The sequence below is a fragment of the Pseudomonas sp. 31 R 17 genome, assembly GCF_900004915.1.
Lineage (GTDB): Bacteria > Pseudomonadota > Gammaproteobacteria > Pseudomonadales > Pseudomonadaceae > Aquipseudomonas > Aquipseudomonas orientalis_A.
Window position 1 is genome coordinate 1 of record NZ_CVTN01000049.1, and the last position, 41,409, is coordinate 41,409.

The window sequence follows — 41,409 nt, forward strand, 5'->3', positions numbered from 1 at the left end:
ACGTTGAGTTCGCGGGCGTTGATTTGTGCGTTGATCTTGGCCGAGCGGGTGATGATGTCGAAGCGGTCGATGTTGCTGGCGTTCAGGCCTTCGCCATCGATGGTCACCGCGCCGCCATCGACCTGGTAGCTTTTCAGCTGGCCGGTGGGGTCGATGATGGGTTTGCCGGTGGTGAGGGTGACGTTGGGGGTGTTGATGAAGCCGCAACCGGCGCAGGTCACGCCGTACGGGTTGGCCACGATGACCTTGGCCGACTGCCCCGCCACTTCGGTATAACCGCGCAACTGGCTGGCGCTGCCGCCGTTGACTTCGTTGAGGATGACGCTGGCCGCGCCGCCCTTGAGGTTGGGGTTGCCGACAATGATCCCGCCCAGTTGGGTGTTTTGCAGCGCGCCGTTGGCGTTGTTGAGAATCACGCCGTTGAGGCCGACGTTGTACTGCTGAAACTGGTTATGGGACAAGCCTGCGCCGTTGGGCGTGGCGATGTTCACCACCGGCACGCCATTGCCCGCTGCGCCCACCGTGGTACCCGGCGCACTGACCACGATGCCCTCGGCCTGGGCCAGCAGCGGTTGCCAGAACAGCGCATTGGCAAGGATCAGCGCCAGCCCGCGTTTGGGCAGGCCGAAGAACGCGTTTCGCGGCTTCAGGGCGGCGGAAGGTTGGCGGGCCAGGAAGGCAAATTGTCGAACGTCCATTTTCAGTTTCTCGCTGCGGCGCAACGTTGAATTACAGGAACAAATCCAGGCGGAAGTAGATCGGCGCTTCGCGCTCGGTGACGACTCCGGGTCTTTCCAGCGAGTGGGCAAAGGTCACGCTGGTGCTGACGTTCTTGCCTCGGGCGAACAGCTCCAGGGAGTTGCTGGACACGCGGCCATGAACGTTGTCGTTGTAGCGGTCGTTGCGGATCACGCCCTGGTCGTAGCCGACGCTGGCGCCGTATTCGAAGAAGGCCGGACGCATCCAGTCGAGGGTCACCGGGCGCGCCCAGCGCACTTCGTTGCGCCAGTAGCCGCCGCTGTCGCCGGTCAGCAACTGGTCCTTGAAACCGCGCACCGAAGCCGAGCCGCCGAGGCTCATGCGCTGGGGCGAGAACAGCGGGTCTTCACTGCGTTGGCCGGTGGCCAGGCTGCTGAAGCTGAACGACTCGCCCCACAGGCTGAACGGTTGCAGGTAGCTGACGGTGGCGGTGTATTTGCGGTAGCGCGAGTTCGGCTGGCGGCGGCCGAAGGCGTCGCGCTCGTCCTGGGACTGGGCGTCGAGCAGGCCGATACCGTTTTGCATGCCCAGGTCCAGGTTGACGAAGGCCGTGCCGATACGCCGACCGTGGTTGACGCCCAATTGCAGTTCGCTGAGGCGGTTGCTGCTGGGCGCGGTGCGCACGTCGAGGATGTAGTTGTTGGTGCGCAGGTGCGCCAGGCCGACGTTGACCGAGGTCTTGCTCACGTCATCGCGGTGGATCACTCGTTCGGCGCGCAGTTGGTGGTTCTGGTTGTCGCCGTCCTGCTTGTATTTGAAGTCATCGGTCACGCCGAAGGTGCGGTAGTCGCTCTCGCTGTAGGTGTAACTGAAGTTCCACCAGCCCCACGGCACGTTGTAGTAGAGCATGGTGTTTTTCGAGGTTTTCTGGTGGTCGCTGATGGCGTCATGGCCGCCGCGCAGAATCAACTGGTCGCCCAGACCCAGTGGGCTGTCCCACTCAAGGCCGGCGCCCCATTGCTGTTCGCCGGTGCTTTTCTGGCCGTCGTTATTGCGCGACAGGCTGGCGCGCCAGGGCTTTTGCGCGGTGTTCTTGACCACCACGTCGCTGCCGCCGACTTGCTTGCCGGGGGTCAATTCCATTTGCGCTTGTTTGGACGGCAGGCGGTTGAGCTGGTCCACCAGTTGCTCGATTTCGCGCAGGTTCAGCGCTTCGCCGACCTTGCCGGGAAAGGCCATGGCCAATTCGCGTTCGGTCACGGTGCTGCCTTCGGCGCTGCGCAAGGCTTCGAGCTTGCCTTCCACCACCAGCACTTGCAGGTGGCCGGTGGAGAGGTCCTGCTGCGGCAGGTAGGCGCGGCTGGTGACGCGGCCTTTGCCGAGGTAGTAGTCGGTGATGGCCTTGAGCAGGTCGTTGAGCTGGGCCACGCCCAGGCATTGGCCGACGTAGGGCTTGAGCAGGCGCTCACGCTCGGAGGCCGGCAGGCTGTCGGCGCCTTTGAGTTCGATGTCTTTGATCGGGAAGCAACGGGTGTCGGCGGGCGCGGTGGGCGCCTCGGGTTTGGCCGCTTTGCCGGGCAGGTCCTTGAGTTCTTCAAGGCGCCGCTGTTGCTCTTCGAGCAGGCGGTTCTGCCGATCGCGGATCAGGTCCTGGTCCCCGGGCGTGGGGGCGGCGAATGCGCTGTTCAGCGTGAAGAAAGTCAGCAGGCAGACGCCCAGCAGCCGAGTCCATGGCAGGAGCAAGTACATGTTCGATCCGTCGATTTACAAAGGGCGGCAAATTAACATCGAAGCATGCGTCATGCCAATATCCCGACTGCTTTATCGGCAGGCGCCTTAAAAACAACTAACCGACTGATTTTTAAATAAAATATTATTAAACATCGGTATCTTGCCTGGCGATTCCGATAGACGGTAGCAATGATCTAACTGATGAGTAACGGTAACGCGCCGAGCGTCGCCTCAGATGCTTTCTAAAAAGGGCTTCTCAGTTGAGCAGAAACACCATCAATGCATTGTCATTCAACCGCCCCTGAAAGCTCGGCGCCAACGGCTCGACCGGCGAACCCTTCAACAGCGCCGCGTCCTTGCGCGCCACAATCACCCAGGATGGCCGGGGCAATGTGGCGAGCTTTTCCAGCTCGTTACGCCCGACGAAAAACGGCTGTTCATCGTGGTCCAGGTTCATCATATAGCGCACCGCCCAGGTGTCCCGGCCGAGGTCGACAAATACCAGAGGGCCCGGCTGCGCATCCCGCAACGCCTCCACCTGGCTGACAAACTCCCGCGTATCGAACTGAAGATCCTTGGCCGGCTCGATGACGGTGACCAGTAGCAACCACTGCGCCGCCAGGGCGATCATGCTCAGCCACACCAACCGCCCGGCCCGACGCCACGCCACCAGCGCCGCCACTTGCATCAGTACGAGCGCGCCGATCAATAGCGGCATCGAAACATCAGGCCAATAGCCGTGCTTGTGCCAGGCATACCGACACGCAAACACCACCACCACGCACAGCGCCGGCAGTGCGACGACGAGCCCCTCGTAGCAGCGGCGCACGCCAACGAGCCAGCCTTGCGCCTGAAGCAGCCCATAGGCCGCCACAGCGGCAAACATCGGCACCATGGGCAGGATGTAATAGGCACGCTTGAAGTGCGGTACTGACAGGCCGAGCAAAATCATCAAGCCGCACGCGCCGAGGCGTATCAGCAACTGCGCATCATCATTGACCCAGCGCTGCGCCCAGCGGTGACGCAGCGCGATCAACGTCGCCAGGGCCAACGGCACCACCGGGAAGTACCGGTACAAACTCAGCTGAAAGTAGAAGTAAAACGGCTCGCCGGACTCATCCAGCCGCCCGCCGACCTGCATCCTGAACACCTCATCGGCAAAGGCATCGCCCCCGCTGATTCGGGCGAGTTTCATCAGCACCCACCAGCACGCCACCAGCATCACCAAGCCGACCACGCCGTGAACCAGCACCTGCCTGACCCGCTCCCCCGGCCGGCCCAGCGCCCAGTACACACATGTCACGCCACACACCTCGATCAACCCCAACGGCCCACGAATCGCGAAGGCCAGGACAAACAAGGGGAAAACCGCGAGTTGCCTGAACCTTGAGCCCAACCGCTCGCCACTGTGCAGCAGGTAGAAACTGCCGACGCACAGCAGCGCGACCATCTGGTCCAGGCACACCGAGCGCGACTTTTCGAGCAGTTGGGTGGTGAGCAGAGTCAGCAGCACCGTCAGTAATGCCCAGGGCCGGCTGGACGGTGCGAGCAGGCGATAGATCAGGGCAACGACCCCCGCCGAAGCGAGCGCGGTGGGCAGCACATTCGCCAGATGGTTCGGCGCGTCAAACAGCCGGGCGAAGACGAAACTGAAGAACGTCGCAGTGCCGGGGTAATCCGCGTACGGCTGGCCGTAGGTGGTGGGGAAAAGACTCGCGCCGTGGCGAAACATTTCCTGCAGGAACAACGCCCATCGTCCGTCGAAACCCTGAGGGTGCTGATCCCAGATACCCAGGGTGAACAGCAACAAGGCGATCAGAAAGATGCCCAGTGACTCCAGGCGAAAGCGGTTGTGATGATCCATCGGGTGACCTGTCAGGTGGGAAGCGCGGGCTTATGGTGCCGACCGCCCCCCTGAACAGCGTCTGAACGAACCTGCACATTCATGCATTACCGACTGGCGCGCCATACCAGGGCCGGGATCAGGCGGATGTAGATCAACTGCGCAACCAGTTCGACCAATGTTTGCAGGATGACCGCCGTCGCGGCCAAACCGCGTGTACCTTCAGGCAACGCCAGCGCCAGGGGCAACACCACCAGGGAATTGCGGGTGGATGCGCTGAACGTCACCGCACGCGCCGTTGCCGCCGGCAGTGCGAACAGCCGTGCGGCCAACATCCCCATCAGCGGCGCCAACAGCGCGAAGCCCGCGTAGATGGGCAGCACCGGCACAAGCAGGCGGATATCCCGAATCACCGATGTAATCTGCGATCCGATCACTACAAACAGCACGAGGGCCATCGCCGGTACCGGCAACCAGGCCCAGGCGCTGTTCCACCGGTTGATCAGCATTGATCGTCGCGCGTAAAAGGCCGTCAACGCGGCCAGCAGCATCGGCAGCGCGATCAACAACAGGAACGCTTCGATAAACGGCGCGACCGCGATCACCACCTCCGAGTGCGCTCCCAGTATCAACCCCAGGTACACCGGCAGCAGGGCCAATTGCACCAGTAACAGTAACGGCGTGGCCGCCAGCATCAACCGCGAATCACCTTTGCCGATGTGGGTAAACACCACCACGTAATCGATACACGGCGTCAGCAATACCAGCAACGCGCCCACCAACAGCGCTGGGTACTCCAGCAGGCCACGGGTCAGCGCCCATACCAGCAAGGGCACCAGGATGAAATTGGCCAGCAGCAACGCCAGCATAAAGCGCTGGCTGCCCCAGCCACGGCCCAGGTCGAGAAAAGGAATTTGCAGGAACATCGCGTACATCAGTACCGCAATGGCGGGCGTGACCAGTACGCCAAGCCCCTGAGCAAAGGACGGCGCGAATGCACCACAGAGCGCGGCCAGCAGGGTGGCAGCAAAATAGAGGGGAATCTGATTGTGCTCAAGGGTGTCGCGGGTCATGAAGACGCTCTGGCAGGTGGCGAAAGCCAAGCCTATTCATCTATTGCCCGGTGGTCGAGTTGGATGAGCGAGCAAACCTGCTTGGGATTTCCCCCAACCTGCGCTTCAATACCTGCCCCAACCCCAAGGACGTTACGCCCATGGCCTCGCCAAACAAGCAGCAAAAACGCGCCCAGCGGGCAAAAACCAAGGCCAAGCAAAACCGTACCCAGCGCGCCGTCGCCACCAAGCCGGATGCGTTCGCCGGCGACGACAGCCGTATCGACCTTGAATCGGTGGACTTGACCGAGCTGTTCGTGGAGATGCGCACGGCGGGCGAAACCAGCCAGCAGGCGCTGTGTGCGGTATTCCTGGCGCACCCGCTGCTGGCGCTGGTGCTGGAACAGGAAGGCGAAGAGGAAGCGACCGACTTTATCCTGGCCGCGCTGATTGAATATCGGCAATGGGCCACTGACAGCGATGACGAGGCAGCCGCATTGGCATGGATCGAATCGCCGCAGTTCCAGGCGGACTACGTCGCCGCATCCCAAGCGCTGGCAAACTCAGCAGACTGACACATACCAAATGTGGGAGGGGGCAAGCCCCCTCCCACATTTTGATCTGCATTTTGTCAGTTCAGTACGGGAGCGCCGGCTCTCTGGGCCTTGCGACGACTGGCTACAAACAGCCCCGCCAACACCACCAGCAAGCTCAGAACGCCCGTCGCGATGAGCTTCCTGGAACAGCTCACCCGCTGCCGTACATTGGCGTGGATCGAATCGCCGCATCCCAAGCCCTGACGAATTCAGCAGACTGACGCATATCAAATGTGGGAGGGGGCTTGCCCCCGATGGCAGTGTGTCAGTCAATTATTTGTTAACTGCCCCCCCGCTATCGGGGGCAAGCCCCCTCCCACATTTTGATCTGCATTTTGTCAGTTCAGTACGGGAGCGCCGGCTCTCTGGGCTTTGCGACGACTGGCTACAAACAGCCCCGCCAACACCACCAGCAAGCTCAGAATGCCCGTCGCGATGAGCTTCCTGGAACAGCTCACCCGCTGCCGTACATTGGCGTGGATCGAATCGCCGCATCCCAAGCCCTGACGAATTCAGCAGACTGACGCATATCAAATGTGGGAGGGGGCTTGCCCCCGATGGCAGTGGGTCAGTCACCTATTTGCCAACTGACCCACCGCTATCGGGGGCAAGCCCCCTCCCACATTTTGATCTACATCTTGTCAGTTCAGTACGGGAGCGCCGGCTCTCTGGGCCTTGCGACGACTGGCTACAAACAGCCCGCCAACACCACCAGCAAGCTCAGAACGCCCGTCGCGATGATTTCGACCCAACGGGCTTCCTGGAACAGCTCACCCGCTGCCGTACATTGGCGTGGATCGAATCGCCGCATCCCAAGCCCTGACGAATTCAGCAGACTGGCGCATATCAAATGTGGGAGGGGCTTGCCCCCGATGGCAGTGGGTCAGTCACCTATTTGTCAACTGACCCACCGCTATCGGGGGCAAGCCCCCTCCCACATTTTGATCTACATCTTGTCAGTTCAGTACGGGAGCGCCGGCTCTCTGGGCTTTGCGGCGACTGGCAACAAACAGCCCCGCCAACACTACCAGCAAGCTCAGAATGCCCGTCGCGATGATTTCGACACGATGGGCTTCCTGGAACAGCTCACCCGCTGCCGTACATTGGCGTGGATCGAATCGCCGCATCCCAAGCCCTGACGAATTCAGCAGACTGACGCATATCAAATGTGGGAGGGGGCTTGCCCCCGATGGCAGTGGGTCAGTCACCTATTTGTCAACTGACCCACCGCTATCGGGGGCAAGCCCCCTCCCACATTTTGATCTGCATTTTGTCAGTTCAGTACGGGAGCGCCGGCTCTCTGGGCTTTGCGGCGACTGGCAACAAACAGCCCCGCCAACACCACCAGCAAGCTCAGAACGCCCGTCGCGATGATTTCGACACGATGGGCTTCCTGGAACAGCTCACCCGCTGCCGTACATTGGCGTGGATCGAATCGCCGCATCCCAAGCCCTGACGAATTCAGCAGACTGACGCATATCAAATGTGGGAGGGGGCTTGCCCCCGATTGCGGTGGGTCAGTTAACAAATAAGTGACTGACACACCGTCATCGGGGGCAAGCCCCCTCCCACATTTTGATCTGCATTTTGTCAGTTCAGTACGGGAGCGCCGGCTCTCTGGGCCTTGCGACGACTGGCTACAAACAACCCCGCCAACACCACCAGCAAGCTCAGAATGCCCGTCGCGATGATTTCGACACGATGGGCTTCCTGGAACAGCATGATGGTCAATGTACCCACGATAAACACCATCACCGCGTAGGTCAGGCCCGGGAACAGCCACATCTTGAAGACAATCTTCTCACCCGCCGCCGCACGCTTCTGACGCATGCGCAGTTGCGACACTGCGATCACCAGGTACACCAGCAGGGCAATGGCGCCGGAACTGGCCAGCAGGAATTCAAAGACCGCCGCCGGTGCCACGTAGTTGGCAAATACCGCCAGGAACGCAGCGCCGGTAGACAGCAGCACCGCCCAGTAAGGCGTACCGCTTTTATTGGTGCGCTTGGCCACAGCCGGGGCATCACCACGACGGCCCAGGGAGAACAGCATGCGCGAGGCGGTGTACAGCGCCGAGTTGAGGCAACTGGTCACGGCAACCAATACCACCAGGTCGACGATCAGCTTGGCGTTCGGAATGCCCATGCGCTCGAGCACAGTCTGGTAGGAACCCACGGCAGCCAGTGTCGGATCGTTCCACGGCACCAGGGACACGACGATGAAGATCGACAAGAGATAGAACAAACCAATCCGCCAGATCACCGAGTTGGTGGCCTTGGTGATTTGCTGGCCGGGATTCTTCGACTCCGCGGCGGCAATGGTGACAATCTCAGTGCCCATGAACGAGAACATGGTGGTCAGGATCGCTGCCAGCACCGCGCCCATGCCGTTCGGCATAAAGCCCTGGGTGTCGAACAGGTGCGATACACCGCTGACCTGGCTGGTGGGCAGCAAGCCGAAAATCGCCGCCAGGCCGAGGATAACGAAGCCCACGATCGCCACGACCTTGATCAGCGCAAACCAGAACTCGAACTCACCGTAGTTCTTCACACTGAACAGGTTGGTCGCGGTCAGCAGCAAGGTAATGATCAGGGTAAAGGCCCAGATCGCCACGTCGGGGAACCAGGCATGCAGGATGGTCGCCGCCGCGTTGGCTTCCAGCGGAATCACCAGCACCCAGAACCACCAGTACAACCAGCCGATGGTGAACCCGGCCCAGTGGCCGATTGCGCGGTCGGCGTAAGTCGAGAATGAACCTGTGTCCGGCGACGCAACCGCCATCTCGGCAAGCATGCGCATCACCAGTACCACCAGCGTACCGGCAGCCGCATAGGCCAGCAGTACGGCCGGGCCGGCGGCGGCAATCGCGTGGCCGGAGCCGACAAACAAACCGGCACCGATAACACCGGCAATCGACAGCATGGTGACATGCCGCGGTTTGAGCCCCTGTTCGAGGTCATTGGAGCTTTGCGTACTACTCATTGACACACCTTTGCGAGGAATTGCGAAAACGGTTCGCCGGGCCTGCGGTCTTTCTCGTGAAAAGAAACCAACAGGGCGTTCTTTATTTTTTACGCAAGATTTGCGCCAAAATGTAACAAAGGCACAGTTGACGTGGGCTGTAGGAAAATTCAGTAGTGATCGCAAGTCTTTGAGAACAATGGCATTCCGCTATAGCGTTACCGTGCGACTCACCTTGCAGACGGACAGGTGCACCAAAAACACACACAGAAAGTGCGTGACGCTCCATTAAAGCGCTGATAAGCGCCGTTTGCCCGGTTAACCCTTCCAACACCTGCCCAAAGCTGGCACCATCGCGCCCTTTTTTACGCGAAGCCTGTAGATGCTCCGGGTTCAAACGTCTGTTCGGTTGTAGATGGCGCGACACGCCGCTGTGCCGATGCGACACCCTGCCGCAGACCACCCGTTAACCGTCCGCAGCGCTGTTGGCTGTCATCCAAACGCTATGCTAGCTTGGCGCCTCGCCAGGAAGGCGGCCCAACAGCGAAGATCGCAACGAACACAATGAGGACCGCACATGGCCGAGGCCACGCCCGCGCTTGAAATCCGCAACTTGCATAAACGCTATGGTGAGCTGGAGGTACTCAAAGGTATCTCGCTGACCGCTCGCGACGGCGATGTGATCTCGATCCTGGGTTCCTCCGGCTCCGGCAAGTCCACCTTCCTGCGCTGCATCAACCTGCTCGAAAACCCGCACCAGGGGCAGATCCTGGTGGCCGGTGAAGAACTCAAGCTCAAGTCCGCGAAAAACGGCGAATTGTTTGCTGCCGACGGCAAGCAGATCAACCGCCTGCGCAGCGAAATCGGTTTTGTGTTTCAAAACTTTAACCTGTGGCCGCACATGAGCATCCTCGACAACATCATCGAGGCGCCTCGCCGTGTACTCGGCCAGAGCAAGGCCGAGGCGACAGAAGTGGCCGAAGCCCTGCTGGCCAAGGTCGGCATCGCTGACAAGCGTCACGCCTACCCGGCGCAACTGTCCGGTGGCCAGCAACAACGCGCCGCCATTGCGCGGACGTTGGCCATGCAGCCTAAAGTCATTCTGTTCGATGAGCCAACGTCGGCGCTTGACCCGGAAATGGTCCAGGAAGTACTTAATGTGATCCGCGCGCTGGCCGAAGAAGGCCGCACCATGCTGCTGGTCACCCACGAAATGGGCTTCGCCCGCCAAGTGTCCAGCGAAGTGGTGTTCCTGCACCAGGGCCTGGTCGAAGAGCAAGGATCGCCACAGCAGGTGTTCGACAACCCGCTTTCGGCGCGCTGCAAACAATTCATGTCCAGCAACCGCTAACGGAGCAACATGCATGCAGACCTATAAAAAATTCCTTCTGGCCGCGGCCGTCTCGATGGCGTTCAGCGCCACGGCCATGGCGGAAACCTTGAAGATGGGGATCGAAGCGGCCTACCCGCCCTTCAACAATAAAGACGCCAGCGGTAATGTCGTCGGTTTCGACAAGGACATCGGCGACGCCCTGTGCGCCAAGATGAAAGTCGAGAAGTGCGAAGTGTATGTGTCCGACTGGGACGGCATCATCCCGGCCCTGAACGCCAAGAAGTTCGACTTCCTGGTGTCCTCGCTGTCCATCACCGATGAGCGCAAGCAGGCCGTCGACTTTACCGACCCGTACTACTCCAACAAGCTGCAGTTCATTGCGCCCAAAGCCACGGCGGATTTCAAGACCGACGCCGCCTACCTCAAGGGCAAGGTGATCGGTGCACAACGTGCAACGCTGGCCGGTACCTACCTGGAAGACAAGCTGCCCGACACCGAGGCCAAGCTGTATGACACCCAGGAAAACGCCTACCTCGACCTGACGTCCGGCCGCCTCGACGGCATCCTGGCCGACAAGTACGTGCAGTACGAATGGCTCAAGAGCAAAGACGGTTCGGCCTATGAATTCAAGGGCGACCCGGTGGTAGAGAGCGACAAGATCGGCATCGCCGTACGCAAGGGCGACCCGCTGCGCGAGCGCCTGAACAAAGCCCTGGCAGAGATCAAGGCAGACGGCACCTACAAGAAGATCAACGACAAGTACTTCCCGTTCAGCATCGAATGATCTGAACGGCCTGCCCGGCGCGCTCACCTGAGCGCGTCGGCTTTCAGCAATGCCTGCCGCGATATGAAAACACCATGAATTTCGATCTCTACGGATTCGGCCCGGCGCTTGCCGCCGGCGCGCTGATGACCGTCAAACTGGCGCTCACGGCCCTGTGCCTGGGGCTGGTGCTGGGTCTGGCCGGCGCCCTGGCCAAGACTTCACCGTACAAGCCGTTGCAATGGCTGGGCGGTGCTTATTCGACCATCGTTCGCGGCATTCCCGAATTGCTGTGGGTGCTGCTGATTTATTTCGGCACCGTCAACCTGATGCGTGCCCTCGGGGAGTTTTTTGGTAACCCCGACCTTTCCCTGAGCGCCTTTGCCGCCGGAGTCATCGCCCTGGGCCTGTGCTTTGGCGCCTACGCCACGGAAGTGTTCCGTGGCGCGATCCTCGCCATTCCCAAGGGCCACCGCGAAGCCGGTGTGGCATTGGGGCTGTCGAAATTCCGGATTTTCACGCGACTGATCATGCCGCAGATGTGGCGCATCGCCCTGCCGGGCCTGGGCAACCTGTTCATGATTCTGATGAAGGACACTGCGCTGGTGTCAGTGATCGGCCTGGAAGAAATCATGCGCCACGCGCAGATCGGCGTGACCGTGACCAAGCAGCCGTTCACCTTCTTCATGGTCGCCGCATTCATGTACCTGGGCCTGACCGTACTGGCGATGACCAGCATGCACTTCCTGGAAAAACGCGCCGCCCGCGGCTTTGCAAGGAGCGCCCAATGAGCGGTGACTACAGCTGGCTGTCGCATTTCGATCTGGGCCTGAACTGGGCCGTGATCATCAAGTGGCTGCCCAAATTGGCCCAGGGCGCAACCCTGACCCTGGAGCTGGTGGCGATCGCCGTGATTGCCGGCCTGTTGCTGGCGATCCCGCTCGGCATCGCTCGGTCTTCGCGCCGCTGGTACGTGAGCGCCCTGCCCTATGGCTACATTTTCTTCTTCCGTGGCACGCCGCTGCTGGTGCAGTTGTTCCTGGTCTATTACGGCCTGGCGCAGTTCGACTCTGTGCGCCACAGCTTCATGTGGCCCTACCTGCGCGATCCGTTCTGGTGTGCCACCGCTACCATGACCCTGCACACCGCCGCCTACATCGCTGAAATCCTGCGCGGTGCGATCCAGGCCATTCCCCCAGGCGAGATCGAAGCCGCTCGCGCCCTGGGCATGTCCAGGCCCAAGACGCTGTTCTACATCATCCTGCCCCGCGCCTCGCGAATCGGCCTGCCGGCCTATAGCAACGAAGTGATCCTGATGCTCAAGGCCAGCGCCCTGGCCAGCACCGTGACCTTGCTGGAACTGACCGGCATGGCCCGGACCATCATCGCTCGCACCTACCTGCCGGTGGAGATCTTCTTCGCGGCCGGGCTGTTCTACCTGCTGATGGCCTATGTGCTGGTGCGCGGTTTCAAATTGCTGGAAAAATGGCTGCGCGTCGATGCGTGCCAAGGACGTTGAGGCACGCTTCCAGGCACTGGATGCGTTTCTGATCGAGCACCAGGGGCTGTGGCGACCACGGCCCTTCACCCACCTGCAATTATCCTGGGAAACCGAGCATCGCGCGTTATCGCAGTGGCTGCGCCAGCGCTCGCTGGACGACGCCGAAGCCAGTCACAATCATCCCCACGACCTGCCGGCGCCCGCGCCTTTTCCACAACTGGCGGCTCAGGCGCTGCGCCTGGGCACTGTGGATAAGTTGCCGACCCACGCGCTTGCACCCGCCCGCCATCGCCTGAACGTCGACGTTCCGGGGCGTAAATGGCAACAGATCGAAGCCTTCGGCGCCGCCCTGAATTTTGCCGGAACGCCCAACCACTGGCTGGACTGGTGCGCCGGCAAAGGCCACCTCGGCCGCCGCCTGCTGCAACCTGGCCAACAACTGACCTGCCTGGAATATGATCCGGCCCTGATTGCCTCAGGCAAAGCCTTGAGCGATCACCACGGTTTGCCCGTCACCCATCGCCTGCAAGACGTGATGGCAGAGGTCACGATCAACTCCGAACACACGCCAGTCGCCCTGCACGCCTGTGGCGACCTCCACGTGCGCATGCTGCAACTGGCCAGCGCTGCCGGCTGCAAACAACTGGCGCTGGCACCGTGCTGCTATAACCGCATCAACGCCGACCGCTATCAAGCGCTGTCCGCGACCGGGCGCGCCTCTGCCCTGCAGCTGTCAATCGATGACCTGGGCCTGCCGCTGAGCGAAACCGTCACCGCCGGCAACCGCGTACGCCAGCAACGCGATACCTCCATGGCCCGGCGCCTGGGGTTCGACCGCCTGCAACGGCAATTGCGCGGATGCGACGACTACCTGCCCACGCCCTCCCTGCCCGCCAAATGGCTGGATAAATCTTTCGCTGAATATTGCCGGGAGCTGGCAAGCCTCAAGGGTTTATCCACAGGCGATCAGGATTGGCTGGCGCTGGAAGCCCATGGCTGGCGGCGCCTGGCCGAAGTACGAAACCTGGAATTGGTCAGAGGCCTGTTTCGTCGCCCGCTGGAATTATGGCTGGTGCTGGATCGGGCCCTGTTCCTGATGGAGCAGGGTTACAACATCGAGCTGGGCAGCTTCTGTGAACCGAGCCTCACGCCACGCAACTTGATGGTGCTGGCCCAGCGCGATTAAGGGGCAAAAATTCCTACAGCGCCCTGTGGATAACTCTGTTGATGAATTCTTTACGAAGGCTGTAACCATCAGCGCTACAGACCAAAAGCAGCACTGGTCATTTTTTGTTCACAAAATAAAACGCACACAAAACAGGCAGTTGCAGCGTGTTGAGAACGCCTCCATAAAATGGCTGTTATGTGACGCCTGTTACTAACGGATTGTGCATAAGCATCTGGGCTAGACCGTATAAACCGCGCTTTCACGCGGTTTTTTTCAATGCCTTCAGCAGCAGGCACAGCGCATTGATGTCGTCACTGGCGAGCCGCTTCGTCACATTATCCAAGGGGTCTGCCGCAGAGGCCAACGCCTCGTTGATCGCCATGTCGCGGTGAACTTCAAACAGCTCTCTGCCAAGCCGATGCTGGAGCGTCTCGACCATGTCCAGGCTGAACGCACTGCTTTCATCCACCTGGTTAACCACCACGTGCACGGCAGGTGGGCACTGGCCTTCAAGATGCGGCGCGAGCAGCGTATCCAGCTGATCCAGCGTGACAAGGCACGCAGCGTCCGGCTGCACGACCGCCAACACCACATCGGCAACGCTCAGCGCTTGATGGAAATACACGTTATTACCGGCGGGCGTATCGATAATCACCGTCTGCCGCTCGCTCAAGCCCAATGCCCCAAGACGTCGCGCCAGCCAAGCGGGCTCCTGCTTGAGCCAACGCTCCAGGCTCTCCTGCTGCTGGACATCGATATCGCCGAAAGTAATCACCCGGCACCCGGCAAAACCCAACTGCTGCAGCGGGGCCCATTGCCCATGCTCCAGGCTGGTGCGCCCGACACCCGGCAATGTGCAACTGACGCCAAAGTGGTGATGCAAGGCATTCTGCGGGTCCAGATCCAGCGCCACCACCGACTCTCCATGACGCTGCAAACCGCTGCTCAACGCCGTCACCAGCGTGCTGCGACCCACACCGCCATTGATAGACACCAGCGCCACTATTTTTGGACGCAACACAGGGCTCTCCAGCGGCTGGACAGGTTGATGAGATTCTTGAGGGATAGTGCCGAAAAAATGCATTCGCGCATTGATGCCGTCGGCATCACGGATGACGTCCTTGCCGAATAACGCCAGGATTTCTCTGCCAAGCCCCATCACCTGCTCCTCACGACGCAACCTAAGACGTGAAGCTCGGCAAGCGCGGGTACTTACCGCAGGTCTTATTATCAGTCGCCCTTTGTGTGGGGCATTCTGTGACAACAGGGTGGCGAGTGTCATTATTTTGGTGCTATTGGCGATTGAATTTTGGATGAACGGTAAATGGTCAATTTTATGACCTTCCTTGGTGTATTTGTCTGTGCGGGTTTTCAGGCGGTGAAAATGTGGAAAAAACACGGCGATCGCGAAAAACCACAGGGTTTGCAAAAATAGTCAGAATTCAGGGGTTTACAGAACCTTTTCAGTCGCTATAATCGTCGCCCTAACACGCCGGTATAGCTCAGTTGGTAGAGCAACTGACTTGTAATCAGTAGGTCCCGGGTTCGACTCCTGGTGCCGGCACCATATAAGACGAAGCCCCTGCAGAAATGCAGGGGCTTTGTTGTTTCTGGGATATTCATCCTCGATCCCCCCTTTCCCGCTTCCTCCCGTCCCTTTGAATCACGCCTTTTTGCGCCACAATTCCTGATTTCATCCTTTATGCTAAATTATGTGCTGGCAATAATTATGGCGTATCCATAAAAAGGGATAATTGCATGAGCAGCATATTTCAGCGCCCTGAACTGGCCGAGTCGATGGCAAACCAGCTTCTCAATCCAGGCGTATTAGATGAAGGTCTGCGCTCGGGTCTGTTTCTGTCCGGCCTGCGCCGTACAGGTAAAACGACCTTCCTGCGCAGCGACCTCATCCCCGCTCTGGAAGCAGCAGGCGCCCTGGTGATTTACGTCGACCTCTGGAGCGACACGCTGGCCAACCCGGCGACGCTCGTGCACAACGCCATCCACAAAACCCTCAAAGAACTGCAAACGCCGGGCTCTTCAATCCTGGAAACGCTCAAGCGCGTCAGCAATGTCGATCTAGGCGCAGCAGGATTCAAGTTCGGTTTCAAACTCGACAGCATCGGCAACCCCGACGGCCCCACATTGGCGCAAGCACTCACAGAGGTTGTCGACCAAGCGAAGACCGATCTCGTGCTGATCATCGACGAGGTGCAACATGCCATCTCCTCCGACGATGGCAACCAACTGCTCCTGGCACTCAAAGCTGCGCGTGATGCAATCAACCCACGCCCGAATACGCCGGGCTACTTCCTCTTTATCGGCACAGGCTCCCACAGAGCCCAGGTCAGCGAGCTGACCGCCAAACGCAACCAAGCGTTTTCCGGTGCGACATCGGCCGCGTACCCGCTGCTAAAGGGCGACTACGTGGAATTCCTGCTCAACCGACTGGCAATGACGGTGAAGAAGGAAAAGCTCCCCTCACTTGGGGCCGCAGTCGAAGCCTTCAATACCCTAGGCAATCGACCTGAAGAAATGCTCAAGGCATTGCGTCAACTCTTGCAGCAGGACGGTGAACCCGATGTTTTCCTACCCGTAATCGCCAGCACCTTACGCTCGGCAGCAGCGAGTATTGAGCTTGAAAAAGTCGAACAGCTGGGCAGCCTGGCTCAGGCGATTTTCAACAAGATCGCGTCTGCGGAACGCGATGCTCGGGGGATTTTCTCTACTGATGCGGCGGCGGAATATTCCAAGACGGTAGGTCGCGAAGTGCGGGTTGAAGAAATTCAACCCGTGGTGATTGCGCTGGTGGCGGAGAACATCATCATGCGGCGCGGGCATGGGATTTATGCGATTACGGATCAGTTTGTTCAGGAGATTTGGTTGGAGGAGCGGGCGTTGATTGAGGGGCGGTAGGGATAAGAAAGTGGAGCTCTCACCTTTAGTCCCCAGCAAAGTGAGCGTACGTTCTCGAAATCTCGCTGACCCGCTTGTCCAAGAGGCTCCATCCAAGCAGGGCTGTAAAGCCGCCATGCTGAATGGACCTCACCTAATCTAAAGCCCACGCAACTGTCTGTGGAAAACCACAGATTTCCATCGCTGAGTAATTCCATCCACAGCTGCAGAACTCCCAAAAGTTCGAGCCTTAACCCGAATTATCCACAGGCGTAGAAAAGATCGGGCAAGGCGCTGTCGTTGACAGCAACCCAGGTAGCCCGAACCTTTAAGGCTACGCCACACCGTGGTGGTTCTCCCAAAGTGCGATTAGCGTCCGGCGGCTCGCACGGTCACAGCGATGTGATGGATGCCTACTTTTAGCAGTGTGCCCACTGCGGCAACTCATCCCCTTTTATAGCTGCCCTGCAGCAACTTATCCGCTTGGCCATTTCCTTGCGCCAACCTGCGCCCGTCTCTTTCTCCCGGAAAGAGACGGGCGCTCCTACCGCTGCTGCAGCCCAACTCGTACAAGGCATTGCGGCATTTCCCCTCGTGACAATCGGCGTGACAAACACCCAGTGATCACCGGCAACAGCGATGCAGATGATAGTGCCGCAACCCAGGGAATGGACTGCACCTGACTGACAGTCAGGCATGCCCCGGTCATCTCATCACTGCCTTCACCCGACTCAGGATCTCGCGGCGCTGATCTCGTCAGCCAGTGCAGCCTCCACCCGCCCACTTCTTCGGAAGTGCTCAGGAGGTCAGATCATGAGATGCCCAAGCTCCCGGTCGTAAGGAGCCGCAAGTCCCGCGTTAGTGGACAACCCTCACAGGTCGCAGGGGCCTTGATCCCTGATAACTCAACATTCTTGGCGGGATGACGTGGGGAAGGTTTTAAGAGTTTACTTCGAGAGGAGTTCGATCATGGCATTGGGCGGTAGACGAGACGGGCGAAATTTTGGCTATGGCCGGCAGTTGAGTTATGCCGGGCCACAAGCGCTAAAAGATCTGTTTGGCGGCGGGCACTACGGGACGGTCAAAGCGCACAGTGATCGCTGGCAGGCGTTTGTCCGGTGGTGCCGGTCGGAGGATGGACCAGGACTCAACGATGCGCGACAAATTGATCGGCAGACCTTGCTGGATTACGCCGGGCATCTGCGTCAGCAAGTTGAACAAGGCGCTATCGGCATCGCCACCGCGCAAAACCGATTGTCCAGCGTGAACCGAACCATGGCCGCGCTTCGCGGTGATCCGTATGTGAGAGTGCCAAGTCCGAGCAAGGCGTTGGGAATGCAGCGCACCAGTGTTCGTCGCTCGGTGCCGCAAGGCCAAGACCGCAAACACGTGAAGCGGATCGTCGACGAGCTTTGCGAACATCAGCAACCGCGTGCTGCGGCCATAGCTCAGTTAGCGCGAGCCACCGGCATGCGTTTACGTGAGGCGATTTTGGCCGACCTTCCTCGACTGCAACGGGAAGCCATGCAACTCGGGAGGATCAACATCCAGGACGGCACCAAAGGTGGCCGCGGCGGAGCAACAGCACCTCGCTGGATCATGGTGCGCGAGCATGTTCGCGAAGCACTCAGATATGCCGAGCAGGTCTTACCGCATGGCAGCCGCAACCTGCTGGCACCGAACGAAAGCTACCTCGACTTCTTGCAGAGGATCGTCCGCCCCGCCCGAGATATCCTCCATACGCACAATCTCAAAGGCTTCCACGAATTGCGTGCAGCCTATGCTTGCGAATGCTATGAGCAAATCACCCATCATCTCGCGCCCATCAACGGTGGCAGGTGCAGGCGCCTCAATCCACGCCTTGATCGAGAGGCACACTTACAAATCAGCTATGAGCTCGGACACGGCGGTATCGACGTGGTATCGGCGTACATCGGTGGCCGAGCATGAGCAAGCCATTCGATATGGAGCTGTTCCTAGCGGGCGTCCTGACCGGATCGCACACCACCCGCCAACGCCACCTGCGTCAGGCGAAGGCTATCCAAACAGCGATCGCTGAGCGCTGGCAACGCGACAATCCATGGACTTGGCAGAGAAAACACCTTGCGTGGGTTTTGAATTACAACCTAAACCAGCACGCTGAATCGACGCGCTATTACTATTTGCTGACCATGCAATTACTCACTCATCGCTTAGGAAAACCTTGGCAGTTCAACCGCTAAACGAAGGTCAGAAATCGGCCAAAAGCAGCCGTTTAGTCACCCGCAAGCGTCTTAATAAAGGCATACTTCAGCCGCACTCCTTGAAAAGTAAGTGGCGGCCTTTTTAAGATGTCTCGCTCCTCCGTCACCCGCTTCAGCTCAGCACGTAGAAGGCAAAGCTCGATACTCTGATCGTCCTCCCGGACGCGCTGTTCCAGGGGTTTGGGTAGCGCTTAATCCGTAGATACAACCTGTGCACGGGCACACCCAATCGCGCAGCTATCTCCGAGCCAGGAAGCTGCTTTTCGTTCACTTGGCTGACCGCATAGATTTTGAATTATTCGAGATAACGCCAGTTTATCATGCCACCAATGTGGCTCATTTTAAGGCTTGTGGGCGCTACAAACCCAAGGGAATTCAGTTACAGAAACAATATATCTAAGATTAATAGAAAAATACCCGCTCTAAATAGCGTTTCCTTTCTGTATCTCATGTAACATGGATAGCGCTTTTATTGCATAGGGATCAGCAGGCTCCGCCTGCAACCAGAAATTCACCTTACCAATAAGAGAGTCGATATAGAAAGGTTTTCTTATTTTCTTTTTTGATAAGTGCGATTGATAGCCATATTTTTGAATAAAGTATAACTCTTTCTTTAAATCACGTTTAAAGCTTCTTGGTACGCCTATTGATTCGCCAGCAACAGAGAGGCCTGTAACAATTTTCTGATTCCTAGCTATTTGCAGCCTAGTTTTATCAGCATTAACTCTTAATCCGACGTCGGATATGATCGAGTCGACAATGCCAATAACGGCATGGGGAATATATTCACCAGAAAAAGTTAAATCATCTGCATAGCGAGTATATTTCATATTATAACTTTGAGCGAGATTAGAAAGCCTGTGATCCAATCCACGCAGCAATATATTTGTTAGGTATGGACTTGTTGATGCCCCTTGAACCAGAGAGCCATTTTTACAGCACAATGAAGCCAAGTAAAATGATACGTTGTCGGCATATCCTAGCTGATTGAAAAAATTCGCGACCCAGTCAATCTTAATTGAAGGGAAAAAATTTTTTATATCCATCTTTAATATGCATCTTGATTTCAAGTGCGGGGTGGCGTTAGTGAATATTGATCTTCCGGGTACATAGCCGTGAACACAAGAGTGAACAGGGATATTTAATAGTATATTTTTATATATCCAGTCTTGGCAAATAAGCAAAGAAGGAAATGGACTGTCTATCTTCCTTAGCCCACCTGATCTTTTTTTAATATGGAAGGTTCTATAAAAAGAAGGGGTTGAATTTACCATTGCGCGGAAACGAGTCTGATCAATACCTATCAATCGAGACAAATGCTCAAACTCAAAAATGACAGGAACCGAGTTACCTACAAGAGCCCGAATGTATTCGGAATAGACATCAATAAGTGCCCCCGACACCCCTCTCTTTCTGAAGTGCGCGAGCCATTGCTTTATAAGAATTTCATTCATAAAAACCTGCAGAGGCTACCTTCTTTACTTTAGCAGCTTTGCTTTTGACTTGTTTTACCCATCTGTAATTTCGCGCAGCGAAATTGCGGATGGGTGGACCACGTCAAAACGCGAAGCGTTTTGTAAGTGTAGTAACTTCAGCACGCTTCATCGCTGAAGTTACTACAACTTGGTTATCGGGAACCTTACCCGGGGAGCGACTACACTCCAACGTACTAGCCTCTGCAGGCGGCGCGATCATACTGCATTCTTATTTGGTTTGAAAGCGTTTTTTACTTAACAGATCCACGTTAGGTATATAGTAGTCATCCAAAAGCTTGGGGCGTAAAAAATCTGAAGGTGTTTCGCGCCACTCTTTTTTCATTGAGACTAATCTAGGCAATGCCGCTTTAGCATTTATTTCGCCTATCTCTGACAAACGCGCCACACCCAAGTGCTCAATAATTAGCTCAGACTTAAGAAGTCGGGCATACCTTTCAAGAAAAAATTTAAGCGAATACCTACTTCTGCGATAAATGGTGAATGGCTCTAAACCGCCGGATGATGCCAAAATAATATATAATAATTTAACGTCGGCAAGTATGAGATCGCGCTGAACTTCAGGAGGAAAACTCATGCGTCACCCATAGCTCTAGTCATTAATACATGTCTATCTTCGCCATCACAATTAAAAGCCCACCAGAAAATAGGAAAAACACTATTTGGGGTGTTTCCATCTTCTCGGTAGTATGTTGCTTGGGCCTCATTATAACCGAGGCTAGGCATTGCTCTGCCTTCATACTCAGCAGAAAGGTTTCTCTCAACAAATTTCATTAGGTCGCGGTGCTGAGCAGCGTCTTCTGATGAGTAATAATCATCAATGCCTTTTTTGACAAGCCTCTGCGCGGTCATATCGATGCCAGCGGCAGTCACATTTCCAAGGCCAAACTCAGTAGAGACTAATACCTTAACCGCAATAGAGTAATCCTGGACCCCAGCATTTTTTAATTGCGTATGGATTGACTCAACTCTTCCTAAGACGGTTTGCCCCGAGCCGACAAACTCATCTATTAAAACTATATGATTGTGTTTTGTTTTTTTGTATTGTTTGTATACGGCTCCAAAATCATTAATTATAGCATGACGTCGCCACTTTTTTTTCTCCATAATCGGCTTTAGTGTGTAGGCAACAAGTTGCGAACTATCAGTTGCGGAGCCAGTCCCCATCGCGGTTATTAGCGTGCTAGATTCACGATCGGAATATTTGGAAATTATTTCATTGGCTAGACTATCTATTAGCTTGTAGTTATCTTCTCTATTTATATAAAAAAATCTATCTATTATTTCTGAAACAAGCTGTCTAGATGTGTTGCACTGACATTCAGAGAAAAGAACATGCTCAAGCTCATCAGTCTTGTCTCCCAGCCATGGCTGACTTCTGATTATATTAAGCATCAAATTAAAGCGTTCTTTATTCATTGCTGTGCTATTCGCCTGAGCTGGTCCCGCTTTCACAAGAAATGCTATCATAGCAGTTAAATTGATGGCTACAAGCCATTAACCATAATGATGCTGATTTCAACACATTCCAAGGCTCGTTGGATATTCTGCTCTTCATATCCTTTCCAGATTGTGATGGGACACCATAAGAAAAGGTATCTTTTCACTGATGTCCGATCCTAATGGCTTACGGGCATCGCCGGTGTTGTGACAGTCTATAAATCGATCAAATTTCGAATGAATCAAAAACGTGTTTCCGTAGGCGGCTCTGAATTACTTACAGACCGACAATGTGCTCACATCTAAAAAATCCCGAATTCGATTCCACCGAGCGCCATAACTAGCTGATTTACTTATAGTTACTAGTTGGGGGTACGCCGAATTTTCCAGCGAACTCCAGACGCCCGAAAAACCTAGCCCCGCAGAAACATACCGTTCGTCTGGTGCCGGCACCATATCTCAAAGCCCCGCAATGCGGGGCTTTGTGGTTTCTGGGGTTTGGAAATCTCAAAATTTTAATGAGCCGTTTTCTTCAAAACGTCCAAAAAACGTCCACACTTCGTTTTCAACCTGCTACGTAGCGTCGGCATGAAGAACCTGCAAACTAATGAGTAACGATGCCGCCTTGAGCCGGGCCGCCGCTCCCGGTGACATATTGCTGCTCTGCGGCAAAAGCAAAAGTCGCCCCCTCAACCTCGGCTATCAATCGCTGGTGCGAAACAGTCGAGCGTTGTACACGCATGTCGCATTGGTTATCAGCCCTTTCCGCGTCATCCACGCCACCCCAGGCAAGGGTGTAGAAATCCGGGCATGGCGTGAGATAAGAGATCAGTACAGTATCCGCGAGTCATCAGTCGCGAGGCTTCAATACCTTGACGATGACCACCGCGACAAGCTGATGCTCCGAGCACACTACTATTTTGGCCAGCGCTACTCGCTGCTTGCCCTTCGCAACCCCCCTGAAACGTTTAACGACCAGGAGGGCATTGTCTGCTCACAGCTCGTCGCGCAGGTTTTTCGTGATGTCGGAATGACGTGCGCCTCGAACGGTGCTCGAAGGTGCCTTCCATTGGATATCCATATTCACACCCAAGAAAGCCCGGACTGGTTGCGCATCCCATTTTGCGACTACCAGTTTGATTCTCCACGAGAACAGGGTTACGACTTACTGCATAAATCCCGGGATATTGTGTTTGAGTTGGACGGCTATGCTGCCAGCCTGGTCAAAGATAACTTCTCGACAAGCCAAGCCATTGTGGCACTGGAAAGGGCACTCCAATCGATGGTCATGGCGGTAGAGACTGGACAACTCAAGGCTGCGGATTTGCTAGCTCATCTCGATTTCGCTGCCGATGCGTTATCGCCGAGGCACTGGGTGGCGGAATGGAAACGGCATTTCGCCACTCCTCAGTCGCCTGCCGCTTTCATGCATGAAGATGGAAATTCGCGCGACCGCATGAAGCGTTTATTCATGGGTGCTTGCGACGCAATCGGAAATACCGCTCATAAGGCGTTCGATCACATGGAAGAGATGGCGCATTTGTTCGATGGGTGGCTTGCCGTATCCAGCGATGCAACCGTCGATATCCAGCCCAATGAGCTGTATCGCCAGTTGCTTGCTCTACATGAAAACATGCGGGCCAGGGTTGATAACCTGGACCACCTATTGGATTGGACGCAAAACTTATCTGACGATTTCACCCTGGATTTTCCTGCCATCCTTGCATCAGGCATCTACGAATCCGAAGAAGAAATAACCTCAGCAAGTCGATGCTTGTTGAATATTGCTGACTTCGCCAATGCCATAAGCAGTTGGGACGCTATGCGAACAGCAGTGCTGGCTACCTTTGAGGAACGGCCTTGCTTGGAGTCGACAACGCCCCCTCCATCCGCGCCCTACACACCCCCAAAATCTCATCCGCCAACGCCGAATCATCCGGACAAGCCCGCGACAACATAATCGCGCCCACCGCCCTCGCCAGTAGATCAATCATTTTCGCCCGCGCCTCTTCCGGCGCCTCATCCGGGCCAGCCGGGCATTTTTCGCCGAGTGTCTGCAACAAGCGTTCGATGCCTCCAGCAAAGGCCGATTTCAATTCCCCCGACTGACGCGCCGCATCACCGCACAACGCCGCCATGGTGCACCCCGTCGCGCGACTGTCGCGATGGTCTCTGGACACGTATAGATCGATGAAGTCCTTCACGCTCAACTTTTCGGCGCCTGCCAGGGAGTGCGCGAAGCTGTTGGCCGAAGCTTCGGCCATCAGGTCAGCCTTGGAGCCGAAATGTTTGTAGAAGCCGCCATGGGTGAAGCCGGCGGCGGCCATCAGGTCGGCCACGCCGACGCCGTCAAAGCCGCGTTCGCGAAACACGACTGACGCCGTTTCGACAATGTGCTCCCGGTTTGCCTGGGCCTGGGCCTTGGATACGCGCATGTTCGATTCCTCTCTACCGCTGGATGCATTGGCCAATGATACATAGATGTCGTTCATAATCAAAATCGTTGACAGTTTAGATTTCGATCATCATCCTAATCACCAGCGGTATGACCTTCCTCCAAACGAACGGAAATCTCCGTCCCTGACCAAAGAGCTGACACCATGACCACTCGCCCTACCGTTCTCATCACTGGCGCTTCCACCGGCATCGGCGCGGTTTATGCCGAGCGTTTCGCTCAACGCGGGCATGACCTGGTGTTGATCGCCCGCGATCACTCACGCCTGGAAACGCTCGCCGCCGCCTTGCGCGACAAACACAACGTCGCCATCGATGTGCTCCAGGCCGACCTGACGCAACTCAACGACCTGCACGCCGTCGAAGCGCGCCTGCGCGATGACGCGCGCATCGGCATCCTGGTCAACAACGCCGGCGCCGCACAATCGGGCACGTTTATCGAGCAAAGCACTGACAGCGTTGCGCAACTGGTGGCCCTCAACACCACCGCGCTGGTGCGGCTCGCGAGCGCCATCGCGCCGCGCCTGGCCAAGGCAGGTGAAGGCTCGATCATCAACATCGGTTCGGTGGTGGGGCTGGCGCCTGAGTTCGGCATGTCGGTGTATGGGGCGACCAAGGCGTTTGTGCTGTTCCTCTCCCAAGGACTGAGCCTGGAACTGTCGCCTCGGGGTGTCTACGTGCAGGCCGTACTGCCCGCCGCGACCCGCACGGAGATCTGGGATCGCGCCGGTATCGACATCAACACCTTGAGCGAAATCATGGAAGTGGATGCGCTGGTGGATGCCGCACTGCTCGGCTTCGACCGTCGCGAACCAGTGACCATTCCCGCGCTGCAGGACGGCGAGCGTTGGGATGCGCTGCAAACCGCGCGCCAGGGGCTTCTGGCGCAGATCAAGCAGTCCACCGTGGCGCAGCGCTATCTACCATGAAGGCATTTTTCATCGACCGCTACGGCAAGCAGGACGGAAGAATTGGCCAAGTGCCCGACCCTGCGGTCGGTGTGCATGACGTGCTGATCCAGGTGCATGCAGCGAGCGTGAACCCGCTGGACTCGAAGATCAGCACGGGGGAATTCAAACTGATCCTGCCCTACAGGTTTCCATTGATATTGGGCAATGATCTGGCCGGAGTGGTGGTTCGCACAGGTGCGGCGGTCACGCGATTCAAGCCGGGAGACGAAGTCTATGCACGTCCTCCCGAGTCACGGATCGGGACCTTTGCCGAGTTGATCGCCGTGCATGAAAACGCGCTGGCGTTCAAACCCGCGAACCTGAGCATGGCCGAAGCGGCTGCCATGCCCTTGGCCGCCTTGACGGCCTGGCAGGTGCTGGTTGAAACCGCCCAGGTGAAAAGAGGCCAGAAGGTGTTGATTCATGCCGGCTCCGGCGGTGTCGGCACGCTCGCCATCCAGCTCGCCAAGCACCTCGGCGCCTTCGTGGCGACCACCACCAGTACGGCGAATGTCGAATGGGTGAAAGCACTTGGGGCAGATGTGGTCATCGATTACAAACAGCAGGATTTTTCCAACGAGTTGCACGATTTCGACATGGTATTGAACAGCCTCGGCAGCGATGTACTGGAGAAATCGCTCAAGGTGCTCAAGCCTGGTGGACAGCTTATTTCTCTGTCAGGACCGCCCACCGCGCAATTTGCCCAATCGCAGGGCTTGCCCTGGGTGCTGGGGCAGGTCATGCGCCTGCTGAGCAGCGGTATTCGCAGAAAAGCCCGTAAGCGCGGGGTGAGCTATGCCTTTTTGTTCATGCAGGCCGATGGAATACAACTGCAGAAAATCACCGCGCTGATCGAGGCGGGCGTTATCAAACCGGTCATCGATCGCTCCTTCCCTTTCGAATCGACCGCGCAGGCATTGCGGTACGTCGATCAGGGAAGGGCAAAAGGCAAGGTCACCATCACCCTCCAATAAGCTTGATTTCGAGCATAAAAAAACCCCGAACCAGTCGGGGTTTTTCGTGGCCTGGCATCAGGCACGACGTGCAATCAATCAGAAAACATTGATCGGGTAGTCGGCGAACAGGCGCAGCTCGTTGCCGCCTACGTTGTAGTTGCTGGCGTTGTTGGAAACGCGCAACCACGAAGCACGCGCACGCAGGCTCAGGTCTTTGGCCGGGCCGCTCTGGACCACGTACTTGAACTGGTTCCAGATTTCGCGCTCGGTGCCATCGCCACGGCCGGTGCCGTCGTCGATGTTGGTACCGCGCACGTAGGCAACGTTGTAGGTCAGGCCCGGTACACCGAAGGTGGTGAAGTCGATGCCGTAGCCGGCCTGCCAGGAGCGCTCGTCCTTGCCGTTGAAGTCGGACCAGTAGGAGTTGGCCAGCAGGATGGTATTGCCGCCATCGCCGATGCCGCCGGCGTTGCGGTAGCCGCCGTACAGGTAGCCGGTGTCGCCGGTGCTGCGCTGGTGAGCGACGGTGAAGCTGTGCGGGCCAACAGCCCAGGTAGCGCCCAGGCTCCAGATTTTGTTGTCGCGTGCGTCCGCATCACCTTGGTTTTCCAGGGCGAAGCTGCGGTCCAGCTTGGTCTTGTAGCCGTTGAAGTCAAAGGTCAGCGACTGTTTCTCTGGCAGCGCCAGCACGTAGTTGACGTTGACGTATTGCTTCTTCAGCACGTCCTGCATATCGGAGGCATACAGGGCAGCCGACAGGCTTTCGGTGAATTTGTAGCTGCCACCGATGTAGTTGATGCTCTTCAGGCGGCCGCTGTCGCTGCCTTCGGCACTCTTGCGGGCTTCCTTGGTGAAGTGACCGGCGTCCAGTTGCAGGCCGGCGATTTCCTTGGAAACGATCGAGGTGCCCTCGTAGGTTTCCGACAACAGGCGCGAGTTGTCGTACTGCAGGACCGGCACGGCCGGCATCTGCTGACCGTATTTGATCACGGTGTTGGAAATACGCGCCTTGACGGCTGCGCCGCCTTTGGCCAGGTCGTTGGCCGCTTCACCGCTGTCGCCTTGCTTGAAGAAGTCGATACCGCCGGCGCCGCTGCGACCTTTACCGCCGTCCAGACGGATGGCGTATTGGCCGATCACGTCCACACCCACCCCTACAGTGCCCTGGGTGAAACCGGACTCGAACTTGCCGATGAAGCCCTGGCCCCACTCGGCTTTGTCCTGCTTGCCGTTTTTGTAGTCACGGCTGATGTAGGCGTTGCGTGCTGCGATGTTCAGGTGGCTGTCTTCAACGAAACCCTTGGATTGCTCCTGGTCGTTCGCCATGGCTGCCGATGCGCTCAAAATCCCCAGAGCGATCAGACTCATCCGTTGCTTCAACATGTTCTTATATTCCTTATTACTGGTTGAGTACGCGCTATGACACCAGGCCCCTATCATTTTCCGGTGTCGACTTTCTCCAGAAAAAACAAGGCCCGCGGACGACTGAACTGCCGCGGGCCTTTTCTTATTGGATGAGTCATGGCTGTCAGCCACAGGCGTTGGGCGCAATCCTATGCGCGCGTTGAACTATGTGTCAATTTCGTGAAGCACCTGTATTTAGGCTAAATAATTCTAAGCACAGACCTATTGCGCTTGGGTAACCGTCCAAAAATCCCAACAGCCCCTGCAAAAAAACACACTAAGTAACAAATTAACCGACGATACGTTTGGGAATAGATCCCGCAAGCAAATGCAAAGCATTACCATTTGCGCGTTTTCTCATCCCTGACAATTCGGACACTTTTTCCCATGCCTGCCCCTCGCCTGACGCCCGTTCTTCTTGGGCTTTCTGCTGTGCTGTCTGCCGGTTTTGCCTGTGCTACCACAGTGTTGCCTGCCACCTCGATCAGCGCCGAACTCGACGAAGACGACCCCCGCATCAAGCAAAGCACCACCGCCACGCGCACTGCGACCGCCGTGCGTTACGTACCCCAGGCGATCGATTCGGTGAAAACCGACAGCCTGCGCGCCTATGGCACCCACGATCTGGGCCAGGCGTTGAGCGGTATTCCCAACGTCAGCAGCGGCGCCGACACGCGCTTCGACAGCCTGCGTATCCGCGGTTTCGATGCAAGCAATGACTTCTACCTGGACGGCATCCGCGACGACAGCCAATACGTGCGTGACCTGCACAACATCGAGCGTATCGAGGTGCTGAAGGGCCCGGCAGCGGTGCTCTACGGGCGCGGCGGCCAGGGCGGGATCGTCAACCGTGTGAGCAAACTGCCAAGCCCCGGGCGCAGCTCCAGCCTCGAAGCCCAGGGCGGCAGCAACGATTTGCGCAGCCTGTACGCCGACCTGAGTACCGACCCCAGCGATAACATCAGCCTGCGCCTGAACATGGGCAACCTGGACAACAACAGCTTTCGCGATGGCGTCAGTGGCAACCGCCAGTTGTTCGCGCCGTCGATGAGCTGGCAACTCACGCCCGAGCTGAACTGGCTGGTGCAATACGAATACAGCCGCTACAACCGCACGCCGGACCGCGGCATTCCTGGGGTCAATGGACGCCCTGCGGAGGTGAGCCGCAGCACTACCTATTTCTCCAGCGGCGATTACATCGATGACACCTCCCAGTCCCTGCGCTCCAAACTGGCCTATGAGCTCAACGACAACTGGCAACTGCGCCACACCCTGGGCGTGTTCAAGCTCGACAGCGATTTCGACAACACCTATCAGACCGCCTACGACGCGAGAACCAACACCGTCAGCCGCCAGCACTGGCAGCAGGACCTGACCACCCGCAACGTGTTCAACAACCTTGAGCTGGAAGGGGGTTTCGATACCTTCGGGCTGGAGCACCGCCTGCTTACCGGGATTGAACTGGGCAGCCAGCGCCGCGACCCGAAACTCTACTCGGCCACCGCGCCCAATCGAGGCGGCCAGGCTGTACCGAGCCTGAATCTGCACCAACCCAACCGTCACCTCAGCCATACCGGCCGCATGAGCGTTTCGAGCGACAACCACACTGAAGTCGAAAGCCGCGCCCTGTACGTGCAGGATCAACTGCGCCTGAACGATCAGTGGCAACTGTTGGGCGGGCTGCGTTATGACCGCTTCGAAGTGGACACCACCAACAAGCTGCTCAACACTCAACAGGACGTAAAAAGCCACAGCACCAGCCCCCGCGTCGGCCTGGTGTGGACGCCGCTGGAGCATCACGCCTTCTATGCTTCGTGGAGCAAGACGTTCTCCCCGGCAGGCGGCGGCTTGATCGGCATCACGCCAAACGCCGCCGGCAGCGTCAATGATCTCAGCCCCGAGCTGACCAAACAGAAGGAAATTGGGGTGAAAAGCGATTGGCTTGACGACCGCTTGAGCACCACCCTGGCCGTGTACGAGCTTGAACTCTACAACCGCCGCACCAGCGACCCGCTGGACCGCACCATTACCCTGCTGACAGGCAAGCAACGTTCGCGCGGCATCGAGCTGACCGCCACCGGCAAGGTCGTCGGCCATTGGTATGTGCGCGGCGGCATCGGCCTGCAGGATGCCAAGGTGGAGGAGGACAACAACGGTTTCGAAGGCAAGCGCATCAGCGACGTGGCCAAGCGCAATGCCAGCGTGTTCATCACCTGGAAACCACAGATGGGCTGGTATGCGGAAACCGGCCTGACCCTGGTCGGTGATCGTTATGCCGACAACCTCAACACGGTGGTATTACCCGGTTATGGTCGCTGGGACGCGCTGGCCGGGTTCCGTCAGAAAGAATGGGACGTGAGGGCTGCGCTGAACAATATCGCCGACAAACGCTATTACGCCTCGGCCACCAGTGTCGCGCAGATTCAGCCGGGGGAGCAGCGCAGTGTGGTGGTGACGGGCACCTACAGTTTCTAAAGTTCCTCCTGTGGTGTGGGCACTCTTCAGTGACTCATCAGCTCGCACAACACCTGCACCTCATCCTCCGTGAACAAACCCGCCGGGTAGCGTTCGCTCATCACGCTGCGCAAGTCAGGCTGTTGCCTGACTTGCCGCGAGCCGTTTTCCTTCAACCAGAGCCCCAGCGCGTGGATGGCATCGCCATCGACCCGCACCGGGTGGAACGTGCGCATGTACATCGGGTTGATTTCGGCATTCATTTCAGCGCTCTCTCCTGCTGCGTGAGCGGCTAACGTACTCAAGGTATGTGACAGAACAACGCGGTCTTGACCTGAGTCCCTGTCGCCTCTATGCGATACAAGAGCTATGCCAATGTCCCGTATTCACGGGTATTCAGAAGCAAAAAAGCCCGCGACGTTGCAGGGCCGCGGGCTTGCCTGGAACACCGCTATCACGCGGTGCTCACTCGCCATCAAGGCACTGTTACAACTGCACTCAATTTCTCTGCGGGGCGGGCTGCTGCTGGGTCAGGCAGTGAATGTTGCCGCCCCCCAGTAACAGTTCGCGGCCCGGCACCATCACTACTTCGTGTTGCGGGAACAGGTTCTGCAGGATCTGCTTGGCCTGGTGGTCCAGCGGGTCGTCGAAGCTCGGCGCGATGATGCCGCCGTTGACGATCAGGAAGTTCACGTAGGAGCCGGCCAAGCGCACGCTCGGATTACGTTCCTGGCTCCCGTCCACCGGATCGACACCGGCACATTCTTCCTCGGTGGCGTACAGCGGCCCTGGAATCGGCATCTTGTGCACCGTGAACGAGCGGCCCTGGGCGTCAGTGCTGCTTTGCAGTACGTCCATGGCGGCATGGCAGCGCGCGTAGTTCGGGTCTTGCGGGTCGTCGGTCCAGGCCAGCAGCACTTCACCGGGGCGCACGTAGCAGCAGAAGTTATCCACATGGCCGTCGGTTTCGTCGTTGAACAGGCCATCCGGCAACCAGATGATCTTATCCACAGCCAGGTTGGCGCTGAGTACCGCTTCAATGGCTGCGCGATCCAGGTGTGGATTGCGGTTGCGGTTCAACAGGCACTCTTCGGTGGTGATCAGGGTGCCTTCGCCGTCGACGTGAATCGAACCGCCTTCCAGCACAAAGCCTTCGGTGCGGTAACGCGAGGCGCGCTCGATCTCGAGAATCTTGCCGCCCACTTGTGAGTCGCGGTTCCACGGCGCATACAAACCGCCGTCAAATCCGCCCCAGGCGTTGAAATCCCAGTTCACACCGCGCACTTCGCCGCTGTCGTTGATCACGAATGTCGGGCCGGTGTCCCGCACCCAGGCGTCGTCGCTGGACATCTCCACCACGCGGATATTCGGCACGTCGAGTCGGCTGCGGGCGTTTTCGTACTGGCCGGCGGAAACCGCGACGGTCACCGGTTCGAACCGTGCGATGGCCTTGGCCACAGCCACGTGGGCCGCCTGCGCCGGCTTGCCGCCCAGGCGCCAGTTGTCTGGGCGCTCGGGCCAGATCATCCAGGTCTGGGTTTGTGGCGCCCATTCGGCGGGCATATGAAAGCCATCGGCGCGAGGCGTGCTGTGCAAGGTAGTCATGACGATGAAGGCTCCGAATGGGGTGAAAGCCGACTTTATAACGGATAAATATCGGCTTTAGTAACTTAAAAATGTGAAATTCGATAAACACAATCGTTTTCAGCCGATAACAATCGATTTTTACAACTGTCACCTGGCAAATTTTCAGAACGAAGCCCCTCAGGACGCTGTCAGTGTTGAAGTTAACGTCGTGCTGACTGCCCAGAGATCGCAATGTGCCACTCAGGCCGTAATGGCTGCCTGCTCAAGGCTCAACCAGAGGCACGGCAGGCTGGCGCGATGGACCAATGTGGCGAGCAACATTGTGACGACCTCGGTTTTATCAGGCGTCTATATCGCCATTGTTCGGAGGCGTTAATCAACCCCTCCTGCTCGCCGCGCTTGCGCCCGTTCGATTCACAACTCAAGCTATGCTTCTTTCGCTTAATGTCCGTCTAAGGAAAAGGCCCTCGACATGCGCATTCTCATCACCGGCGGTGCCGGATTTATTGGCTCGGCCCTGATCCGGCATCTGATCCAGCATACTGAGCACGAAGTGCTCAACCTGGACAAGCTCACGTACGCCGGCAACCTTGAGTCGCTGGCCAGCATTGCGTCCAACAGCCGCTACGAGTTCGTCCAGGCCGATATCATCGACCAGGCCACCGTCAGCGCCGTCCTGGCGCGCTTTGAGCCAGACGCGATCATGCACCTGGCGGCCGAGTCCCATGTGGACCGTTCCATCGACGGCCCGTCGGATTTTATCCAGACCAACATCGTCGGCACCTACAGCCTGCTCGAAGCCACCCGTGCCTATTGGCAGAAGCTGGCTGAACCGGCCAAAAGTGCGTTCCGTTTCCACCACATCTCCACCGATGAGGTGTACGGCGACCTGCACGGCGTGGACGATCTCTTCACCGAAACCACGCCTTACGCCCCCAGCTCGCCGTACTCGGCCAGCAAGGCGGCCTCCGACCATCTGGTCCGCGCCTGGCAGCGGACCTACGGCCTGCCGGTGCTGTTGACCAACTGCTCGAACAACTACGGGCCGTTCCACTTCCCTGAAAAACTGATCCCACTGGTGATTCTCAACGCCCTCGCGGGCAAGCCGCTGCCGGTGTATGGCGATGGTCTGCAAGTGCGCGACTGGCTGTTCGTCGAGGATCACGCCCGTGCGCTGCTCAAGGTGGTGACGACCGGGGTGGTGGGCGAGACCTACAACATCGGCGGCCACAACGAACAGAAGAATATCGACGTCGTACGCGGCATCTGCGCGCTGTTGGAAGAGCTGGCGCCACAGCGTCCGGCCGGCGTGGAAAAATTCACCGACCTGATCACTTTCGTCAAGGATCGTCCGGGCCACGACCAACGCTACGCGATCGACGCCAGCAAAATCGAGCGCGAACTGGGCTGGGTCCCGGAAGAAACCTTTGAGACCGGACTGCGCAAGACCGTGCAGTGGTACCTCGATAACCTGGAATGGTGCCGCAGGGTCCAGGATGGCAGCTATCAAGGTGAACGACTTGGCAATACTGACGTGAAGGATCTGATCGCATGATGAAGGGAATTGTATTGGCCGGCGGTTCCGGCACCCGTTTGCACCCCATTACCCTGGGCGTGTCCAAACAGCTGTTGCCGGTGTACGACAAGCCGATGATCTACTACCCGATCTCGGTGCTGATGCTGGCGGGGATCAAGGACATCCTGGTGATTTCCACGCCGGTGGACCTGCCGCAATACCGCAACCTTTTGGGTGACGGCAGCCAGTTCGGCGTGCGCTTCAGCTATGCGGAACAGCCTTCGCCCGATGGTTTGGCCCAGGCGTTCATCATTGGCGAGGAGTTCATTGGTAACGACCCGGTGTGCCTGATCCTGGGGGACAACATCTTCCACGGCCAGCACTTCGGCGATCAGTTGCGCAATGCCGCAAAACGCCCATCCGGCGCCACGGTGTTCGGCTATTGGGTCAAGGACCCGGAGCGTTTCGGCGTGATCGATTTCGACAAGGACGGCCGCGCCCTGTCGATTGAAGAGAAACCGACCAAGCCTAAATCCAGCTATGCGGTGACCGGCCTGTATTTCTACGACAACGACGTGATCAAGATCGCCAAGGCCGTGCAGCCTTCGCCACGCGGCGAGTTGGAGATTACCGACGTCAACAACGCCTACCTCAAGCGCGGCGACCTGCATGTTGAACGTTTTGGCCGCGGCTTCGCCTGGCTCGACACCGGCACCCATGACAGCCTGCTGGAAGCGTCCACTTACGTGCAGACCATCGAGCATCGCCAGGGCCTGAAAGTCGCCTGCCTGGAAGAAATCGCCTACGACAACGGCTGGATTGATCGTGACTATTTGCTGGAACGCGCTAAATACTTCGGCAAAACCGGCTATGGTCAATATCTGTACATGTTGGCCGGGAACCCTAAATGAATGTGAGCACCACTGAGCTGCCTGGTGTATTGGTCATCGAACCGAAAGTATTCGGCGATGACCGCGGCTTTTTTTATGAGAGTTTCAACGCCCGCGAGTTTGAAAACGCCAGCGGGTTGAAACTTCAGTTTGTGCAGGACAACCACTCACGCTCCTTGAAAGGCGTGCTGCGTGGCCTGCACTACCAGGTCGAACACGCCCAGGGAAAACTGGTGCGTGTGACGGCTGGGGAAGTGCTGGATGTGGCGGTGGATATCCGCCGCAGCTCTCCTCATTTCGGTAAGTGGGCCAGCGTGCGCCTGTCTGCCGAAAACAATCGGCAGCTGTGGATACCACCGGGCTTTGCCCACGGTTTCCTTGTGCTGAGCGATTACGCCGAATTCCTCTACAAGACGACCGATTACTACACCCCGTCGGCAGAGCGTTGTATTCGCTGGGACGACACGGACCTCAATATCGATTGGCAGCTCGATGGCCCACCGACCCTGTCCGCCAAGGATCAGGTCGGTAAAAGCCTGAAGGATGCGGACCTGTTCCCGTGACAACGCCCCTGAAGATATTGATCACCGGCCAGCACGGCCAGGTCTCCCAGGCGCTGCAACAGCGCCTCCAGGGCCTGGGCGAACTCGTCGTGCTGGGCCGCGACCAGCTTGATCTGGCTAACGCGGCGCTTATCCGCGAAAAAGTGCGCGCTCACCGACCCGACCTGATCATCAACGCCGCCGCCCACACTGCGGTCGATCAGGCCGAAAGCGAGCCGGACGCAGCTTTCGCCATCAACGCCATCGCTCCCGGCATTCTCGCCGAAGAAGCCAAGGCGTTGGGTATCCCGCTGATTCATTACTCCACCGACTACGTGTTCGACGGCAGCAAACCTGCCCCGTACACCGAAAACGACACGCCCAACCCACTGGGTGTGTACGGCCAGAGCAAACTGGCGGGTGAACAGGCGATTGCGGCCGTGGGCGGCAAGTACCTGATTCTGCGCACCAGTTGGGTGTATTCCAGCCACGGCAAGAACTTCCTGCTGACCATGCAGCGCCTGCTGCAGGAGAAACCGCAGATGCGCATCGTCGCCGACCAGATCGGCGCGCCGACGTGGGCCGGGACCATCGCCGACAGTACGCGCGCACTGATCGAGCGCTGGCAAGCCGGTGACGCCGGGGAGTGGGGGGTTTATCACCTGACTGCCCAGGGTGAAACCTCATGGTTCGGCTTTGCCGAGGCGATTGGCGAGCAACTGCGTGCCGAAGGCAAACCCTGTGCCGAGCTGGAAGCGATCCCGTCCAGCGCCTACCCAACACCCGCCAGGCGCCCGCTGAACTCGCGCCTCGATTGCAGCCGCCTGCAGCAGCAATGGCACGTCAGCCAGCCGCAATGGCAGGACGCATTGCACGAGTGTCTTGCCAGGCAGCACTAGGCATAATGCGCCTGTACCCACAGGCGCACGATTCCCATGACCCCACCTCTTCCACGAAGACCCCGCTGGCGCAGCCTGGCCCTATTGGCGTTGTGCCTGTCGCCGCTGCTATGGCCGCTGGAACATCTGGCCGAGCGCTACTACCGCAGCGAGCTGGCCGGGCAGAACCGCCAGACCCTGGACCTGTACGTCGCCAACCTGTTGGGCACCCTGCATCGCTACGAAGTGCTGCCGCAGATCCTCGGTGACCTGCCGGCCCTGCGCACCGCGCTGGATGCGCCGCAGATCAGCACCAACCTGGTCAATGCCAACGTGCTGCTCAAGGATGTCGCCGCCCAGGCCGGGGTGGAGGTGATGTACCTGATGGACACCAGCGGCAAGACCCTCGCCGCGTCCAACTGGGATAAACAAGACAGCTTTGTCGGGCGCAATTTTTCCTTTCGCCCCTATTTCAGCGAAGCGATGGCCGGGCGCCTGGGACGTTTTTTCGGGCTGGGCACCACCTCGGCCAAGCGCGGCTATTTCTTCGCCGCCGCCGTGCGCGATGATGAGAAAATCATCGGTGTGCTGGTGGTCAAAGTCGACCTGGACCACACCGAGAGCCTGTGGGGCAATACCCCGGAACAACTGCTGGTGACCGACCACAATGGCGTGGTGATCCTCACCTCGCGCCCGCAATGGCGGTTCCGCGCCACACGCCCGCTGACCGACGAAGAAAGCCAGGCCATTATTGCCATCCAGCCCTACCCGACCCGTGATCCGCAGCCACTGAACATCAGCAGCAGCGCCTGGCTGCGTCAATCCACCGCCATCGCCGAAACCGGCTGGAACGTGGAAATCCTCGCCCCACAGTCGCTGATCAACCGCCCGGTGCGCACCGTGGTGGCCGTCGGCGGCGCGACATTGCTGGTGCTGATGCTGCTGCTTGGCTTGATGATGCAGCGCCGTCGCCATTACCTGGAGCGTATCGCCTTCGAAGCCAAGGCCCGCCGCGAGCTGGAAATGCGCGTGGCCGAGCGGACCAGCGACCTGGAGGGCCTGAATCGGCGCCTGAAACAGGAAGTGCTGGAGCGCGAACACGCCCAGCAGGAACTGGTACGCGCCCAGGACGACCTGGTACAGGCCGGTAAACTCTCGGCGTTGGGCACCATGTCGGCCAGCATCAGCCATGAACTGAACCAACCCCTGGCGGCGATTCGCAGCTACGCGGAAAACGCTGAAGTGCTGCTCGACCATGAGCGCACCGCCGATGCCCGCGGCAACCTCAAGTTGATCAGCGAACTGACCGGGCGCATGGCGTCGATCATCGCGCACTTGCGCGCGTTCGCCCGCCGCGACCGCCACGCGCCGGAAAGCGTGGCGTTGCAACCGGCGCTGGACGATGCGCTGGCGTTGCTGGGCAAGCGGCGGCGCTCGATGGAAGTGGAATTGATCCGCGACCTGCCCGAGGCGACCTTATGGGTACAAGCCGGTGAAACCCGTCTGCGCCAGGTGCTGGGCAACCTGCTGGCCAACGCCCTCGACGCCCTCACCGAAAAAGGCCCGCCGCGCAAACTCTGGCTGAGTGCCCAAACCACCGACCAGGGCGTCAACCTGTACATCCGCGACAACGGCCCGGGCTTTTGCATGGAAGCCCTGGGCCGCGCCAGCGAGCCGTTCTACACCACCAAGACACGCACCCAGGGCCTGGGCCTGGGCCTGGCCATCTGTGAAACCCTGATGCGTGCGTTTGGCGGCGAGCTGCTGTTCGCCAACCACAAGGAAGGCGGCGCGCTGTTAACCTTGAAATTGCGCGCCGGCTCGCCGGGCGTCAGTGTGCAACCGTCCGAGGACCGCAGTGTATGAGTATCGATAACCAGATTCAGGTGGTGCTGATCGACGACGATCCCCATTTGCGTCAAGCGTTATGCCAGACCCTCGACCTCGCCGGGCTGAAAGTGCTGACCCTGGGCGAAGCCAGCGGCCTCACCGCGCGCCTGTCGCGGGACTGGCCGGGCGTGGTGGTCAGCGATATCCGCATGCCCGGCATGGACGGCCTGGAGTTGCTCGCCGAACTGCACGGCCAGGACCCGGACCTGCCGGTGCTGCTGATCACCGGCCACGGCGACGTGCCCCTGGCAGTGCAGGCCATGCGCGCCGGCGCCTACGACTTCCTTGAAAAACCCTTCGCCAGCGACGCGTTGCTCGACAGCGTACGCCGCGCCCTGGCCCTGCGCCGCCTGGTGTTGGACAACCGCAGCCTGCGCCTGGCCCTCAGCGATCGGCAGCAACTGAGCACACGCCTGGTCGGACATTCGCCGCAGATGCTGCGCCTGCGCGAGCAAATCGGTGCACTGGCGGCGACCAAGGCCGATGTGCTGATCCTCGGCGAAACCGGCGCCGGCAAGGAAGTCGTCGCCCGGGCCCTGCACGATCTATCGAACCGTCGCAGCGGTCCGTTCGTGGCGATCAACGCCGGGGCACTGGCCGAGTCGGTGGTGGAAAGTGAACTGTTCGGCCATGAACCCGGCGCGTTTACCGGCGCGCAGAAGCGCCGTATCGGCAAGTTCGAATTCGCCAACGGCGGCACGCTGTTTCTCGATGAAATCGAAAGCATGAGCCTGGACGTGCAGGTCAAGCTGCTGCGCCTGCTGCAGGAGCGGGTGGTCGAGCGCCTGGGCGGCAACCAGTTGATCCCGCTGGACATCCGCATCATCGCCGCCACCAAGGAAGACCTGCGCCAGGCGGCCGACCAGGGCCGCTTCCGCGCCGACTTGTATTACCGTCTCAACGTCGCGCCGCTGCGCATTCCACCGCTGCGCGAACGTGGCGAAGACGCGCTGATGCTGTTCCAGCACTTCGCCGACGAAGCCAGCAGCCGCCACGGCCTGCCGCTGCACGAGTTGCAACCGGGGCAACGCGCCCTGCTGTTGCGCCACAGTTGGCCGGGCAATGTGCGCGAGCTGCAAAACGCCGCCGAACGCTTCGCCCTGGGCCTGGAACTGGCCCTGGACAGTACGCCGGACGATCCATCCACCAGCACCCTGACCTCCACGCCTGGCGGTTTGAGCGAGCAAGTCGAACAATTCGAAAAAAGCCTGATCGCCGCCGAGCTGACCCGGCCACACAGCTCCCTGCGCAGCCTCGCCGAAGCCCTCGGCGTGCCACGCAAAACCCTGCACGACAAACTGCGCAAACACGGCCTGAACTTCGCCGACAGCGCCAACCACAGCGCAGACGACGAATGACCCCGTCCACCCGCCAAGAGACCGCCATGAGCCGCGACAGCCGTTACCTGGAATCCATCCTTCATCACGACATCCCCCTCACTCGGGAAATGGGGCTCAAGGTGCTCGACTGGCAACACCACCAGTTGCAACTGCAGCTGCCCTTGCAAGCCAATATCAACCACAAGAGCACCATGTTTGGCGGCAGTCTTTACTGCGGCGCCGTCCTGGCAGGCTGGGGTTGGTTGCACCTGAGACTGCGCGAAGACGGCATCGAAGACGGGCACATCGTGATTCAGGAAGGACAGATCAGTTATCCGTTGCCGGTGACGCAGGATGCGACGGTGATTTGCGCGGCGCCGGAGGACAAGGTGTGGAAGCGCTTCGTGGCGACCTACAGACGCCATGGCCGGGCGCGGTTGGCGCTGGACACATGGATTGTGAATGAGGGCAGCGAAGAGCGCGCGGTGACTTTTACCGGCCAATACGTCCTGCACCGCTAGCCGCCATCACACAAAGCAAATGTGGGAGGGGGCTTGCCCCCGATAGCAGTGTGTCAGGCAACCCGCTTCTGACTGTTACACCGCAATCGGGGGCAAGCCCCCTCCCACATTTTTAATTTGCGCAGGTCTTAAGACCTGGCCAGACTCAACAAGCGTTCACGCCATGCCGCCTTGGCCGGCAACGCCAGAAAGAACGGGTTCAGCAACGATTCCCGCGCCGGGTAGCTGAACGGCTTACCGTTTAACTCCAGCACCGCGCCCCCCGCCCCTTCCAACACACCTTGCGCCGCCGCGGTATCCCACTGCGACGTCGGCGCCAGGCGCGGATAGCAGTCGGCACTGCCTTCGGCCAACAGGCAGAACTTCAACGAGCTGCCGATATTCGCCAGTTTCAGCTCGCCCAAACCCTGGCTCAACCCCTCCAGCAAACGCTCCTGCTCCGGGCTGGTATGCCGGCGGCTGGCAACCACGGTAAAGGCTTCACCCGCCGCCGGCGTCTGGCGCACCTGGATCTGCCTGGGCGCGGCATTCACATCCGAGCGCCAGGCTCCCAGGCCCGCGCCGCCGAAATAGCAACGACCGCTGGTGGGCATCGAGACCACGCCGAACACCACACGGCCCTGCTCGATCAAGGCAATATTGACCGTGAACTCTTCACTGCCGCTGATGAATTCCTTGGTGCCGTCCAGCGGGTCCACCAGCCACCAGCGCTGCCAACCGGCGCGCACACTCTGTTCGATATCGGCGTCTTCTTCGGACAGCACCGGAATGCTCGGGTCCAGCGCCGTGAGCCCCGCGAGAATCAGATGATGCGCGGCCAGGTCGGCGGCCGTCACCGGCGAATCATCCGCCTTGGAGGTCACCGCCACATCGGCACGCCAGTACGGCAGGATGGCTTCACCGGCCTGGCGCGCCAGTTCAATGACCGGCGCGATAAACGGATGGCCCAGAAACAACTCGCTCATAAGGTGAACACCCCACGCTGGGTCAGCAGGTCCCGTACCAGATACAGCGCGGCCAGCGCCCGGCCCTCGCTGAACTGCTCGTTCTGCGCCAGCGCCGACAGCTCACGCAGGTTGACCCGCTCCACGCGCATAGGCTCGGGTTCATCGCCTTCCAGGCGCTCTTCGTACAGATCAGTGGCGAGCACCACCTGGATTTTCTGGCTCATATAGCCGGGCGACAGCGACAGCTCGGTGATATGTTCCAACTGGCGCGCGCCATAGCCGGCCTCTTCCTTGAGTTCGCGGTCCGCCGCCGCCAGCACATCCTCGCCGGGCTCGATCAAGCCCTTGGGCAAGGACAGCTCATATTCATCGGTGCCACCGCAGTACTCTTCCACCAGCAATGCATGGTCTTCGTCGATCATCGCCACGATCATCACTGCGCCATAACCCGCACCACGGCCCACCAGACGTTCGTAGGTGCGCTCAACGCCATTGGAAAAGCGCAATTGCACTTCCTCCACGCGGAACAAACGGCTACTGGCGACTATTTCGCGGGCGAGGACGGTGGGTTTCTGGCGCATAAACGGCTCCTTGGCGTGATCGGGTTACTATACCGTGGCTTTTCCGATTGTCTGTGTCGGATATCTTTACTTACATGAGAACGCCCCATGCCCTCTTTGCCCTGGCAAGCCATCGACACTGTCCTGCTGGACATGGACGGCACCTTGCTCGACCTGCATTACGACAACCACTTCTGGATGGAGCACCTGCCGCAACGCTACGCCGAGCTGCACGGCGTGAGCCTGGCCATGGCGCAAATGGAATTGCAGCCGCTGTTCGAGCGTAACGCCGGACAGTTGCAATGGTATTGCCTGGATTTCTGGAGCGCAGAACTTGCAATCCCGGTGCGCGAACTCAAGCTGGAAACCGCCCACCTGATTGCCCTGCGCCCGGACGCCGATACTTTTCTGGCAGCGATCAAGCAGGCCGGCAAGCGCGTGATCATGATCACCAACGCTCATCGCGATTCGTTGTCCTTGAAGTTGGAGCGCATCGAGTTGGCGCCGTACTTCGAACGACTGATCAGCTCCCACGATTACGGTTTTCCCAAGGAGAACCCGCAGTTCTGGGAAGCGCTGCAAGCAGACATCGACTTCGACCCGGCCCGGAGCCTTTTTATCGACGACACCTTGCCGATTCTGCGCAGTGCCAGGGATTTCGGGGTGGCCCATTTGCTGGCAGTCAAAGAGCCCGACAGCAAAAAGGGGCCAAAGGACACCGCAGAGTTCGCAGCCGTCGGGAATTATCGAGAACTTATTACCGGGCTTTGAGCGAGTGTGGGAGGGGATACGCCCTAATACCAATCTCTGTAGGAGCGAGCTT

Annotated in this window: 38 protein-coding genes, 1 tRNA gene and 1 pseudogene; 22 read left to right on the forward strand and 18 right to left on the reverse strand. The window is 58.6% G+C overall.

Going from position 1 to position 41,409, the window contains the following annotated elements:
* The 4 genes from BFP89_RS04975 to BFP89_RS04990 form a co-directional block, all read right to left on the reverse strand.
* Nucleotides 1-698: filamentous hemagglutinin N-terminal domain-containing protein (locus BFP89_RS04975; protein ID WP_141689035.1), on the reverse strand; the 698-nt coding region annotated here is incomplete at its 3' end.
* Between the two features lie 31 nt (nt 699-729).
* Nucleotides 730-2,448, reverse strand: a complete 1,719-nt coding sequence (locus tag BFP89_RS04980; protein ID WP_065884457.1) for a ShlB/FhaC/HecB family hemolysin secretion/activation protein — start codon at nt 2,446-2,448, stop codon at nt 730-732.
* 238 nt (nt 2,449-2,686) lie between these two features.
* Nucleotides 2,687-4,294 (reverse strand): ArnT family glycosyltransferase, encoded by a 1,608-nt coding sequence (locus tag BFP89_RS04985; protein ID WP_065884458.1) that lies wholly within the window; start codon nt 4,292-4,294, stop codon nt 2,687-2,689.
* Between the two features lie 86 nt (nt 4,295-4,380).
* Nucleotides 4,381-5,346, reverse strand: a complete 966-nt coding sequence (locus BFP89_RS04990) for an arsenic resistance protein (RefSeq protein WP_065884459.1) — start codon at nt 5,344-5,346, stop codon at nt 4,381-4,383.
* A gap of 140 nt (nt 5,347-5,486) precedes the next feature.
* On the opposite strand from BFP89_RS04990, the gene BFP89_RS04995 reads away from it, so the two are divergent.
* On the forward strand, nt 5,487-5,900 hold the full coding sequence (locus BFP89_RS04995; protein ID WP_065884460.1) for a hypothetical protein: 414 nt from the start codon (nt 5,487-5,489) through the stop codon (nt 5,898-5,900).
* A 977-nt stretch (nt 5,901-6,877) separates the two neighbouring features.
* On the opposite strand, the gene BFP89_RS28875 is transcribed toward BFP89_RS04995, so the two are convergent.
* The 3 genes from BFP89_RS28875 to gabP form a co-directional block, all read right to left on the reverse strand.
* Complete coding sequence (locus tag BFP89_RS28875) at nt 6,878-7,048, reverse strand: hypothetical protein (protein ID WP_176718393.1); 171 nt, start codon at nt 7,046-7,048, stop codon at nt 6,878-6,880.
* A 146-nt stretch (nt 7,049-7,194) separates the two neighbouring features.
* Nucleotides 7,195-7,365, reverse strand: a complete 171-nt coding sequence (locus BFP89_RS28880; protein ID WP_158254501.1) for a hypothetical protein — start codon at nt 7,363-7,365, stop codon at nt 7,195-7,197.
* A 146-nt stretch (nt 7,366-7,511) separates the two neighbouring features.
* Complete coding sequence (gabP, locus tag BFP89_RS05005; RefSeq protein WP_065883169.1) at nt 7,512-8,903, reverse strand: GABA permease; 1,392 nt, start codon at nt 8,901-8,903, stop codon at nt 7,512-7,514.
* A gap of 556 nt (nt 8,904-9,459) precedes the next feature.
* Here gabP and BFP89_RS05010 point away from each other — a divergent pair.
* The 5 genes from BFP89_RS05010 (at nt 9,460) to BFP89_RS05030 (ending at nt 13,665) form a co-directional block, all read left to right on the forward strand.
* Nucleotides 9,460-10,233, forward strand: a complete 774-nt coding sequence (locus tag BFP89_RS05010) for an ABC transporter ATP-binding protein (RefSeq protein ID WP_065883171.1) — start codon at nt 9,460-9,462, stop codon at nt 10,231-10,233.
* Nucleotides 10,234-10,246: 13 nt separating this feature from the next.
* Complete coding sequence (locus BFP89_RS05015) at nt 10,247-10,999, forward strand: ABC transporter substrate-binding protein (protein ID WP_005783892.1); 753 nt, start codon at nt 10,247-10,249, stop codon at nt 10,997-10,999.
* Between the two features lie 74 nt (nt 11,000-11,073).
* Nucleotides 11,074-11,769, forward strand: a complete 696-nt coding sequence (locus tag BFP89_RS05020) for an ABC transporter permease (RefSeq protein WP_065883173.1) — start codon at nt 11,074-11,076, stop codon at nt 11,767-11,769.
* 38 nt (nt 11,770-11,807) lie between these two features.
* Entirely contained in the window at nt 11,808-12,497 is a 690-nt protein-coding gene (locus BFP89_RS05025) for an ABC transporter permease (RefSeq protein ID WP_065883214.1), read from the forward strand.
* Entirely contained in the window at nt 12,478-13,665 is a 1,188-nt protein-coding gene (locus BFP89_RS05030; RefSeq protein WP_065883174.1) for a methyltransferase, read from the forward strand. Before BFP89_RS05025 ends, BFP89_RS05030 begins: the two co-directional genes overlap by 20 nt.
* Nucleotides 13,666-13,906: 241 nt before the next feature.
* Here the strand turns inward: BFP89_RS05030 and bcsQ are convergent, their stop codons facing one another.
* A complete protein-coding gene (gene bcsQ, locus BFP89_RS05035; RefSeq protein WP_065883176.1) occupies nt 13,907-14,806 on the reverse strand; it encodes a cellulose biosynthesis protein BcsQ in 900 nt (299 codons plus the stop codon).
* A gap of 332 nt (nt 14,807-15,138) precedes the next feature.
* Between bcsQ and BFP89_RS05040 the strand changes: the two genes are divergently transcribed.
* The 4 genes from BFP89_RS05040 (at nt 15,139) to BFP89_RS05055 (ending at nt 18,764) form a co-directional block, all read left to right on the forward strand.
* A tRNA-Thr gene (locus tag BFP89_RS05040) sits at nt 15,139-15,214 on the forward strand.
* Between the two features lie 191 nt (nt 15,215-15,405).
* Nucleotides 15,406-16,563, forward strand: a complete 1,158-nt coding sequence (locus BFP89_RS05045) for an AAA family ATPase (RefSeq protein WP_065883177.1) — start codon at nt 15,406-15,408, stop codon at nt 16,561-16,563.
* 948 nt (nt 16,564-17,511) lie between these two features.
* On the forward strand, nt 17,512-18,492 hold the full coding sequence (locus BFP89_RS05050; RefSeq protein WP_065883179.1) for an integrase domain-containing protein: 981 nt from the start codon (nt 17,512-17,514) through the stop codon (nt 18,490-18,492).
* Entirely contained in the window at nt 18,489-18,764 is a 276-nt protein-coding gene (locus BFP89_RS05055) for a hypothetical protein (RefSeq protein ID WP_065883180.1), read from the forward strand. Before BFP89_RS05050 ends, BFP89_RS05055 begins: the two co-directional genes overlap by 4 nt.
* Nucleotides 18,765-18,799: 35 nt before the next feature.
* Here BFP89_RS05055 and BFP89_RS29245 read toward each other — a convergent pair.
* From BFP89_RS29245 to BFP89_RS28265, 4 genes and pseudogenes are all read right to left on the reverse strand, one after another.
* A pseudogene (locus BFP89_RS29245) lies at nt 18,800-19,074 on the reverse strand (transposase); the annotation flags it as partial.
* 133 nt (nt 19,075-19,207) lie between these two features.
* Nucleotides 19,208-20,239 carry a retron St85 family RNA-directed DNA polymerase gene (locus BFP89_RS27060; RefSeq protein ID WP_083207985.1) on the reverse strand — a complete coding sequence of 344 codons (1,032 nt, stop codon included), beginning with the start codon at nt 20,237-20,239 and terminating at the stop codon, nt 19,208-19,210.
* Nucleotides 20,240-20,489: 250 nt separating this feature from the next.
* A complete protein-coding gene (locus BFP89_RS28260; protein WP_141689015.1) occupies nt 20,490-20,855 on the reverse strand; it encodes a hypothetical protein in 366 nt (121 codons plus the stop codon).
* Nucleotides 20,852-21,697, reverse strand: a complete 846-nt coding sequence (locus BFP89_RS28265) for a phosphoribosyltransferase-like protein (RefSeq protein ID WP_141689016.1) — start codon at nt 21,695-21,697, stop codon at nt 20,852-20,854. Before BFP89_RS28265 ends, BFP89_RS28260 begins: the two co-directional genes overlap by 4 nt.
* A gap of 628 nt (nt 21,698-22,325) precedes the next feature.
* Between BFP89_RS28265 and BFP89_RS28270 the strand changes: the two genes are divergently transcribed.
* Nucleotides 22,326-23,678 (forward strand): hypothetical protein, encoded by a 1,353-nt coding sequence (locus BFP89_RS28270; protein WP_065883182.1) that lies wholly within the window; start codon nt 22,326-22,328, stop codon nt 23,676-23,678.
* On the opposite strand, the gene BFP89_RS27065 is transcribed toward BFP89_RS28270, so the two are convergent.
* Complete coding sequence (locus tag BFP89_RS27065; protein ID WP_083207986.1) at nt 23,560-24,153, reverse strand: TetR/AcrR family transcriptional regulator; 594 nt, start codon at nt 24,151-24,153, stop codon at nt 23,560-23,562. The two genes, BFP89_RS28270 and BFP89_RS27065, sit on opposite strands and share 119 nt — an antisense overlap.
* Nucleotides 24,154-24,318: 165 nt before the next feature.
* On the opposite strand from BFP89_RS27065, the gene BFP89_RS05065 reads away from it, so the two are divergent.
* The gene (locus BFP89_RS05065) at nt 24,319-25,101 is read left to right on the forward strand and encodes an SDR family NAD(P)-dependent oxidoreductase (RefSeq protein ID WP_065883183.1); all 783 of its coding nucleotides are present in this window, start codon (nt 24,319-24,321) and stop codon (nt 25,099-25,101) included.
* Nucleotides 25,098-26,096 carry an NADP-dependent oxidoreductase gene (locus tag BFP89_RS05070; protein WP_065883185.1) on the forward strand — a complete coding sequence of 333 codons (999 nt, stop codon included), beginning with the start codon at nt 25,098-25,100 and terminating at the stop codon, nt 26,094-26,096. The genes BFP89_RS05065 and BFP89_RS05070 overlap by 4 nt, the downstream gene beginning before the upstream one ends.
* 78 nt (nt 26,097-26,174) lie before the next feature.
* On the opposite strand, the gene BFP89_RS05075 is transcribed toward BFP89_RS05070, so the two are convergent.
* Nucleotides 26,175-27,461, reverse strand: coding sequence for an OprD family porin (locus tag BFP89_RS05075; protein WP_065883187.1), 1,287 nt, complete (start codon nt 27,459-27,461; stop codon nt 26,175-26,177).
* Between the two features lie 408 nt (nt 27,462-27,869).
* Here BFP89_RS05075 and BFP89_RS05080 point away from each other — a divergent pair, with 408 nt between their 5' ends.
* On the forward strand, nt 27,870-29,957 hold the full coding sequence (locus BFP89_RS05080) for a TonB-dependent receptor (protein WP_065883188.1): 2,088 nt from the start codon (nt 27,870-27,872) through the stop codon (nt 29,955-29,957).
* 26 nt (nt 29,958-29,983) lie between these two features.
* Here BFP89_RS05080 and BFP89_RS05085 read toward each other — a convergent pair whose 3' ends face one another.
* Complete coding sequence (locus tag BFP89_RS05085; protein WP_057725459.1) at nt 29,984-30,199, reverse strand: hypothetical protein; 216 nt, start codon at nt 30,197-30,199, stop codon at nt 29,984-29,986.
* 235 nt (nt 30,200-30,434) lie between these two features.
* Entirely contained in the window at nt 30,435-31,541 is a 1,107-nt protein-coding gene (gene aguA / locus BFP89_RS05090; RefSeq protein WP_057725458.1) for an agmatine deiminase, read from the reverse strand.
* Between the two features lie 454 nt (nt 31,542-31,995).
* On the opposite strand from aguA, the gene rfbB reads away from it, so the two are divergent.
* The 7 genes from rfbB to BFP89_RS05125 are packed head-to-tail and all read left to right on the forward strand — an operon-like array spanning nt 31,996 to nt 39,079.
* On the forward strand, nt 31,996-33,078 hold the full coding sequence (gene rfbB, locus BFP89_RS05095) for a dTDP-glucose 4,6-dehydratase (protein ID WP_032894082.1): 1,083 nt from the start codon (nt 31,996-31,998) through the stop codon (nt 33,076-33,078).
* Nucleotides 33,075-33,950: a glucose-1-phosphate thymidylyltransferase RfbA gene (gene rfbA / locus BFP89_RS05100; protein ID WP_065883189.1), complete on the forward strand. Its 876-nt coding sequence runs from the start codon at nt 33,075-33,077 to the stop codon at nt 33,948-33,950. Before rfbB ends, rfbA begins: the two co-directional genes overlap by 4 nt.
* On the forward strand, nt 33,947-34,492 hold the full coding sequence (gene rfbC, locus BFP89_RS05105) for a dTDP-4-dehydrorhamnose 3,5-epimerase (protein ID WP_065883191.1): 546 nt from the start codon (nt 33,947-33,949) through the stop codon (nt 34,490-34,492). Before rfbA ends, rfbC begins: the two co-directional genes overlap by 4 nt.
* Entirely contained in the window at nt 34,489-35,370 is an 882-nt protein-coding gene (gene rfbD, locus BFP89_RS05110) for a dTDP-4-dehydrorhamnose reductase (RefSeq protein WP_065883193.1), read from the forward strand. The genes rfbC and rfbD overlap by 4 nt, the downstream gene beginning before the upstream one ends.
* 36 nt (nt 35,371-35,406) lie before the next feature.
* Nucleotides 35,407-37,215, forward strand: a complete 1,809-nt coding sequence (locus tag BFP89_RS05115) for a sensor histidine kinase (protein ID WP_065883194.1) — start codon at nt 35,407-35,409, stop codon at nt 37,213-37,215.
* On the forward strand, nt 37,212-38,597 hold the full coding sequence (locus BFP89_RS05120) for a sigma-54-dependent transcriptional regulator (protein ID WP_065883196.1): 1,386 nt from the start codon (nt 37,212-37,214) through the stop codon (nt 38,595-38,597). Before BFP89_RS05115 ends, BFP89_RS05120 begins: the two co-directional genes overlap by 4 nt.
* A 26-nt stretch (nt 38,598-38,623) precedes the next feature.
* Complete coding sequence (locus tag BFP89_RS05125; RefSeq protein ID WP_065883198.1) at nt 38,624-39,079, forward strand: YiiD C-terminal domain-containing protein; 456 nt, start codon at nt 38,624-38,626, stop codon at nt 39,077-39,079.
* Nucleotides 39,080-39,207: 128 nt separating this feature from the next.
* Here the strand turns inward: BFP89_RS05125 and cysQ are convergent, their stop codons facing one another.
* Nucleotides 39,208-40,044 (reverse strand): 3'(2'),5'-bisphosphate nucleotidase CysQ, encoded by an 837-nt coding sequence (gene cysQ / locus BFP89_RS05130; protein ID WP_065883205.1) that lies wholly within the window; start codon nt 40,042-40,044, stop codon nt 39,208-39,210.
* Nucleotides 40,041-40,607: an ADP compounds hydrolase NudE gene (nudE, locus tag BFP89_RS05135; protein WP_065883206.1), complete on the reverse strand. Its 567-nt coding sequence runs from the start codon at nt 40,605-40,607 to the stop codon at nt 40,041-40,043. Before nudE ends, cysQ begins: the two co-directional genes overlap by 4 nt.
* 87 nt (nt 40,608-40,694) lie before the next feature.
* Between nudE and yrfG the strand changes: the two genes are divergently transcribed.
* Complete coding sequence (gene yrfG / locus BFP89_RS05140; protein ID WP_065883208.1) at nt 40,695-41,357, forward strand: GMP/IMP nucleotidase; 663 nt, start codon at nt 40,695-40,697, stop codon at nt 41,355-41,357.
* Nucleotides 41,358-41,409: the final 52 nt, after the last annotated feature.

Bases quoted from the DNA above. Each gene is read 5' to 3' on its own strand.
- BFP89_RS04995 (WP_065884460.1), top strand. From the start codon at position 5,487: ATGGCCTCGCCAAACAAGCAGCAAAAACGCGCCCAGCGGGCAAAAACC.
- BFP89_RS05065 (WP_065883183.1), top strand. From the start codon at position 24,319: ATGACCACTCGCCCTACCGTTCTCATCACTGGCGCTTCCACCGGCATC.
- BFP89_RS05070 (WP_065883185.1), top strand. From the start codon at position 25,098: ATGAAGGCATTTTTCATCGACCGCTACGGCAAGCAGGACGGAAGAATT.
- BFP89_RS28880 (WP_158254501.1), bottom strand. From the start codon at position 7,365: ATGCGGCGATTCGATCCACGCCAATGTACGGCAGCGGGTGAGCTGTTC.
- nudE (WP_065883206.1), bottom strand. From the start codon at position 40,607: ATGCGCCAGAAACCCACCGTCCTCGCCCGCGAAATAGTCGCCAGTAGC.
- rfbA (WP_065883189.1), top strand. From the start codon at position 33,075: ATGATGAAGGGAATTGTATTGGCCGGCGGTTCCGGCACCCGTTTGCAC.
- BFP89_RS04980 (WP_065884457.1), bottom strand. From the start codon at position 2,448: ATGTACTTGCTCCTGCCATGGACTCGGCTGCTGGGCGTCTGCCTGCTG.
- rfbB (WP_032894082.1), top strand. From the start codon at position 31,996: ATGCGCATTCTCATCACCGGCGGTGCCGGATTTATTGGCTCGGCCCTG.
- BFP89_RS05075 (WP_065883187.1), bottom strand. From the start codon at position 27,461: ATGTTGAAGCAACGGATGAGTCTGATCGCTCTGGGGATTTTGAGCGCA.
- BFP89_RS05010 (WP_065883171.1), top strand. From the start codon at position 9,460: ATGGCCGAGGCCACGCCCGCGCTTGAAATCCGCAACTTGCATAAACGC.
- BFP89_RS28265 (WP_141689016.1), bottom strand. From the start codon at position 21,697: ATGAATAAAGAACGCTTTAATTTGATGCTTAATATAATCAGAAGTCAG.
- BFP89_RS04990 (WP_065884459.1), bottom strand. From the start codon at position 5,346: ATGACCCGCGACACCCTTGAGCACAATCAGATTCCCCTCTATTTTGCT.
- aguA (WP_057725458.1), bottom strand. From the start codon at position 31,541: ATGACTACCTTGCACAGCACGCCTCGCGCCGATGGCTTTCATATGCCC.
- BFP89_RS05050 (WP_065883179.1), top strand. From the start codon at position 17,512: ATGGCATTGGGCGGTAGACGAGACGGGCGAAATTTTGGCTATGGCCGG.
- BFP89_RS28875 (WP_176718393.1), bottom strand. From the start codon at position 7,048: ATGCGGCGATTCGATCCACGCCAATGTACGGCAGCGGGTGAGCTGTTC.
- BFP89_RS05115 (WP_065883194.1), top strand. From the start codon at position 35,407: ATGACCCCACCTCTTCCACGAAGACCCCGCTGGCGCAGCCTGGCCCTA.
- BFP89_RS28270 (WP_065883182.1), top strand. From the start codon at position 22,326: ATGAGTAACGATGCCGCCTTGAGCCGGGCCGCCGCTCCCGGTGACATA.
- BFP89_RS04985 (WP_065884458.1), bottom strand. From the start codon at position 4,294: ATGGATCATCACAACCGCTTTCGCCTGGAGTCACTGGGCATCTTTCTG.
- BFP89_RS05120 (WP_065883196.1), top strand. From the start codon at position 37,212: ATGAGTATCGATAACCAGATTCAGGTGGTGCTGATCGACGACGATCCC.
- BFP89_RS05080 (WP_065883188.1), top strand. From the start codon at position 27,870: ATGCCTGCCCCTCGCCTGACGCCCGTTCTTCTTGGGCTTTCTGCTGTG.
- rfbC (WP_065883191.1), top strand. From the start codon at position 33,947: ATGAATGTGAGCACCACTGAGCTGCCTGGTGTATTGGTCATCGAACCG.
- BFP89_RS05125 (WP_065883198.1), top strand. From the start codon at position 38,624: ATGAGCCGCGACAGCCGTTACCTGGAATCCATCCTTCATCACGACATC.
- BFP89_RS27065 (WP_083207986.1), bottom strand. From the start codon at position 24,153: ATGCGCGTATCCAAGGCCCAGGCCCAGGCAAACCGGGAGCACATTGTC.
- BFP89_RS05020 (WP_065883173.1), top strand. From the start codon at position 11,074: ATGAATTTCGATCTCTACGGATTCGGCCCGGCGCTTGCCGCCGGCGCG.
- BFP89_RS05045 (WP_065883177.1), top strand. From the start codon at position 15,406: ATGAGCAGCATATTTCAGCGCCCTGAACTGGCCGAGTCGATGGCAAAC.
- bcsQ (WP_065883176.1), bottom strand. From the start codon at position 14,806: ATGGGGCTTGGCAGAGAAATCCTGGCGTTATTCGGCAAGGACGTCATC.
- cysQ (WP_065883205.1), bottom strand. From the start codon at position 40,044: ATGAGCGAGTTGTTTCTGGGCCATCCGTTTATCGCGCCGGTCATTGAA.
- BFP89_RS05015 (WP_005783892.1), top strand. From the start codon at position 10,247: ATGCAGACCTATAAAAAATTCCTTCTGGCCGCGGCCGTCTCGATGGCG.
- BFP89_RS05085 (WP_057725459.1), bottom strand. From the start codon at position 30,199: ATGAATGCCGAAATCAACCCGATGTACATGCGCACGTTCCACCCGGTG.
- BFP89_RS05030 (WP_065883174.1), top strand. From the start codon at position 12,478: ATGCGTGCCAAGGACGTTGAGGCACGCTTCCAGGCACTGGATGCGTTT.
- BFP89_RS28260 (WP_141689015.1), bottom strand. From the start codon at position 20,855: ATGAGTTTTCCTCCTGAAGTTCAGCGCGATCTCATACTTGCCGACGTT.
- BFP89_RS05055 (WP_065883180.1), top strand. From the start codon at position 18,489: ATGAGCAAGCCATTCGATATGGAGCTGTTCCTAGCGGGCGTCCTGACC.
- yrfG (WP_065883208.1), top strand. From the start codon at position 40,695: ATGCCCTCTTTGCCCTGGCAAGCCATCGACACTGTCCTGCTGGACATG.
- BFP89_RS27060 (WP_083207985.1), bottom strand. From the start codon at position 20,239: ATGAATGAAATTCTTATAAAGCAATGGCTCGCGCACTTCAGAAAGAGA.
- gabP (WP_065883169.1), bottom strand. From the start codon at position 8,903: ATGAGTAGTACGCAAAGCTCCAATGACCTCGAACAGGGGCTCAAACCG.